Here is a 55,697-nt window from a genome sequence, read left to right as displayed (position 1 = left end):
TCCTTGCCCACGGCGTTCGTGATCGAGTTCGTGCGCAGCACGCCGCTGCTGGTGCAGATGTATTTCCTGTTCTACGTGCTGCCCCTGACCGGGGTGCAGATGTCGCCCCTGGCGACCGGCATCGTGGCGCTCGGGCTGCACTACGCCACCTATTGCGCCGAGGTCTACCGCGCCGGCATCGAGGCGGTGCCGCGCGGCCAACTGGAAGCGGCGCGGGCGCTGAACATGTCGCCGTGGCGCACGGCCGTGGGCGTGGTGCTGCCGCAGGCGATCCCGCCGGTGGTGCCGGCGCTGGGCAACTACCTGGTGGCCATGTTCAAGGACACGCCGCTGCTGTCGGCGATCACGGTGGTCGAGCTGCTGCAGCAGAGCAAGATGATCGGCTCCACCACCTTCCGCTACACCGAGCCCCTGACGCTGGTCGGCGTGCTGTTCCTGGCGTTGAGCCTGATCGCGGCCTGGGGCGTGCGCGGCCTGGAGGCCCGCCTGCAACGATATGGAGGAAAGCGATGAGTTCCAGCATCACCATCAAGAACCTGCACAAGCGCTATGGCGAGCTGGAGGTGCTCAAAGGCATCAACCTGGAGATTCCGGCGGGCCAGACGGTGGCCGTGATAGGGCCGTCCGGCTCCGGCAAATCGACCCTGCTGCGCGTACTGATGACCCTGGACCAGCCCAGCAGCGGCGAGATCGAGATCGACGGCGAGCCGATGTGGACCGACGCCGAGGGCCGCCCGGCCGGCCCCAATTCCGAGCACCTGCGCAAGGTGCGCGGCAAGATCGGCATGGTGTTCCAGCACTTCAACCTGTTCCCGCACATGACCGCGCTGGGCAACGCCATGGAGGCGCCGGTGCACGTGCTGGGGCTGTCGCGCGACCAGGCCCGCGAGCGCGCGGTGGAATACCTGGAGATGGTGGGGCTGGGCGACAAGCTCGACGTCTACCCGGCGCAGTTGTCGGGCGGCCAGAAGCAACGCGTCGGCATCGCCCGCGCGCTGGCGATGTGCCCGGAGATCATGCTGTTCGACGAGGTCACCTCGGCGCTCGACCCGGAGCTGGTGGGCGGCATCCTGCAGATCCTGCGCGACCTGTCGGCGCGCAAGAGCATGACCATGATCATCGTCACCCACCAGATGAAGTTCGCCGAGCGCAGCTCGGACCGCACGCTGTTCTTCGACCAGGGCAACATCGTCGAGGACGCCGAATCGCAGACGCTGTTCAGCGATCCGAAGGAGGCGCGCACCCGGCAATTTCTGGACAGCGTGATCGAGGGGCAATAAGTCGCGGTAATAAGCGGCGGGCCTAAAGGACGGGCCTAAAGGGCGGGCCTCGTCCCACCCTAAATCCCCACGCGGGCGTCGGGATTGGCCGCGCGGGCGGATGCCGGCGCTATGCTGTGCATCCGCGTCCATCGCCCGGAGCCTTACGCATGAGTCATCTTTTCAGTCCCACGTCAGTCGGCAATGTCGAACTGGCCAACCGCATCGTCATCGCGCCCATGTGCGAGTACTCGGCCGACGAGGGCCGCGCCACCGATTGGCACATGATCCACCTGGGCCACCTGGCCCTGTCGGGTGCGGCGCTGCTGTTCACCGAAGCCACCGCGGTCGAGGCCGACGGCCGCATCTCCCCGGGCGATCTGGGCCTCTGGTCCGACGAGACCGAGGCCGCGCTGGGCCGCGTGGTGCAGGCGGTGCGCCGCTATTCGCCCATCAAGCTCGGCATCCAGCTTGGTCACGCCGGCCGCAAGGCGTCGAGCCATGCGCCCTGGGAGGGCGGCCAACTGGTGCCGCCGGAGCAGGGCGGCTGGCAGGGCTGGGCGCCGTCGGCGCTGCCGCACAATGCCTCCGAGCCGGCGCCGCGCGCGCTTGACGCCGCCGGCCTGGCGCGCGTGCGCGATGCCTTCGTCGACAGCGCCCGCCGCGCCATCCGCCTGGGCTTCGATGCCATCGAGCTGCACGCGGCCCACGGCTATCTGCTGCATCAGTTCCTGTCGCCGCTGGCCAACCAGCGCGACGACGAATACGGCGGCTCGCTGGAGAACCGCATGCGCTTTCCGCTGGAAGTGTTCCGCGCGGTGCGCGCGGTGACGCCGTCGTCGGTGGCGCTGGGCGTGCGGGTGTCGGCCACCGACTGGGTCGAGGGCGGCTGGGACCCGGCGCAGACCGAGGCGTTCGCGCTGCGGCTCAAGGAATTGGGCTGTGAGTTCATCGACGTCTCCAGCGGCGGCGTGTCGCCGCTGCAAAAGATCCCGGTCGGGCCGAACTACCAGGTGCCGTTCGCCGACGCCCTCAAGCGCGCGGTCGGCCTGCCCACCATCACGGTGGGCCTGATCACCGAGGCGCAACAGGCCGAGGACATCCTGGCGCAAGGCCAGGCCGACATGGTGGCGCTGGCGCGTGGCATGCTGTACGACCCGCGCTGGCCCTGGCATGCCGCCGCGCAACTGGGCGGGCAGGTCGCCGCGCCGCGCCAGTACTGGCGGTCGCAGCCGCGCGAGCTGAAGGAACTGTTCGGCGAGACGCGCTTCGGCCAGCGCTAGCGCGCGACCGTCGTCCAAAGAAAAACGCCGCGTGACGCGGCGTTTTTCATGGGCGGACGGTGCGCGCTTACAGGCGCGAATACGCCGCTTCCAGTTCGCGATGCAGGATGTCCGCGAAGTCGGCGCGGGCGGCGTCGTGCTGCGACAGCAGGCGCGCCAGCACCACGTTGTCCTCTTCGCCGTTCCAGATCTTGATGTAGGTGCCTTCCTTGTAGCCATGCTGCTGGCGGAAGATGTTCAGCACGTTCTTGGAAACGTACTGGGTGTAGGCATCGTTCCAGCTCATCTCGCAGGCGCTCATGCTCTGCTCGAGCAGCTTGAAGCTGGCGCGGCCGCACACCGCCAGGCCGCCGATCAGTTCCAGCAGTTCGGGCACGTTCAGGCTGGCCAGCGCGTAGCTCTTGCCGTCCAGCGTGATCGAGGCGGGGCCGGCCAGGTCGGCCACCAGCGCGGCGGCGGCGGCGTTGACGTCGCCCTTGGCCTGCACGATGGTGTGCGACAGGTAGAAATGCAGGATGTCGACCAGTTCCATCTGCACCTGCGGCAGGTCGATGGTCTGCTTCTTCCACCACTTCCAGCCGTAATGCTCCAGGGCCTCGGCCGATTCGACGAAGGCGGCGCGCAGGAAGCGGGCGCCGCCGTTGATCCAGTCCGGATTGATCATGCTGTTCAGGTCGCCTTGCAGCTTCAGCATCGTGGCCGCCTGGGCCTGGTTCAATCCGACAACGTTATTCACTTTCACTCCGGTATTCGTGGGGTCTGTTCGACAGCGGCGGAAATGTTAGCACCATTGCCGCCGCGGCCGCGCCCTCTCACGCATCCTTGCGGTACGACGAGGTCTTGAGCGGCGGCAGCTTTTCCAGCGGCCGCTTGCGCGGGTCGCGGGCGCCGCTGGCGGCCTTGAACAGCATCAGCGCGAAGAAGCCCAGGAACACCGCCGGCATGAAATCGTCCAGGTCGAAGCGCGGCGCGTGCAGCGCCTTGAAGGCGACGTTGACCGCGGCCCAGCCGGCCACCGCGCCGGCGATGGTCAGGAAAATGCCCTGCTTGCGCTGGCGCGCGCGCTTGGCCAGCGACACCGCCTCGGCGTCCGTCTGGCCGGGCGCGACGGTGGGCGGCACGCTGTCGGCGCGACGCGATTGCAGCGGCGGCGGGGCTGTCTTGCCCCAGGTCAGGTCGTTCAGGGAACCCTGGTCCGGGGCGGGGGAGGGCGTCGGCGCCGGCATGGCGGCCTGGCGCTTGGTCTCGGCCTTGCTCGGCACCCGTCCAGGCGTGGCGCCACCGGCGCGCGAAAGATTTTCGATGTAGCGCGCGAAGTCGCCGTTCTTTGGCTCCATGTCGATAGCCATGCTGTTCTCCGCTAATTGCCGCGACGGATCCGCGCCGGCTGCCGGCGCTTGCGCATCATCGCGACCAGAAGTCCGCATCCTAGCAGCACCGAGAAACCCGCGCCGATCATCATGGCGATCTGCTGGGCGTTTTCCGCGGCGCCCAGGCTGCGCGCGGTGATGTAGCCCGGCGCCAGCATCAGCGGCATCCACAGGATGGCCGAAAGCACATTGGCCATCTGGAAACGGCCATGCGCCATGCCCATGACGCCGGCCACCGTCGGGATGGTCGAGCGGATCGGTCCCAGGAAGCGGCCGATCAGCACCGAGGCGAAGCCATAGCGGTAGAAGAACAGCCGGGCGCGGGCGACGGCGGTGCGCTGCTGCTTGAGCGGCCAGCGCCGCAGCACGCTGGGACCCGCCCAGCGGCCCAGCCCGTAGGACAGCGCGTCGCCGACGATGGCGCCAGCGACGCCCCAGGCCATGATGCTCCATGGATCCAGCGTGCCGGCCCCGATCAGGCCGCCCGTCAGCAGCATCAGCGCGGTCGCGGGAATGAACAGGCCCAGCAGCACCATCGATTCTCCCAGCGTGAGCAGGAAGGTGATGGGGCCGGCCCAGGCCTGGTTGGTCTCGATCAGCACGCCGATCTTGTCGATGTATTGGTCCATGAGGCAAAAGTTGAAAATTAGCTGAACGCAATCGGGTATCTTAACGCCTGCATTGTGGGCGCCGCGTGAAAGCGGCGTCCACCGAAGGCTATCGTCGGAGTTCTATGGATTCGGTTACACAAGCCGTGCTGGGCGCGGGCATACAGGGGGCGCTGCTGGGGCGCGTGCAGGGACGGCGAGCGCTGATCTACGGCGCGGCGCTGGCCACGGTGCCGGATCTGGACGTGTTGATGCGTTACCCGGACCCGGTGTCACTGATGACCTATCACCGGGGCTTCTCGCATTCGATCTTCGTGCTGACGGGTCTGGCGCTGCTCCTGGCCTGCCTGATACGCCGATACTGGCCACAGGCACCCTACAGCGGCAGGCGATTGTTCCTGACACTGTGGTTGGTATTGGTGACGCATCCACTGCTGGACGCCTTCACCGTCTACGGCACGCAGTTGTTCTGGCCGCTGGCGTCGATTCCGGAAAGCTGGTCGGCGATTTTCATCATCGATCCGGTCTACACCGTGCCGCTGTTGCTGGCGGCGGTCTACGCGATCATCGCGGGCATGACGCGCAACGCCCGGCGACTGCTGGCGGGGGCGCTGATCTTCAGCACGGCCTACCTGGCGTTCGGCCTGGCGGGCCGCATCGCCGCCGAGCAGCGGGTGCGCGATGCGATGCAGGCGCGAGGCATCGTCGTCACCGAGCTGCGGGCCGTTCCCATGCCGCTCAACACGCTGCTGTGGCGCGTTATCGCCAAGACGCCCGATGGCCATTACTACGAGGCCGTCAGCAGTTGGTTCGACCGCGAGCCGCCGGAATGGCTGCGCCAGCCGCTTCACCCGGATCTGGGCCAGGCGCTGGCGGGCGTGCCGCTGCATGAGCGACTGCGCTGGTTCACCGATGACTGGCTGCGCTATGACGCGCTGGGCGATGCGCTGGTGGTGACTGATTTGCGCATGGGCATGGCCGGTCACTACAACTTCCGCTTCAAGATGGCGGAGCGCGCGCCGGATGGCACCTGGCGGCCGGTGACGCCGTCCAGTTGGCCGGGCGAGCGGGGCGGCTGGGCCGAGCTCAAGCTGCTGCTGGCCCGCGTCCTGCATGCCCAGCCGCCGCTGCCGCTGGCGCAGTGGGCGGAGAGCGCCACGCGATGAGCCGGTCCGCATTGGCTCGCCACACCGCCTGATATGACCCGCCGCGATCCGGCGGGTTTTTCATGTTCCGGCGCTGCCCCGGCACGGGCCCCGTATTGACCGGCGGTCCGACCCTGCATTATTCTTGTTCGATATTAAGGAACAGTAGTTCCGTTTTATGGAACATCGATGAGTATTCTCGACGGCGTCCAACGCGTGCTTGCGCTTTATGCGGAGGGCGCTGCGGAGCTCAGCTTCACCGACGTGGCGCAGCGGTTATCCATGCCCAAGAGCACGGCATCGCGCCTGCTCAACCAGATGCAGCACTACGGCATGCTCGACCAGGACGCGGCCTCGCGCCGTTATCGTCCCGGCCTGCTGCTATCGCAGGCGGTGCGCGCCGGCCTGGCCGCTACCCCGCTGGATGACGCCTGCCGCAAGGTGCTGGCGCGCCTGTCGGCGGACAGCGGCCTGACCGCCTACCTGTCCACCTTGAACCAGCGCGAAACCGTGGTGCTGCAGCGCCTGAACGGCTCGCACCCGGTGCAGGTGCTGTCGCCGCCCGGCTCGCGTCGCGCCGCTTCGGGCACGGCCATGGGGCGGGCGCTGCTGTCGCGCCTGAGCCAGGCCGAGTTCGACGCGCTCTACGGCGCCGACCCCACGCAGTCGCTGCCGATGGAAGGCAAGGATTGTCCGGCCACCGTCGGCGAACTGGCGCAGCGCGTGGCGCAGACCCGCGCCGACCATTACGGGGTTGCCATCGACCAGGCGATGCCCGGCATCGGCGCCGTGGCGGCGGCGGTGCGCGATCCGTCCAGCGGTGAATTGCGCGGCCTGTGCCTGTCCTTCGTGTCGTTCCAGGTCGATGCCGCCCGCGTCGCCGCGTTGCGCGACGCCCTGACACAGCAGGTCGCCGCGTTGGGGCGCGAACTGAACGACCCCTACTGGCTGGACTGATCCCTGTTACCGATTCCCGCTATCTGGCCGCCCGCATGCGGCGCTCCGAGCCAACGACTCCACGGAACTTTGCACATGAACCTTCTGCTCCTCAGCAATTCCAGCAGCGACGCCGGCTACCTGGTGCACGCCTTGCCCGACATCCGCGAACTGATCGCCACGCTGCCAGCCGGCGCGCCGGCGGTGTTCGTGCCGTACGCAGGCGTCACCCGCAACTGGGACGACTACACCGCGATGGTGGTGACGGCGCTGGCCGACACCGGCCTGGACATCGAGCCGCTGCACCGCGCCGCCGATCCGGTGGCCGCACTGGAAAGGGCCGCGGTCATCATCGTCGGCGGCGGCAACACCTTCAATCTGCTTGGCGAGCTGCGCCGCCGGGGCCTGTTGAGCGTGGTGGCGCGCCGCGTGCGCGAAGGCGCCGCCTACCTGGGCTGGAGCGCCGGCTCCAACCTGGCCTGCCCCAGCATCTGCACCACCAACGACATGCCGATCACCGATCCCGCGGGCTTCGACGCGCTCGGCCTGCTGTCCTTCCAGATCAATCCGCACTACACCAACGCCCATCCTCCCGGCCACCGCGGCGAGACCCGCGCACAGCGCCTGGCTGAGTTCTGCACGCTGAACCCGACGATGCCGGTGCTGGGCCTGCCCGAAGGCGCCGCGCTGCGCGTGCGCGGCGCCGCCATCACGCTGGTCGGTCCGCACGATGCGCCGCTGTTCCTGGGCGGCAACGAGCCGCGCGTGTTCCAGCCCGGGGTGGTGGAGATCCCGGCATGAAACAGGTCATCGACACTATCGAGCTGCTGTCCTCGGCGCATGTCACGGGCGAAGCGGTGGCGCAGGTCCTGCGCGAGGCGGGCCATTGCGAAGTCGAAGTCACTCGGCTCGAGCGCGACGGCCTGGCCACCGACTTTCTCTCCATTGTCATCCCGGGTTCCGACGCCAACGCGCCGCAACTGGGCATCGTCGGCCGCCTGGGCGGCATCGGCGCGCGTCCGGCCGTCACCGGCCTGGTGTCCGACAGCGATGGCGCCGTGGTCGCCGTGGCCACCGCGCTCAAGCTGATGGCCATGGCGCGCCAGGGCGACGTGCTGCCCGGCACCGTGCGCATCCGCACCCACATCTGCCCGCGCGCCGGCACCCGTCCGCACCACCCGGTGCCGATGATGCGCTCGCCGTTCCCGATGCGCGAGATGATGTCGCACGAAGTCGATCCGCGCATGGACGCGATCCTGTCGGTCGACACCACCCGCGGCAACCGCCTGGTGAACCAGCGCGGCGTGGCCCTCACGCCGGTGGCCAAGCAGGGTTACCTGCTGCGCATTCCCGAAACCATGCTGGACGTGATCGGCTGGGTCAGCGGCCAGTTGCCCCTGACGCTGCCGTTGACCACACAGGACATCACGCCCTACGAGAACGGCCTGTGGCACGTCAATTCGCTGATGCAGCCGGCCATCGTCACCGACGCGCCGGTAGTGGGCGTGGCGCTGACCGCGCAGACCGCCGTGCCGGGCTGCGCCACCGGCGTCACCAACGCGGTCGACGCCGACGTCGCCATGCGCTTCTGCATCGAGATCGCCAAGCTGTTCGGGCAGGGCGCGCTGACTTTCTTTGACGACGCCGAATGGCGCGCGCTGCAGGCCCGCTACGGCTCGATGGCGCACCTGCAGACCACCGGCCGGGAACCCGGGGGCGCGCAATGAGCGCGCCCAAGCCGCGTCGCGTGGCGTTCTTCACCATCGGCCAGTCGCCGCGCAGCGACGTGGTGCCCGAGATGGCTCCCTTGCTGGGCGAGCACGTGCGCGTCGACGAATTCGGCGCGCTCGACGGCTTGGACGCCGCGGCGCTGGCCGCGCTGGCGCCGCGTCCGGGCGAATACCGCTTCGCCACGCGCATGCGCGACGGCAGCCAGATCGAACTGGACGCGGCCGCCGCCGAGGCCCGCCTGGCGCAGGTGATGCGTCAGGTCGACGCTGCCGGCTACGACCTGCTGGTGCCGTTGTGCACGGGCACCGCGATCGCGCCGATGCGCACGCTGGTGGTCGAGCCGCAGCAGGTGGTGGACCACCTGGTCGCGGGCCTGTCGCAGCACGGTCGCCATGTCGGGCTGGTGGTGCCGCTGGAAGCCCAGGTCGATGCGTTCCACATGGCCGTGCCGCTGGAATGCCCGGCGACGGTGGTGCATGCCTCGCCCTACGAAACGGACGCGGCGCGCGCGGCCGCCAATTTCACGCAGGCCGGCCGCGCATTGGCTGACTGCGATTTCATCGTCATGCATTGCATGGGCTACGCCGAACGCATGCGCCAGGCGGTGGCGCAGGCATCGGGTCGCCCGGTGCTGCTGTCGAATCGTGTTGTGGCGCAGATGCTTGCGCAAATTCTGGAATAAGGGATCCTCTTCATGTTCAGCCGTAGTTTGCAACGCGCCGTGGGCGCACTGTTCGTCGTCGGCGCCATGTCGGCCGCGCCGGTCCTGGCCGCGGACGCCTGGAAACCGACCAAGCCGGTGCGCCTCCTGGTCGGTTTCGCGCCCGGCGGTTCCGCCGACACGCTGGCGCGCCTGCTGGCCGAGCCGCTGTCGCAGCGCCTGGGCCAGACGGTGGTGGTAGAGAACCTGGCGGGCGCCGGCGGCAACATCATGGCGTACCGCCTGTCGCAATCGCAGCCCGACGGCTACACCATCGGCATCGCGGCGGCCGGCTCCATGGCCATCACCCATGTGCTCAACGCCAAGGGCACCAGCTACAAGCCGACCGACTTCACGCCCATTACGCTGGCGGCGGTGCAGCCCAACGTGGTCATCGTCAACAAGGACGTGCCGGCCAACAACCTGGCCGAACTGAAGGACTACTTCCAGAAGACGCCGACCGCCACCTACGGCACCGCCGGCGTGGGCATCTCCAACCACCTGATCGCCGAGACCATGCTGTACAAGCTGGGCGTGAAGGTGCCCCACGCGGCCTACCGTGGCGCCGCGCCGGTCATCACCGACCTGCTGGGCGGCCATATCGCGATGACGATGGACAACATCTCCACCGCCGCGCCGCTGGCGCTGCAGGGCAAGGTCAAGGCCATCGGCGTGGCCTCGCTCAAGCGCTCGCCGCAACTGCCCGACGTGCCCACGCTGGACGAGCAGGGCCTGAAGGGCTTCGACATGCCGACCTGGCAGGGCGTGTTCGCGCCGGCCGGGCTGCCGGCCGACGTGCTGGCAGCCTACTACGCGGCGCTGCAGGACGTGCTCAAGCAGCCCGCCGTGAAGGAGAAGATGGCCGGCCTGGGTTCGGAACCGGTCACCGGCATGACGCCCGAGCAGTTCGGCCGGTTCCTGGAGAACGACCGCAAGCAGTGGGCCGACATCGTGCGCGCCGCCAACATCAGCCTGGAGCAATAAGCAGGCTGTCGCGTCTGCCGTTGCCAGCAGGCGCGGCGCGCGCCGCAAACAAAAACGCCAGACTCGCGTCTGGCGTTTTTGTTGGGTCTCGCGGACGGGCGGGATCAGTCCGGCAGCCGCGCCGCGATCTCGGCGATCAGGCGGCGCGCGGCGTCCAGCTTGTCGGCGGCCGGCAGCGGGTGCGCGCCCTGCGCGTCGAACAGCACCAGTTCGGTGGTGTCGGCGTCCATCACCTTGTGCGCCAGGTTGCCCACCAGCAGCGGAATGCCCTTGCGCTGGCGCTTGGCCTCGGCGTGCTCGGCCAGCTTTTCGGTCTCTGCCGCAAAACCCACGCACCACGGCCCGTCCTTCAGTTTGGCCACTTCGGCCAGGATGTCGGGGTTGGGCTCGAACTCCATCTGCGGCGCGCCGCCGCCTTCGCTGGTCTTCTTCAGCTTCTGGTTGCTGACGTTCTTGACGCGCCAGTCGGCCACGGCGGCCACGGCGATGAAGATGTCGGCGTCGGCGGCGCTGGCCATCACGGCGTCGTGCATCTGGCGCGCCGTCATCACCGACAGGGCGGTGACGCCGCGCGGCACGGGCAGGGCGGTGGCGCCGGTGATCAGCGTGACGCGGGCGCCGGCTTCGCGCGCGGCCCGGGCCAGGGCGTAGCCGGTCTTGCCCGACGAGCGGTTGCTCAGCACGCGCACCGGATCGACCGGCTCGGAGGTGGGGCCGGCGGTCAGCAGCACGTGACGGCCGGCCAGCAGCTTGGGCTGGAAGAAGGCGATCAGGTCGGCGAGGATTTCATGGGCTTCGAGCATGCGCCCGTCGCCGGTCTCGCCACAGGCCTGTTCGCCGGCGGCCGGGCCCAGGATGCTGATGCCGTCGGCGCGCAGTTGCGCCACGTTGCGCTGGGTCGCCGGGTTGGCCCACATCTCGCGGTTCATGGCGGGCGCGACGAGCAGCGGGCAGGCGCGCGCCACGCACAGCGTCGACAGCAGGTCGTCGGCCATGCCGTGAGCCAGCTTGGCCATGAAGTCGGTGCTGGCCGGCGCGATCAGCACGGCGTCGGCGCCGCGCGTCAGGTCGATGTGCGCCATGTTGTTGGGCACCCGCGGGTCCCAGGCATCGACGAACACCGGACGGCCGGACAGGGCCTGCATGGTCACCGGCGTGATGAAGTGCGTGGCCGCCTCGGTCATCACTACGTCGACGACGGCGCCTTGTTCGGTCATGCGCCGCACCAGCTCGGCGATTTTGTAGCAGGCGATGCCACCGGTCAGGCCGAGGACGATGCGTTTGCGGGCGAGGTCGAGCATGGGCGTCGGACGGCGTTTGGATGCCGTCGAATCAGGGAACGGACAGTGATTTTATTCCGCATTGCCGCATCGCGCCGTTCGCCATGCGTGCAGGGGGGCTCAAACAGGAAAAAACCCGGCCAGGGGCCGGGTTTCGAAGGGGGGCGGGGGAGGGCGTCAGGCGCGCGGCTTGCGGGCCCGCAGCAGCTCGTCCAGCACCAGCAGTACCGCGCCGCAGGTGATCCCCACGTCCGCCACATTGAAGGCGGGGTAGTACCAGTCGCGCCAATAGAACAGCAGGAAGTCCACCACGTGGCCATACACCACGCGGTCGATCACGTTGCCGATGGCGCCGCCCAGGATCATCGCCAGCGCCAGGCAGAAGCGCGGCTGGCCGCGGGTGCGGCGCAGGATCACGGTGATGACCACGGCGGCGACGAGGCCCAGCGCCGTGAACAGCCAGCGCTGCCAGCCTTCCTCGGATGCCAGGAAGCTGAATGCCGCGCCGCGGTTATACAGCAGCGTGAAGTCGAAGAACGGCAGCAGGTTCAGGCGCTCGCCATACTGGTATGAGGTGTTGAAGTACACCTTGGTCAGCTGGTCCAGCACGACGATGGCCAGCGCGATGCCCAGCCAGCGGCCCACCCTTGCGGGGGGCGCGCCGGCGGATGCCCCGGTGGCCGTGCCTTGAGGGCCGGCCATGCTCAGGCCTTGTCGCGGGCTTCGCCCGAGCCGAACAGGTTGGACACGCAGCGGCCGCAGATCTCGGGGTGATCCGGATCCTGGCCCACGTCCAGGCGCCAGTGCCAGCAGCGCTCGCACTTCTTGTGCTTGGACGGCGTGACCTCGATGCGCGTCTCGCCTTCGCCTGCGTGCACGGCGGCGCGCGAGACGATCAGCACGAAGCGCAGGTCGTCGCCCAGGCTGGCCAGCAATTGCTGGTCTTCGCCGCTGGCGTACAGGTCGACCTCGGCCTGCAGCGACGAACCGATGTCGCCGGCCGTGCGCACCTCTTCCAGCTTGCGCTGGACCTCGGCGCGGATGGCGCGCAGGCGCGTCCACTTGGCCGACAGGGCCTCGGCGTCCGCGAACGGCGGCAGCGCGTGGTAGACCTCGGTGAAGATGGTGACGCGGGCGGCGTCGGCCTGGTGCTTCAGGGCCGAGCCGACCAGTTCCTTCCAGGCCTCTTCGGCCGTGAAAGACAGGATCGGCGCCATCAGCTTGAGCAGCGTCTGGGTGATGTCCAGCAGCGCGGTCTGGGCCGAGCGGCGGGCCACGCTGTCCACCTTCGAGGTGTACAGGCGGTCTTTCAGGATATCCAGGTAGAACGCGCCCAGGTCTTCCGAGCAGAACGTCTGCAGGCGCGAAACCGCCGGGTGGAAGTCGTAGCGTTCGTAGTGGCCCTGCACCTCGGCCTGCATCTGCGCCGTCATGGCCAGTGCATAGCGGTCGATCTCGAACAGCTCGCCGTAGGGCACGGACTGCGACACGGCGTCGAAGTCGGCCAGGTTGGCCAGCAGGAAGCGCAGCGTGTTGCGGATGCGGCGGTAGCCTTCGACCACGCGCTTGAGGATCTCGTCAGAGATCGACAGCTCGCCCGAGTAGTCGGTGGAGGCGACCCACAGGCGCAGGATCTCGGCGCCCAGCGAATCGGACACCTTTTGCGGCGCGATCACGTTGCCGACCGACTTGCTCATCTTGCGGCCCTGGCCGTCCACCACGAAGCCGTGCGTCAGCAGGGCCTTGTAGGGCGGCTGGCCATACAGCATGCAGCCAGTCAGCAGCGACGAATGGAACCAGCCGCGGTGCTGGTCGGAGCCTTCCAGGTAGAGGTCGGCGGGCCAACCCAGTTCGGCGCCATGCGAGCCGGCGAAATCGCCGTCCTTGCCGCCCAGCACGGTGGCGTGGGTGCTGCCCGAGTCGAACCACACGTCCAGCGTGTCGCGGTTCTTTTCGTATTGATCGGCTTCGTCGCCCAGCAGCTCGCGCGGGTCCAGCGTTTGCCAGGCCTCGATGCCGCCTTGCTCGACGCGTTGCGCGACCTGTTCCAGCAATTCGGAGGTGCGCGGATGCAGCGCGCCGGTTTCCTTGTGCACGAAGAAGGCCATCGGCGTGCCCCACTGGCGCTGGCGCGACAGGGTCCAGTCCGGACGGTTGGCGATCATGGCGTGCAGGCGGGCGCGGCCCCAGGCCGGGTAGAAGGCGGTGGCGTCGATGCCGGCCAGCGCCGATTCGCGCAGGGTCGGGCCGCCGTCCTTGGGCTTGATGTCCATGCCGGCGAACCATTGGCTGGTGGCGCGGTAGATGATGGGCGTCTTGTGGCGCCAGCAGTGCATGTAGCTGTGCTTGTGCTTTTCGACGTGCATCAGCGCGCCGGCTTCCTTCAGGGCCTCGACGATCTTGGGGTTGGCGTCCCAGATCGACAGGCCGCCGAACAGCGCCAGGCTGTCGACGTACTTGCCGTCGCCCATGACCGGGCTGATGAAGTCGGTGTCCTTCATGCCGTGCTCCTTGCACGAGATGAAGTCCTCGATACCGTAGGCGGGGGCCGAGTGCACCACGCCAGTGCCGGAGTCAGCCGTGACGTACTCGCCCAGGTAGACCGGGGCCTTGCGGTCGTAGGCGGCTTCGAACTGCGCCAGAGGATGGCGGAACTCGATGCCCGACAGCGCCGCGCCCGGGGCGGTGGCGATGACTTCGCCTTCCAGGTTCCAACCCTTCAGGCAGGCCTCGACCCGGTCGCGCGCGATCAGCAGCAGCGGGCCGAACTTGGGGGCGGGCGACACGCGCACCAGCGCGTATTCGATTTCGGGATGCAGGTTCAGCGCCTGGTTGGACGGGATGGTCCAGGGCGTGGTGGTCCAGATGACGATGGCGCCGTCGTCGACCTTGTCCAGGCCGAAGGCCTTGGCCAGCTTGTCGTGCTCGGCGAACGGGAAGGCCACGTCCACCGCCGGGTCGACGCGGTCGGCGTATTCGACCTCGGCCTCGGCCAGCGCCGAGCCACAGTCGAAACACCAGTTCACGGGCTTGAGGCCGCGGAACACGTAGCCCTTGTCCAGGATGCGGCCCAGGGCGCGGATCTCGTCGGCTTCATTGCTGAAGTTCATCGTCATGTAGGGACGATCCCACTCGCCCAGCACGCCCAGGCGCTTGAAGTCCTTGCGCTGGCGGTCGATCTGCTCGAGCGCGTAGGCGCGGGCCTTGGACTGCACCTCGGCCACCGGCAGGTGCTTGCCGTATTTCTTCTCGATCTGGATCTCGATCGGCATGCCGTGGCAATCCCAGCCCGGCACGTAGTGCGCGTCGTAGCCGGCCATGTTGCGGCTCTTGACGATGATGTCCTTCAGGATCTTGTTGACCGCGTGGCCGATGTGGATGTCGCCGTTGGCGTAGGGCGGGCCGTCGTGCAGCACGAAGCGCGGACGGCCGCGGCTGGCGGCGCGGATCGCCTGGTAGACGTGGTTTTCCTCCCACTGCGCAATCCAGGCGGGCTCGCGTTTGGCGAGGTCGCCCCGCATGGGGAAGGGGGTATCGGGCAGGTTGAGGGTCTTTTTATAGTCCATGAACGGCAAAATAGGCGCGCGCGTTTCGCGCGTCTTCGGCGATGGCGGCAGTCAGGGAAGGGAGATCAGGAAATTTTTCTTCGTCCCGCAGCTTTTGCAGGAATTCGACACGCACGAGTTTACCGTATGCGTTGACGGTCTCGTCGAGCAGGTGCGCTTCCAGCAGCACGCGGCCGCGGTCCTCGACGGTCGGGCGCACGCCAAGGCTGGCCACTGCCGGCAGGGCGCGCTCGGCCAGGCCATACACCTGTACCACGTAGATGCCGGAGCGGGCCGCGCAGCGCTCGGCCACCCGCAGGTTCATGGTCGGATAGCCCAGGGTGCGACCCAGCTTCTGGCCGTGGATCACGTGACCGCTGATATGGAAGGGGTGGCCCAGCAGGTGGCGGGCCCGGTCCAGGTCGCCCACGGCCAGGGCGGTGCGCACTTCCGAGCTGGAAATGCGGTGGCCGTGGCGGTCGGTGACGTCGGCCAGGGTCTGTACCTCGAAGCCATGGCGCAGGCCGGCTTCGCGCAGCAGGTCGATGTCGCCGCTGCGCTTGTGGCCGAAGCGGAAGTCCTCGCCCACCAGCAGCCACTTGGTATCCATCCCCCGCACCAGCAGGTTCTCGATGAAGGCGTTGGCCGACATTTCGGCCAGGCGGGCGTTGAAGCGCTCGACCACGACCTGGGATACGCCATAGCGGGCCAGCGCCGCCAGCTTGTCGCGCAGCCCGGAAATGCGGGTGGGCGCCAGCTCGGGACGCTGGTTCAGCGTGGCGAAGTACTCGCGCGGGTGCGGCTCGAAGGTCATCACGGCGGGCGTCAGGCCGCGGTCGCGCGCGACCTGGCAGACGCGCGCCAGCATGGCCTGGTGTCCTCGGTGGACGCCGTCGAAATTGCCGATGGTCAGCGCGCTGGGAGCGCGCTGGGCGGGCGGCGGAAGGGATCGGTGGATGCGCAGCGGTGGTTTCACGAGCGAGAGTTTACAATTTTGGATTACGGGATTGTTCGTCATCCCCAATTTGGATCGCTCATCTTGCCGGAAACTTCTACACCACCGCGCCGCATCGTCATCCTGATCTCGGGACGAGGCAGCAACATGCAGGCGCTGGTCCAGGCCTGTCGCCAACAGGGCTGGCCCGCCACGATCGCCGCCGTGATCGCCAGTCGGCCGGACGCCGCCGGCCTGGAATGGGCCGCGGCCCAGGGCATCGCCACGGCGGCGCTGTACCACAAGGACTATGCCAGCCGCGAAGCGTTCGACGCCGCGCTGGCCACGGAAATCGACCTGCACGCGCCGGACTACGTCATCCTGGCCGGCTTCATGCGGGTGCTGACCCCCGGCTTCGTCAATCGCTATAGCGGCCGCCTGGTCAACATCCATCCGTCGCTGCTGCCGGCGTTCCCGGGGCTGCACACGCACGCCCAGGCGCTGGCCACCGGGGTGCGGGTGCATGGCTGCACCGTGCATTTCGTGACGCCGGTGCTGGACCATGGCCCCATCATTGCCCAGGGCTGCGTGCCGGTCCTGGCTGGCGACACGCCCGAAATGCTGGCCGAACGCGTGCTGGAAGTCGAGCACCAGGCTTTTCCGACCGCCGTGCGCTGGCTCGCCGAAGGCCGGGTTACCCTGACGAATGACCACCGGGTGGACGTGCAGGGAGATCCCGACCGCCTGTTCACCTGGTCCGCGGCGGCCTGAGCCGACGCCAGCCGCGCAGCCGGGCCGCCGACGGCCCTGAATCGCATTTATCGGGCGGCATGTGTCCGCCCCACTGGAATACACCATGAGCAAACCCCAATCCCCGCGTTCCCGCCCGGCAGCCGCCGGAGAGCGTGACGGCCGGTCCTTCTTCTCGCGCCCCAAGGGCGAGGCCCGCGTCGCCCAGGAACGCGCGCCGCGCCCCGAGCGCGCCGCCGGCGGCCGCGAAGGCCGTTCGGACGAGCGCCGCGACAGCCGTCCGACCCCACGTCCGTCCTATGACGCGCCACGCGGCGAAGGCCGCGGCGAACGCGGTTCCTTCGGCGGCGACCGGCGCGAAGGCTCGGGCCGCCCGACGCCGCGCCCTTCCTATGACGCGCCGCGTGGCGAGCGTGGCTCGTACGGCTCGGAGCGCCGTGAGGGCCAAGGCCATGGCGGTGAACGGGGTTCCTTCGGTTCGGACCGCCGCGAAGGCTACGGCCGTCCGGATTCGCGCCCGTCCTACGGCGCTTCGCGCGGCGAAGGCCGTGGCGGCGAGCGCGGCTCCTTCGGTTCGGACCGCCGCGAAGGCCAGGGTCGACCGGATTCGCGTCCCTCCCATGGCGCTTCGCGCGGCGAAGGCCGCGGCGGCGAGCGCGGCTCCTTCGGTTCGGATCGCCGTGAAGCCTTCGGTCGTCCGGATTCGCGCCCGTCCTACGACGCTCCGCGCGGCGAAGGCCGTGGCGGCGAGCGTGGTTTCCCCGGTTCCGACCGCCGCGAAGGCCAGGGCCGGCGTGACGCCGCCCCGCAAAAGCCGCAATTCAACCGGCCGCGCCTGTCGTATGCCGCCAGCCGTATCGACCAGGTGCAGCGCGTGCTGGGCGAGATCCTGCAATGGACCTACCCGGCAGACGCCGCCTTGTCGCACTGGCTGCGTGGCCATCCCGGCCTGGGCGCGCGCGACCGTTCGGAAGTGGCCGAAGCCGTCTACGACGTGCTGCGCCACCTGCGCCGCTACCGCCAGTTCGGCGAAAGCGGCGTCGGGCCGGCTTCGCGCCGCCTGGCCATCCTGGGCCTGGCCGCCACCCTCGGCACGGAAGCGCTGCGTGAAGGCCTGGACGCGGCCGAGGCGGAATGGCTGCAACGCGTGCTGCAGATCGACCTGGCGACGCTGCCGCGCGCCGTGCGCGGCAGCATCCCTGACTGGCTCGACGAGCGCCTGGGCGCCATGGAAAGCCCCGAAACCCTGATCGAGGCCCTCAACCGCCAGGCCAGCCTGGACCTGCGGGTCAACCCGCTCAAGGTCGAGCGTGACGCCATGCTGGCGGAACTGCAGCAGAGCGCCGGCCGCTACGAACCCGTGGCAATGCCGTACTCGCCCTGGGGCATCCGCATGGAAGGCCGTCCGGCCATCAATCGCTGGCCGCAGTTCGAGAACGGCAGTATCGAGGTGCAGGACGAAGGCAGCCAGTTGCTGGCCCTGCTGGTGGCGCCGCGCCGCGGCGAAATGATCATCGATTTCTGCGCCGGCGCCGGCGGCAAGACCCTGCTGCTGGGCGCGCTGATGCGCTCGACCGGCCGCCTCTACGCCTTTGACGTCTCGGCCGCCCGCCTGGCGCGAGCCAAGCCGCGCTTTGCACGCAGCGGCCTGTCGAACGTGGTGCCGGTGGCGATCGACAGCGAGAACGACGCCCGCGTCAAGCGCCTGGCCGGCAAGGCCCAGCGCGTGCTGGTCGACGCGCCCTGCAGCGGCATCGGCACCTTGCGCCGCAACCCCGACCTGAAGTGGCGCCAGCACCCCGAGTCGCTGGCTGAACTGGGGCAACTGCAGGAACGCATCCTCAATAGCGCCGCGCGCTGCGTGGCGCCCGGCGGCCGCCTGGTGTACGCCACCTGCAGCCTGCTGGCCGAGGAAAACGAAGTGCAGGCCGACCGCTTCCTGGCCAGCCATCCGGATTTCGAGCGGGTGGACGCGGCCGAGATCCTGGCTGCCCGTTGCGACAACCTGAAGCTGGAGGGGCCCTACGTCCAACTGCGTCCGGACCTGCATGGCACCGACGGCTTCTTCGCCGCCGTGTTCGAGCGCCGCAAGAAGGCTGTCACCGCAGCGGAAGGCGAAGCCGAGGCGCAGTCGGACGCCGAAGCGCCGCACGAAGAGGGTGTCGGCACTGCCGAGGCGCCCGTCGCCCAGGAGGCCCTGGAACCGGTGGCCGCGGAAGCGTCCAGCGAGGCGGATCAGGCCAGGCCGGCTTCCTGAGCGGCGGCTGGCCCCGCGCTGGCTCAGGGAGCCGGCGCGATGCCCAGCGTCGCGCTGTACCGGCGCGTTCCGATGGTCTTATTCTGGTATTTCACTTCCCAAGCCAGCGAATCCGACCCGGGTTGGTTGGCCTGGTAGACCAGTTGCGCCACCGGCACTGTCTTGTACGCGCAACGTCCCGAGTCGCCGGACTGGCCGCGCGTCTGGACGATGCTGGCGACCCCCAGGCGCGGTTGCAGCGTGATGGTGACGCGGGGCGCGCGCAGCGCCAGGCAGTCCGAGCCACGGATCTCGTAATAGGACGCCAGCACGGTAACGTCCCCAATTTTCAGCGACTGGGCATGCGTGGGCGCCGCGGCGGCCAGACCGGCCGCGGTCAGGAGGGCAATAAAATAGGGACAGATTTTTTCGCGGAACATCGTGAGGCGGAAGAGACGGTGATAGCGGACCGAAGTGTGCGCCAGACCCGTGGCGCCCGCAAGACAGCGCGTGCCAGCCTGACAGGAACTTTAATCGCGACGCGTAGCCAAAACGAAGTGTCCGACGTGGGCGCGTCCCGGCCCGGGATGCGTCGTCATCGTCGCCAAGGGTCGCGCCGACTCGGTCGCGCGCCTGGCGTAGTGTGGTCAAAAGCAGGGCTTAGTCCTTGATTTCCCTCAAAAACTATTTTGAAACTCCATTGTCATAACGCGGCAAAGGTAAGCTAAACTTCAGGCACTCTTCAAGCGAGGCTCATTACAGCTTTATGGATTACATCCTCTCCTTCATTGCCGGCGGTCTGACCCAAGCCACTTGGTGGCAGATCGTCGTTTTCACCCTGGTCATGACGCACATCACCATTGTGTCCGTCACCGTCTTCCTGCACCGCAGCCAGGCGCACCGGGGCCTGGACCTGCATCCGGCCGTCATGCACTTCTTCCGCTTCTGGCTCTGGATGACGACCGGCATGGTCACCAAGGAATGGGTTGCCATCCACCGCAAGCACCACGCCAAGTGCGAAAAGGAAGGCGATCCCCATTCGCCCATCCTGTTCGGCATCTGGAAGGTGCTGTTCCGCGGCGCCGAGCTCTACCGCGAAGAATCCAACAACAAGGAAACCATGGCCAAGTTCGGCCACGGCACGCCTGACGACTGGCTCGAACGCAACGTCTACAGCAAGCACAGCCTGTGGGGCGTGCTGACCATGCTCGCCATCGACATCGCCCTGTTCGGCGCGATCGGCGTCACGGTGTGGGCGGTGCAGATGGCCTGGATCCCCTTCTGGGCGGCTGGCGTCGTCAACGGCATCGGCCACTACTGGGGCTACCGCAACTACAACAGCCCGGACACCAGCACCAACGTGTTCCCCTGGGGCATCGTGATCGGCGGCGAAGAGCTGCACAACAACCACCACGCCCACGGCACGTCGGCCAAGTTTTCGGCCAAGTGGTACGAGTTCGACATTGGCTGGTGCTACATCAACATCCTGAAGTTCCTGGGCCTGGCCAAGATCAAGAAGGTCGCGCCCAAGCTCAAGCTGGATGATTCCAAGACCGGCATCGACCTGCGCACGCTGCAGGGCGTGATCACGCACCGCTACGAAGTCATGGCCCGCTACGCGGACGTGATCAAGAGCGCCGCCCGCGAGGAACTCGCCAAGCTGAAGGCCTCGCGCCAGGACGGCAACGCCGATTGCGGCTGGACCAAGCTGCACAAGGTGCGCCGCGCCATCCACCGCAACGAGGACATCCTCCAGCCGGAACAGCTCGAAGCCGTGGACAAGGCCATCGCCCAGAACAAGTCGCTGTCGACGCTGGTGCAGATGCGCCGCGAACTCGGCCGTATCTGGGAAAGCTCCAGCGCCAGCAGCGAACAGCTCCTCCATGACCTGCAGGCCTGGTGCCAGCGCGCCCAGCAAAGCGGCATCGCCGGGCTCGAGCAATTCGCTCAACGTCTGCGCCGCTACGCGGCATGATGCTAGAGAAGCTCAATCCTGAACAACGCGCCGCAGTAACGTTAGAACCGCAGCACGCCCTGGTCCTGGCCGGGGCGGGCAGCGGCAAGACCCGGGTGCTCACCACCCGCATGGCCTGGCTGATTCAAACCGGCCAGGCCTCGCCTTTTGGGCTGCTGGCCGTCACGTTCACCAACAAGGCCGCCCGCGAGATGCTGGCGCGCATGTCGGCCATCCTGCCGATCGATACGCGCGGCCTCTGGATCGGCACCTTCCACGGCCTGTGCAACCGCATGCTGCGCGCGCATCATCGCGACGCCGGCCTGCCGCAGACCTTCCAGATCCTCGACGTCACCGACCAGCTCGCCGCCATCAAGCGGCTGATGAAGGCCAATGGCGTCGACGACGAGAAATATCCGCCGCGCGACGTGCAGCGCTTCATCAACGGCGCCAAGGAAGAGGGCCTGCGCCCCGCCGACGTCGAAGCCTATGACGCGCACCGCCGTCGCCTGATCGAGATCTACCAGCTCTACGAAGCCCAGTGCCAGCGCGAAGGCGTGGTCGACTTCGCCGAGCTGCTGCTGCGCGCCTACGAACTGCTGTCGCGCAACGCGCCGGTGCGCGAGCACTACCAGCGCCGTTTCCGCCACATCCTGGTCGACGAGTTCCAGGACACCAACACGCTGCAGTACAAGTGGCTGCGGCTGCTGGCCGGCGGCGGCGCGGCGATCTTCGCCGTGGGCGACGACGACCAGTCGATCTACGCGTTCCGCGGCGCCAATGTCGGCAACATGTCCGACTTCGAGCGCGACTACGCCCGCGGCACCGTCATCCGCCTGGAGCAGAATTACCGCTCGTACGGCCACATCCTGGATTCGGCCAACGCGCTCATCGGCCACAACAGCGGCCGCCTGGGCAAGAACCTCTGGACCGACCAGGGTGAAGGCGAACCGGTGCGCGTCATCGAACAGCCCTCGGACGGCATGGAAGCGCAATGGATCGTCGACGAGATCCGTTCGCTGATCCACGAAGGCAGCCTGCGCCGCGAGATCGCCGTGCTCTACCGCAGCAACGCGCAGTCGCGCGTGATCGAACACGCCATCTTCTCGGCCGGCATTCCCTACAAGGTCTACGGCGGCCTGCGCTTCTTCGAGCGCCAGGAAATCAAGCACGCGCTCGCCTACCTGCGCCTGATGGCCAACCCGCACGACGACACGTCGTGGATGCGGGTGGTGAATTTCCCCACGCGCGGAATCGGCGCGCGCACGCTGGAACAACTGGCCGACGCGGCGCGCGCGCATGATTCCAGCCTGTACTCGGCGGTGGCGCTGGTGGCCGGCAAGGGCGGCTCCAACCTGGCCCAGTTCGCCCAGTTGATCCATCGTCTCACAGAGGAAACGCGCGACCTGCCGCTGCCAGAAATGGTCGAGCACATGCTCGAGGCCAGCGGCCTGAACGCGCACTACAAGGCCGAGCGCGAAGGCGCCGAGCGCCTCGAAAACCTGAACGAACTGATCACCGCCGCGGCGGTGTTCGCGTCCGAGGAAAACTACGACGGCATGCCCGCCGGCGTGGTGCCCGACCAGGACACCTCCAGCACGCTGATGCCCGGCGTGGTCGATGCGGCGCCGGTGGTGTCCGACGGCCTGACGCCGCTGGCGGCCTTCCTGTCGCATGCCGCGCTCGAAGCCGGCGACAACCAGGCGCAACAGGGCCAGGACGCCGTGCAGCTCATGACCGTGCACGCGGCCAAGGGCCTGGAGTTCGACGCCGTCTTCATCACCGGCCTGGAGGAAGGCCTGTTCCCGCACGAGAACAGCATCCTGGAACAGTCCGGCCTGGAAGAAGAGCGCCGCCTCATGTACGTGGCGATCACCCGCGCGCGCCAGCGCTTGTACATCAGCCTGGCGCAAAGCCGCATGCTGCATGGCCAGACGCGCTACGCCATGCGGTCGCGCTTTCTCGACGAAATCCCCGAGCAGCACCTGAAGTGGCTGTCGCCCAAGGCCGGCCTGACGCCGTCGCTGAGCGCCGGCGGCTGGAACGGCAACCGCGGCGACGCCTTCGGCCGCAAGCCCACCAACACCATTGCGCCGCGTCAACCGCGCGGCACGGCCTCCGGCGTCACGGTGGGCGACAAGCAGTATCGTGTGGGACAGGGCGTGCACCACGCGCGCTTCGGCGACGGCACCATCGTCAGCCTGAGCGGCGCGGGGCAGGACGCGCAGGCGGAAATCCATTTCCGCGATGTCGGTTCCAAGACGCTGGCTCTCGGCATCGCCAAGCTGGATATCGTTCAAGGTTGATAGACATGGCCAATCAAGACTCCCCGAAAGCCGAACTGGCATCGCTGCGCGCCGAAGTCGACGAGATCGACCAGCAGATCATCCTGCTGCTGGGCGTGCGTTTTCGCTGCACGGACATGATCGGCGAGCTCAAGCAAGCCAACGACATGGACCTGGTGGACCCGGTGCGCGAAGACCAGCAGGTCCAGCGCATCCGGCGCCTGGCCGAAGAGGCCGGCGTGCCCCCGGCCCTGGCCGAAACCATCCTGCGCGAAGTGATCGACACGGTGGTCGATCACCACACCCGGTTGCGCGAGCGTCCCTACTCGTGATGCGTGGGGGTGGCCGGCGGCCTGCTTGGCCGCCGTCACCATGCGCAACGGCAGTTCCATGGCCGCGGCTCCAGCCGCGGCCATTCTTTTTTCCGCGGCGCGGGGTCGGCGGCGTCCGCTACAACGTTTTCAGGAACGCCAGCAGGGCGTCGATCTCGGCCGGGCTCAGGTCGAGCGGCTTGATGTGTTCCGACTTGCGCGGCGCATACGGGTCCGGGGGATCGGCCGGCGGCGTCTCTCGGCCGATGCCGGCGTTGTACATCCGCAGCAGCCCCCGCAGATCCGGGAACAGGCCGTTGTGCATCCACGGGCCGGCCTGCGCCACGTTGCGCAGGCTCGGCGTGCGGAACTTGCCCAGGTCGGCGGGGTCGCGCGTGGCTTCATAGCGCCCCAGGTCCTGGTTGCGGCGGCCGTAGAACGACAGGCCGATGTTGTGGAACTGATGGTCGGTGAGCAAGGGGCCATTGTGGCAGTTCATGCAGCGCGCCTGCGTGCGGAACAGGTGCAGGCCCAGTAGCTCGGTGTCGTCCAGCGCATCAACGCGGCCAGCGAGGAAGTCGTCGAAGCGGGTCTTCCCCGGGCGCAGCGAGGCCACGTAGGCGGCCAGTGCGCGCGCCAGGCGATCGGCGTCGATGGCGGATGCCGTGGTCGATGCCCCAGGCGCTTGAGCTGTCGGTATCATTGCCGCCGATGCCGATGCCGATGCCGATGCCGATGCCGATGCCGATGCCGTTGAGCCAGCCGCTGATGAAGCCGGCGCAACTGTTGATGAAGCCGATGCAGTCGCTGGAGAAGACGCCGCCGTCGCGCCGCCGAACGCGTCCAGGAAGCGCGCGGGATACATGTCGGTCTCCCGCAGCCGCGCCACTGCCCCGGCGGCGTCATGGTTCATTTCCCGCGGGTCGTGCAGCGGCCCCATCACCTGCTCCTTGAGGCTGGACGCGCGCCCGTCCCAGAACAGCCGGGGCGCGAACGGCGCGGCATACAGCGGCGTGGAGCGACGCCGGCCCATCAGCTTGTCCTCGCCCACCGCGAGCGGCAGACCGTCCGTGAAGGCGCGCTGCGGTTGGTGGCAGGAGGCACAGGAGATTTGGCCCTTGCGCGACAGGCGGGTATCGAAGAACAGCATCTGACCCAGCGCCACGATTGCCGGCCGCGCCACGTCGGCGGCCAGTTCGGCCTGGCCGGAATTCGCGGCGGTCCATTGCAGCGGCGGGTCGGCGACGGGCGGGACCGGCGCCCATTCATGCCATTGCACGCCGACGTCGATGGTGGGCGCGGGCCAACCGGCCGGGGGTCCGGAATAGCGCGCGCGCAGGCAGGCGATGTTCCAGCCCGCCGGGTCGTGGCAAGCGGCGGCGCTGGGCGCGATGCCGGATGGCGTGGCGGCGCGCTGCTGGCCAGAAGCGGTGGACGGGGTGGCGAGCACGAGGGCCAGCGGAATGGCATGCAGGAAGGCGGCCAGGGCGTTCTGCCGGAGCCGGGATTTGCCACGCAGGGGCATCGATACGTTCCGTGTCGCGTTGGTGTCAGGCGTAGGACGCTGCGACGATTGCAATACCTCAGCACGCAATCGATGAATAATTTATATGGATATCGATTTTTTGATTGGCGCATGAGGGCCGATGACCCGTGCCAGGCGCCTTTTGATTGGCGCCGCGTCGTGGCTGGCTTTGCCTTGCCGGTCCCTCATTCGCCAAGAAGGCGGAATGCCCCGGCGGGATCCCGCTCGACGATGCCGCGCCGTTCCGCTCGCGACAGCAGGGGTTCCAGGATGTAGTCGATATACGCCACGCCGTTCGGGCCGATCTTGATGCATCCCGCGCTGTCACCCGCCACCGGATAGCCGGTGTAAGCCTCGGCGTCGAGCACGAGCGCGCCGGGGCGGGGGGCGGGATGGGTGGCGGTCAGCAACCGGGTATCGTCGGTGACATGCTTGCGATAGAGATCGCGCGCGGTGTCCTTGAACAAGACCGGTCCGCCCCGCCCGCCGTGGTGCATGACGAAGACGAATTCCCCCAGCGGCATGTCGTCGGGGATATGGCGATTGGTGGCGGGACTGTGGTACCAGGCCGCGTAGGTCGCCAGGTCGGTGTAGAAAGCGGCGATCTGGCTGCCCGGGGCGTCCTTTTCGCCCACGGCTTGATGATGCGCGTACCAGGCCTCGTCCGTGTACTGGAACAGGCCCGATGCGCTTGAGCTGGCGTCGGGGCACCGCGGCGAGGCGCCGAACGCCGATTCGATGTAGGCAATGTCCGCCGCGATCTGGATGGTCGGGGGGCTGAAGCCGCGCTGCCGGCCGTGTTCCGCGATGGCGGCTTTGATTTCGGTCTGGGATCGGCTCAATGCCATGCAAATAGCTCCTGCGTGACGGCGCGACTGGCGTCCCGATGGAGAACCCGCGCCGTGGCCGGGATGGCCACGGCGCATGTTAGGGACGAAGGCCGCGGCGCTCCATGCCGCATCGTCTGATTTGTCGGTCAGAAGCGATAGCCGACCTGCAACCAGAGCTCGCGTCCGGATTGATAGGTGGTGTTGTCGGCCGCCAGGTTGGGATTGCTTGCGACAATCGCGGGCATGCGGTTGAGCAGGTTCAGGATTTCCACCGTCAGTTCCAGGCGCGGCAGGAAGGTGGGCTGCCAGGTGAGCTGCGTGTCCCAGGTCCAGTAGGAGGGCAGGTCGCCCGACTTGTAGCTATCCAGCCGGTATGGTGCGGGACCCTTGCCGATATACATGACGCCGTCGCGCTTGCTGCGCCAGTTCAGCATGTTGCTCCAGGCCAGCCCGGCTTTGGGGCAGGCGCCGGTGAGCGCGAGCGTGGCGACCTGGGGCTGGTGGAAACTCCTGGGCGGCAGGTCGATGACTCGGATCTCCGAGCCGTTGTAAATCACACGCTCTTCAGGGCCGCGCGCGTCGCCGCCATACCCCGTGACCAGATCTGCGTTGGTCTTGCGTTTCTGCCAACTCCAGGATGCCTGCATGGTCCAGCGCGTGGGGCCGGCATGCCAGGGTGCCAGCGTGCGCAACGTCAGGCTGACGGCGTCAGTGGTGGAGCCGCCGCCGTTGCGGTATTTGAAGCCCGTACTGATCTTGCCGGCTTTGATCCATTGCTGCCGGCCGATGCGGCGGACATAGCTCAGCAGGCCTTCCAGTCCTGCCATGCGCTGGCGCAGCGACAGGGCCCACTCGTCGTCATGCGGCATGCGCAGGCCGCTGTAGTCGACGGAGAAATCCTGCTCTTCGGCGGGTACCGGCTCGCCCTTGATGTTCGTCACGCGTTTCAACAGCCGCAGGCGTCCGGCCTCGAGCGCGGTTTCCAGGACCGGACCGCCGTAGTAGCGCGACCAGCCGCCGCTCAGCAAGGTGTCGCCCGAACCGAACACGTCCCAATCCAGGCGCGTGCGCGGCGCCACGTTGTTGCTGCGGAACAGGCTCTCGCGGTCATAACGCAGCCCTGCATTCAGCGCCAGGCGCCGCCACTCGATGCGGTCGGAAAAGTACAGCGCGGCCGTGCGCGAACGAGCGCGCACGGTGCCCGGCTGCCACAGCGACAAGTTGGTATCGGCATAGGCGTCGACGCTGCGGTAGGTGCGCGTGTAGGCGGTCGACAGTTGCGGGCGCTTGAAGGCGGCGTCGACCTGTTGCACGTCGATCCCCGCGTAGATGTTGTGCGTGAATGTACGGGTGCTCAGCGGATCGAGATCGATACGGCTCTTGAGCACCAAAGTGTCCTGCTGCTTCTGCTCGCGGCCGAAACCGCCCTTGAAGTACGACGGCAACCCATAGGGGCGCGTCGTAACCCATTCGCGGCTCATCGAGCGGCGGTTGCTCATGGCGTGGTCCCAGCCGGCTTGCAGCGTCAGGCGCCCCCCGCCGAGGCGGTGTTCCAGGTTGCCGCTGACGCCATATGCGCCATGATTATTGGCCCAATGCGTGTCGCGGAACAGGTTGCTGGCCAGCGTTTCTCCGCGGTCACTGTATTTGAGCGTCAGGTCGGCCACCGTGTCGGCGCTGGCACGCACGCTGAACTTACCCAGGAAATTATCGACGCGATCGCCATAGGTGTTGGGCGTGCGCAGGGGCTTGTCCTTGTCGTCCACGCGCATGATCCAGCGTTCGATCCTGGACTGCCGGCGCGACATCGCCAGCACCAGGCCTGCCCTGTCGTTGACGGCGATATCGGCCACGGCCGAATAGAAGCGCTTTTTCCATCGCGGCGTGAAGCCGGGTTCTCCCTCGGCCCACTTGCTCTCCTGGCCGGGCGAGACGCGCTGCTGGGTCATGTTGGATGTATTCCAGCGGTAATCTAACTTCAGGTGGCTCTCGCCGGAAAAGCGTCGCAGCCGCGCATCGACGACGCCGCCGTTGAAACGTCCGTACTCGACCGGGATGAAACTGTCGCGCACCTGCACGGTTTGCAGCAGGAGGGTGTCGATGAAGTACGACTGCGGATTGCTGGGCACGTTGCCCCCCGCCTGGGCCAGCCGCTTGTTGGCCGGGTCGACGCGATTGGTGGCGTCGATACCATCGATCTGGAACAGGTTCTGGTAGGGGCTGGCGCCGTAGAACGAAATGTCCTCGACATCAAGCGAGCCGCGATTTTGAGAGCCCGCCGCGCCTGGGTTGGTACGCACCGCGGGGTGATTCGCCACCAGCGTGCTGAGGTCGCGGTTGGACGATGGCGTGGCGGCGATCTCTTGCTGGTCGTAGAAACGCTCGCCGACTTGATCGCCATAGACGCGAACGGGCTCCAGCCGCGAAGTGCTGGCTGGGGCCGACTTGTCGACATAGATGATGTAGCGGTTCGCGCCGTCCGCGCGCAGCGCCAGGCCCGAGCCTTCCAGCATCCGGTCGAGCGCCAGCCGGGCTGGAAACCGGCCCCGCACGACCGGCGACATCTTGTTCGCCACCGCCTCGGGCGGGAACGAGATTTCGAGCCCGGATTGGCGTCCCAGTTCGACCAGCGCGTCGCCCAGCGGCAGGGAGGGGATGCAGAGGCGGATGGTGTCGGTAAGCGGTTGGGCCGTCACGGGAGCGGCGAGGGCCAGCAAGGCGCAGAAAAGAAGCGCGGATGTGCGTGTGGGGGGAAAATGGCGTGGCATGAGGCGTCCCGGGTTCCGTGGATGTCGGCAGTGGGACGCCGCAAGCCAGCCAGGACCTCAGCGGCGTAGCAACGATCGGTCGGTCATATTGTCCGATTTCGTCAGAAGCGATAGCCGACCTGCAACCAGAGCTCGCGTCCGGATTGATAGGTGCGATGGTCCGCCGTGAGTTTGGGTCTATTGCCCGTGACCGCAGGCATGCGATTGAGCAGGTTCAGAACTTCGATGGTCATTTCCAGGTTGCGTGCGAACGTGGGCTGCCATTTCAACCTGGTGTCCCAGGTCCAGTAGGATGGCAACTTCTCCGATGTGTAGCTGTTGAGAAATTCCGGAGCCGGACCTTTGCCTGTATAGAAAATCGCGTCGCGCGCACTGCGCCAGTTGAATTGGTTGCTCCAAGTGAGGCCCGCGCCCGGGTAGGCTCCGGTCAGGGTCAAGGTGGCGACTTGCGGTTGGAAGAACGAATTGGTTGGCAGGTCGAAGGCGCGAATCCGCGCGTCGTTATATAGCACCTGTTCATCAGGATCCCCCGCGTGGTCGTTATAGCCCTTGGCCAACTCGGTGTTGGCGCGGCGCCGCTGCCAGCCCCAGGTGGCGCGCATGGTCCAGCGGGTCCTTCCCAGGGCAATCGGATGAAGCGTACGCACGGTCATGTTGATGCCGTCGGTCGTGGAATGACCATCACTGTTGTATCGGGAGGTGTTGGCGTTGACGTTGACGTTTGTCCACTGGTCCCGCCCGTTGCGATGTACATAGTTCAGCGCGCCCTCCAGACCCGCCACTCGTTGGCGCAGCGATATCGCCCATTCGTCGTCATACGGCGTGCGTAACCCCTTGTATTCCACCGTATACGGCTTGCGGCCATCCGCGATCGGGTTTCCATTCTTGTCCGTCTCGTGCAGTTTCAGGCGCGCGCGCTCCGCCTCCATGGCGATGCCCAGTATCTGTGCGCCGTAGTAGCGCGACCATCCCATGCTCAGCACGGTGTCGTCCGTTCCGAACATGTCCCAATCCAGGCGCGTGCGGGGCGCCAGATTGTCGTTGCCAAGAAAGCTGTCGCGGTCGTAGCGCAGCCCGGCATCCAGGGCCAGTCGTTGCCATTCGATGCGGTCCGACAGATACAGGCTGGCAGTGTGATGCTTTACCGCGGCCGTCCCGGGAAGGTAGTGGGTTCTATTGCTGTCTTGGACAGTGCCATCGGCGAACTGGCTGCGGCGGTACGCATAGGCATCCTGAAATCGCTTGAATCGAGCGTGGGTCTGCCGCAGCTCTGAACCCGCGTAGACGGTGTGGGCAAACATGCCGGTGCGTAGCGGATCCAGGTCAACGCGGCCCTTGAGAACGCCGGTGTCCTGCAACGTCTGCTCCTTGCCAAAGCCCACCACCGCGTACTGGACCTTTTTGATCGGCGGAGTGAAATAGGAAACAAACTCTTCACGAACCGATTGCCGGTGGCTGGTGGCGCGATCCCAGCCCGCTTGCAGAGAAAAGCGTCCGCCCTGGAATCGATGTTCCAGATTGCCGTCGACGCCCCGTCCGCTGTGATAATTGTCCCAGGTGGTGTCGCGGAAATAGGCGTCGGCCAGGGCCTGGCGATACTCGCTGTATTTCAGCGTCAGGTCGGCGACGGTGTCCGGGGCGGGACGCACACTGAATTTGCCCAGAAGGTTATCGATCTGGCTGCGGTAGGTTCCCTCGCGCAACTCCGGTTGACCCTTGTCGTCAACGCCCATGGCTGCCCGCGTGATGTCGGATTGGCGACGAGACAATGCCAATACCATGCCGGCCTTTTCGCTGAATGCGACATCGCCCAGCGCCGAATAGAAGTTCTTCTTCCACTTGGGTGAGTAGTCGAAGTGGCCCTGTGACCACTTTTGTTCATCGCCATGCGCCGTGCGCTGTCGGGTCATGTTGGAGCTGTTCCAACGGTAGTCCAGCTTCAGATGGTTCTGCCCGGAGAACCGGCGCAATTTTGCATCCACCACGCCGCCAGTGAAGTGACCGTATTCCACAGGCACGAAGCTGTCATGCACTTGCACCGATTCCAGCAGACTGGTGTCGACGAAGTAGGACTGCGAATTGCTGGGCACGTTGTTGACGACCAGGTTCGGATTCTTGCTAGCCGGGTCTACGCGGTTGGTGGCGTCCATGCCATCGATCTGGAACAGATTCTGGTAGGGGCTGGCGCCATGGAATGAAATCTCCTCGACGTCCAGCGATCCCCGATTCTTCGAACCCGCCGCGCCGGGGTCGGTGCGGACTGCCGGATGCGTCGCCACCAACGTGCTCAGGTCCCGGTTGGACGACGGCGTTTCCGCGATCTCCTCGCGGCTATAGAGGCGCCCGCCAATCTGCTCGCCGTAGACGCGTACCGGCTCAAGCCGCGATGCCGAGAACGGATTGGCCTTGTCCTCGAAGACGATATAGCGTCCCGGCCCGTCGGCGCGCAGCGCCAGGCCGGAGCCTGCCAGCAACTGGTTCAGCGCCGCCAGCGCCGACGTTTCTCCCCGCAGGGCGGACGAGGCCTTATTGGCCACGGCGGCCGGCGGGAACGAGATCTGCAGGCCGGACAGGCGACCCAGTTCCAGCAAGGCGTCGCCCAGCGGTTGCGCTGGAATGTCATAGTCGAAGGTGCGGTTGGGCGACTGGGCCAGGGCGGGGGCGGCCATGGCCAGCGTGGCGCAGAAGATCGCGGCCGACGCGTTGGCGCGGAAACGGCCGTTGAATGAGAGAGGCATGCGAGCGTCCTATGGCTGATTGGAAACCAGCCATAGGACGCGGCGGTCGACGGGGAACCTCAGCGTCAAACCGGCCGGTAAGCCATGTGACGCGTCGAAGTCAGACCGGATGAATGCTTGCGCCCCGTGTCAGGCCCGCTTCAGAACCGATATCCCACCTGCAGCCACAGTTCGCGTCCCGACTGGAACGTGCTGCGGTTGGCCTTCAGGTTGGGATTGCTGGCCGTGACCGCCGGCATGCGGTTCAGCAGGTTCAGCACTTCGACCGTGAATTCCAGGTTGCGCGCGAAGGTCGGCTGCCACGCCAGCTTGGTGTCCCAGGTCCAGTACGATGGCAGCTCGCCGGATTCGTAGCGGTCGAGGTATTGCGGGCGCGGGCCGACGCCAACGTAGATGGTGGCGTCGCGCTTGCTGCGCCAGTTCAGCTTGTTGCTCCAGGTCAGGCCGGCGCGCGGGTAGGCGCCGATCAGCGTGAGCGTAGCGACCTGGGGCTGGTAGAAGGTGCTGGGCGGCAGGTCGATGGCGCGGATCTCCGAGCCGTTGTAGATCACCCGGTCATCCGGATCGCGGGCATCGGCGGTATAGCCCGTGACCAGGTCGCCGTTGGTCTTGCGCTTCTGCCAGCTCCACGATGCCTGCATGTTCCAGCGCGTCGGCCCCAGGCGCCAGGGCTCCAGCGTGCGCAGCGTCAGGCTGACGCCGTCGGTGGTGGAGAAGCCGTCGTTGTTGTAGGTGTAGCCGGTGGCCTGCGTGCCGCTCTTGGTCCATTGGTCGCGGCCGTTGCGATGCACGTAGCTCAGCAAGCCCTCGATGCCTGCCATGCGCTGGCGCAGCGACACCGCCCATTCATCGTCATACGGCATGCGCAGGCCGCGGTAATCCACAAAGTACTCCTTGCCGCCATCGGCCACGGGCCTGCCCTTGCTGTCGAGCACCTGGCGGCGCAGGCGGCTGCGCTCGGCCTCCAGCGCCGTCTCCAGCACCTCGCCGCCGTAGTAACGCGACCAGCCCGCGCTCAGCAGCGTGTCGCCCGATCCCAGCACGTCCCATTCCAGGCGGGTACGCGGCGACACGTTGGCGTTGCCCAGGAAGGTCTCGCGGTCGTAGCGCAACCCGGCGTCCAGCGCCAGCCGTTGCCACTCGATGCGGTCGGACAGGTACACGCTGGCCATGTTGTATTTCACGTTGACCGTGCCGGGCAGGTAGTGGACCTTGCTGAAGTCCTGGTAGGTGCCCTTGTTGTTGTAGGCGCGGCGGAACGAATACGAATCCTGGAAGCGCTTGAAGCCGGCGTCGACCTGTTGCAGATCGGCGCCCGCGTACAGGCTGTGGGTGAAGATGCCGGTGCGCACCGGATCCAGGTCGACGCGGCCCTTGAGGGTCCAGGTGTCCTGCCGCGTCTGCTCCTTGCCGAAGCCGCCCGCGGTGTATTGCGGCAGTCGGTAGGGTTGATAGGTCACCAGTTCATCGCCGACCGACTGGCGATCGCTGGTGGCGTGGTCCCAGCCGGCCTGCAGCGAGACGCGGCCGCCCTGGAACAGGTGGTCCAGGTTGCCGCTCAGGCCGTAGGCGCCGTGGTTGTTGTCCCAGTGCGTGTCGCGGAACAGGTAGCTCGACAAGGTCTCGCTGCGGTCGCTGTATTTGAGCGTCAGGTCAGCGGTGGTGTCGGCGCTGGCGCGCACGCTGAACTTGCCCAGGAAGTTGTCGACGCGGTCGCGGTAGGTGTCCTGGCCTTGCTGCGGCTGGCCCTTGTCGTCCACGCCCATGTTCCAGCGTGTGATGTCGGATTCCCGGCGCGACATGGCCAGCACCACGCCGGATTTGTCGTTGAAGGCGAAATCGCCCACGGCCGAGTAGAAGCGCTTCTTCCATTCAGGGGAATAGCCCGGCTGGCCCTGTGCCCAGCTGTTCTCCTCGCCCTCGGACACCTGCTGCCGCGTCATCTTCGAGGTGTTCCAGCGGTAGTCGAATGTAAAGTGGTTCTCGCCGGAAAAGCGGCGCAGCCGCGCATCCACCACGCCACCGGTGAAGCGGCCGTATTCGACCGGCACGAAGGTGTCGTACACCCGCACGGCTTCCAGCAGGCTGGTGTCGACGAAGTACGACTGCGGATTGCTGGGCACGTTGCCGACCTGCAGGTTGAGGTTCTTGCTGGCCGGGTCGACGCGGTTGGTGGCGTCGATGCCGTCGATCTGGAACAGGTTCTGGTAGGGGCTGGCGCCGTGAAAGGAGATGTCCTCGACGTTGAGCGAGCCGCGGTTCTGTGAGCCGGCCGCGCCCGGATTCGTGCGCACCGCCGGGTGGTTTGCCACCAGCGTGCTCAGGTCGCGGTTGGAGGAAGGCGTTTCGGCGATCTCCTGCTGGCCATAGGTGCGTTCGCCGGCCTGTTCGCCGTAGACACGCACCGGCTCCAGCCGCGAGGTGGAGAAGGGATGTGCCTTGTCGACGAAGACGATATAGCGGCCCGGACCTTCGGCGCGCAGCGCCAGTCCGGAACCGGCCAGCAGGCGGTCCAGCGCGAGCAGGGCGGAATACTCGCCTTGCAGCGCGGGCGACATCTTGCCGGCCACGGCGGCTGGCGGGAACGAGATCTCCAAGCCCGATTGGCGGCCGAGCGCGAGCAGGGCGTCGCCCAGCGGCTGCGACGGGAGGTCATACGCGATGGTGCGCGCGGGCGGCTGGGCGATGACGGGCGCGGCAATGGCCAGCATGACGCAAAGGAGGGCGGCCGAGGCGCCGGGCCGGCGTTTGCGGTCAAGAGGGAAAGGCATGAAAACGTCCTACGCTGCTGTTGATGTCAGCCGTAGGACGCGGCGTAGGACGCAACCCCTCATTGCAGAATTGATGAATAATTTATATTGATTCTTATTTAACGATTGGCATTGATCGAAACGGGCAGGGGGGCGTGATCAGCGCAGGATCAACAGGCCCGGCAGGTCGGTGATGCGCACCTTGGTCTGCGCCAGCAGCAGGTCGAGCGCCCGCTTGGGGTCGGCGACGCCGGCCGTGCCCGACACTCGGGTGTCGCGCGCCAGCTCGCCCAGCACCAGGATGTGCTTGCCCGTGTAGCGCGCCAACTGCGCGGCCGCCTCGGGCAATGCGGTGTTGTTGAAGGCCAGCATTCCCTGGCTCCAGGCGGGCGCGGTTTCATGCGGCGCCGCATCCTGGACCATGCCTTCAGCCGAAACCGCGATGCGTTGCCCGGCGTCCAGCGTTTGCGGTTGCCGGTCCGCACAGGCCAGGCATTGCACCGCCACCTGGTGCGTGTAGACGGTGACGCGCGTCGCGTCGCGGTCGCGCGCGACCGCGTAGCGGGTGCCCAGGGCCGTGGCGCTGGCGTCCGCCGTCACCACGCTGAAGGCCGGGCCTGCGGTGCCGCGCGGCGCGGCCTCGAACAGCGCCTGGCCGGCCAGCAGGCGCACCTCGCGCCTGTCGGGGCCGAAGTCCACGGCGATCGCCGAATGCGCGTCCAGGATGGCGCGCGAGCCATCGGGCAGGGCGACGCGCAGCGGCTGCGTGTCGCTTGCGTAGTCGGCGCCAGGCTGGAAGTCGCGCAGCGCGTACGCGGTCGTGCCGGTGGCGGCGACGAGTGCCAGCGCCAGCGCCGTATGGCGCTTGCGCGGCGGGCGGGCAGCCAATTTTCCGCGGTCGATCTCGCCCATGCGGCGCCACACCCGCGCCAGCCTGTCGTAGGCGGCGGCATGGCGGGGATCGGCGTGGTACCAGGCGTCGAACTCGGCCTGCGCCTGTGCATCGAGCGGCTGGCCGCTGTGGCGGATCACCCAGCGCGAGGCCTGCTCGTCCGCGGTGGCGGAATTGCCCGGGGTGCTGGCCTTGCTCATGCCGACAGCGCCTGGTCGCAGGCCAGCAGGATGCGCATCATGTGTTTCTCGACCGCGCTCACCGAAATCGCGAAACGCTCGGCGATGGCGCGGTAGGTCAGTCCTTCGTGGCGATGCAGGACAAAGACGTCGAGGCTGCGGCGCGGCTGGCGCAGCAGGGCGGTTTCGAGCCGCCGCAGAAGTTGGTTGGCCGAAGCCACTTCCAGCGTGTCGGCCTCGAAGGCGGGCGGCTGCGTGGCGGCATAGTCGGCCACCACGTTCAGTTCGCGGCCCCGGCGGCGGTGCCAGTCGGTGGCGATGTTGGCCGCCACGCGGAAGACATAGGCGCGGTGGTTGTCCGGCAGGGTCTTGTCCTGGAACTCGGCCAGCTTGATCCAGGTGTCCTGGGCGCAGTCCTGGGCCACGTCGCGCGAGCCAGTGCGCATGGCCAGAAAGCCCAGCACTTCGCGGTAGTGCCGCAGAAATACATCGGTAAGCGAAGACATGTCGCTGACGCCTCGCGCCAGATAGAGTCAGATTCGCGTCGAATTATAAATGATAATTATTATTGTTATTGGATGTTGCGCCCCGAGGGAAAGGGCGGACGGCCCATGCCGTCCGCCCGCGGCTCAGGCTTCGCCCTGTTCGATTTCTTCGAGCGAGCCCTGCAATTCCAGCCACTGTTCCTCCAGCGTCTCCATGCGCTTGCCGTGTTCGCCATGTTCGGCCATGACTTTCTGGCGCTCGGCGCGACGCGCATCGGAATACAGGTCCGGGTCGGCGATGACGCCGTCCAGCGCCTGCAGCTTGGCCCGCAGTTTCTCCATCTCGGCCTCGACCTTGGCGAGCTTGGCTTCCAGTGGCTTGCGCAGCGCCGACAGGCGTTGGCGCTGCTCGGCCTCGGCGCGGCGTTGCGCCTTGCGGTCGACCACGGCCTCGCCGTTCTCGGCGTTCTCGCGGGCGGCCTCGGCGCGTTCGCCGGCGTTGCGGGCCGCCAGCCAGTCGCGGTAGTCCTCCAGGTCGCCGTCGAATTCGCGCACGGCGCCGTCGGCCACGATCCAGAAGCTGTCCACGGTGGTGCGCAGCAGATGGCGATCATGCGAGACCAGCAGCATGCTGCCGCCGAACTCGGCCAGCGCGGCGGCCAGGGCCTCGCGCGTCTCGACGTCCAGGTGGTTGCTGGGCTCGTCCAGCAGCAGCAGGTTGGGCTTCTGCCAGACGATCAGCGACAGGGCCAGGCGGGCCTTTTCGCCGCCCGACATAGGCCCGACCTTGCTGTTGACCGTGTCGCCCGAGAAGCCGAAGCCGCCCAGGTAGTTGCGCAATTCCTGCTCGCGCGTTTCCGGCGACAGCCGCGCCAGGTGGGCCAGCGGCGTGCTGTCCACGTCCAGCATGTCGAGCTGGTGCTGGTGGAAATAGCCGATGGCCAGCCCGCGCGAGGCGCGGCGTTCGCCGGCCTGCACCGGCAGTTCCTCGGCCAGGGTCTTGATCAGCGTGCTCTTGCCGGCGCCGTTGGCGCCCAGCACGCCGACGCGGCTGCCGGCGCGCACCATCAGCGTCACGTCGCGCAGGATCGGCACTTCGTTGCCGGCCGCGTCGGTGTAGCCGGCCGACAGGTGTTCCAGCGTCAGCAGCGGATCGGGCACCTGGTCGGGCGAGGGGATGCGGATGTCGATGCCGGCCTCGGCGTGCAGCGGCGCCAACACCTGCATGCGCGCCAGGGCTTTGACCCGGCTCTGGGCCTGCTTGGCCTTGGAGGCCTTGGCCTTGAAGCGGTCGATGAAGCCCTGCAGGCGCGCGGCTTCGCGCGTCTGGCGTTCGTAGGCGATGTTGGTCTGGCGCAGGCGCTCGGCGCGCTGCGTCAGGAAGTCGCCGTAGCCGCCGCGGTAGCGCACCAGCTTGGCGTGATCGAAATGCAGGATGGACTTGGCCACCGCGTCCAGGAACTCGGTGTCGTGGGAGATCAGCATGACGGTGCCGGGATAGGCGGCCAGCCATTTCTCCAGCCACAGCATGGCGTCCAGGTCCAGGTGGTTGGTGGGCTCGTCCAGCAGCAACAGTTCGGACGGCGCCATCAGCGCGCGCGCCAGCGCCAGGCGCATGCGCCAGCCGCCGGAGAAGCTTGCCACCGGCTGGGTCCATTCGGCCGGCTTGAAGCCCAGGCCGGCCAGCAACTGCTCGGCGCGCGAGGCCGCGCTCCAGGCGCCGGCCTCGACCAGCGCCGCTTCGACCTCGGCGATCTGCGTGCCCTGGTCGTCGGTCAGCTCGGCGCGGCGTGCCTGCAGGGCGCGCAGCGGCGTGTCGCCGTCGATGACGAATTCACGCGCGGGGCGGTCGTCGGCATGCAGTTCCTGTTCGACGCTGGCGATGCGCCAGCCGGCCGGCAGCGCCAGGTTGCCGGCGTCCAGGTCCAGCGCGCCGGTCAGCAGCGCGAACAGCGACGACTTGCCGGCGCCGTTCTTGCCGACGATGCCGACGCGTTCGCCCGGGTGCACCACGAATTCGGCGTCGTCCAGCAGCACCTTGGTGCCGCGACGCAGGGTCAATCCAGAGGCGCGGATCACGTCGTCAACTGCTCGCGGGTCAGCAGCAGCAACTGGTCGGACGCTGCTTCCGTATCCAGCCACACCGGCGACAGCTCAGGGAAGGCGGCTTCGAAGAAATCGCGCTCGTGGCCGATCTCCAGCACCAGCACGCCGTTCTCCGACAGGTAGCGCGGGGCCGCCTGCAGGATGCGGCGCACCAGGTCCATGCCGTCGGCGCCGCCGGCCAGGGCCAGGTGCGGCTCGTGGCGGTATTCCTGCGGCAGCACGTCCATCGAGCCGCTGTTGACGTAGGGCGGGTTGCAGACGATGACGTCGTACTGGCGTTCGGGCAGGCTGTCGAACAGATCGCTCTGGTGCAGCGCGAGGCGATCGCCCAGGCCGTAGTCATCGACGTTGCGGCGGGCGACTTCCAGCGCGTCTGGCGACACGTCGACGGCGTCCACCTGAGCGTAGGGGAAGGCCAGGGCCGACAGGATCGCCAGGCAGCCCGAGCCGGTGCACATGTCCAGCACGCTGTCGACGGCCTGTGCGTCCTGCACCCAGGGCGACAGGCCTTCGTCCAGCAGCTCCGCGATGGGCGAGCGCGGCACGATGACGCGCGCGTCCACGTAGAAGCGATGCCCGCGCAGCCAGGCCTCGTTGGTGAGATACGCGGCCGGCACGCGCTCGGTGACGCGGCGGTCGATCAGCTCCAGCACGCGGTTGCGCTCCTCGCTGAGCACGCGGGCGTCCAGGAAGGGCTCCAGCGTGTCCAGCGGCAGGTGCAGCGCGTGCAGGACCAGATAGACCGTCTCGTCCCAGGCGTTGTCGCTGCCGTGTCCCAGCGCCACCTGGGCGGCGTTCAGGCGCGATACGCCGTAGCGGATCAGGTCGCGCAGGGTCAGCAGTTCTTGGCGGGCGGATTGATACATGAGAGGCTTTTTAAGCGGCGGGCAGGAGGTTTTCCAGCGTGCGCCGATAGATGTTTTTCAGCGGGTCCAGCGAGGCCAGCTCGATACGCTCGTTGACCTTGTGGATCGTGGCGTTGCAGGGGCCGAACTCGATGACTTGCGGGCAGATCTTGGCGATGAAGCGGCCATCGGACGTGCCGCCGGTGGTCGACAGCTCGGCCGTCACGCCGGTCTCGGCCTGGATGGCCTGCACCAGCGCATCGGTCAGCGAACCGCGCGGGGTCAGGAAAGGCTCGCCGCCCAGCTCCCAGTCCAGCGTGTATTCCAGGCCATGGCGGTCCAGCACTTCGTGCACCCGCGCCTTCAGGCCTTCCGGCGTGCTGGCGGTGGAGAAGCGGAAGTTGAACAGCGCCACCGCCTCGCCCGGCACCACGTTGGTGGCGCCCGTGCCCGAGTTCAGGTTCGAGACCTGGAACGTGGTCGGCGGGAAGTACTCGTTGCCCTGATCCCACTCGATCGCGACGATCTCGGCCAGCGCCGGCGCCAACTGGTGCACAGGGTTGCGCGCCAGGTGCGGATAGGCCACGTGGCCCTGGACGCCCTTGACCGTCAACGTGCCCGACAGTGAGCCGCGGCGGCCGTTCTTGCAGGTGTCGCCGAGCACGTCGCCCGAGGTGGGTTCGCCGACGATGCAGTAGTCCATCTGCTCGCCGCGCGCCTTGAGCGCGTCACAGACGATGGCGGTGCCGTCGATCGACGGGCCTTCCTCGTCCGAAGTGATCAACAGGGCGATCGAGCCGCCGTGCCGCGGGTTGGCCGCCACGAATTCCTCGGCTGCCACCACGAAGGCCGCGATCGAGCTTTTCATGTCGGCGGCGCCGCGGCCGTACAGGTAGCCGTCGCGCTCGGTGGGCACGAACGGATCGCTTTCCCACTTCTCGCGCGGGCCCGGGGGCACCACGTCGGTGTGGCCGGCGAAGACCACCAGCGGCGCGGTGTTGCCACGGCGCGCCCACAGGTTGGTGACGCCGCCCTGGGCGATGGTTTCGCAGGTGAAGCCGAGCGGCGCCAGGCGCGCGGCCAGCGTCGCCTGGCAATCGGCGTCCGCCGGGGTGACCGACGGACGGGCGATCAGGTCCTTGACCAGATCCAGAACAACCGAGGGAGGTTGGCCCTCCTGCCGCTGCGCGGCTGCCTCCCCAAGGGAGGGTGCACGCCCTTCGGGCGGCCGTGCGGTCGTGCGCATTACGCCCTCAGCAGATCGTTGATGCTGGTCTTGGCGCGGGTCTGCGCGTCGACACGCTTGACGATGACGGCGCAGGCCAGGCTGTGCGAGCCGTCGGCCGAGGGCAGCGAACCCGGCACCACCACCGAACCCGACGGCACGCGGCCGTAGGTGACCTTGCCCGTGGCGCGGTCATAGATCTTGGTGCTTTGCGACAGGTACACGCCCATGGCCAGCACCGAGTTCTCTTCGACGATCACGCCTTCCACGACTTCCGAGCGGGCGCCGATGAAGCAGTTGTCTTCGATGATGGTGGGGTTGGCCTGCAGCGGCTCGAGCACGCCGCCGATACCGACGCCGCCGGACAGGTGGACGTTCTTGCCAATCTGGGCGCACGAGCCGACGGTGGCCCAGGTGTCGACCATGGTGCCTTCATCGACGTAGGCGCCGATGTTGACGTACGAGGGCATCAGCACCACGTTGCGGCCGATGAAGGCGCCGCGGCGGGCGACGGCGGGCGGCACCACGCGGTAGCCGCCTTGCTTGAAGGCGTTGTCGCCGTATTCGGAGAACTTGAGCGGCACCTTGTCGTAGAACTGCAGCGGGGCCTGGCCCATGATGGCGTTGTCGTACAGTCGGAACGACAGCAGCACGGCCTTCTTGATCCACTGGTGCACGACCCAGTCGTCGTTGATTTTCTCGGCCACGCGCAGGCGGCCCAGGTCCAGCCCGTCGATCGTGTGTTCGACGGCTTCGCGCACTTCGGCGCTGGCGTCGGAGGGCGACAGGTTGGCCCGGTCGTCCCAGGCTTTTTCGATGGTGGTCTGGAGGTCGAGAGTCATAGCGGCTCAGCTTTTCAAAAAAGGTTGATCAAACGGAAGTATGTACGAAATGGGCGATGCGTTCGGCCGCCTGCACGCAATCGGCCAACGGCGCCACCAGGGCCAGGCGGATGCGCCCCTGCCCGGGATTCACGCCGTGCGCTTCGCGCGCCAGGAAACTGCCCGGCAGCACGGTAACACCGGTACGGCCGTAAAGGTCACGCGCGAACGCGGTATCCGAACCCGGGGTGGCTGCCCACAGGTAGAACGAGGCCTGCGGACGCTGCACGTCCAGCACGTTCTGCAGGATCGGCAGCACCGCCTCGAATTTCTCGCGGTACAGGCGGCGGTTGTCCTTGACGTGGGCCTCGTCGGTCCAGGCGGCGATGCTGGCCGCCGACACCAGCGGGCTCATGGCGCTGCCATGATACGTGCGGTAGCGCAGGAAGCGGCCGATCAACGCGGCGTCGCCCGCCACGAAACCCGAACGCAGGCCCGGCACGTTGGAGCGCTTGGACAGGCTGGAGAAGGCCACCAGGTTGCGGTAGTCGTTGCGGCCCAGGCGGCGCGCCGCCTGCAGGCCGCCCAGCGGCGGATTGCCTTCGTCCAGATAGATTTCGGAGTAGCACTCGTCGGAGGCGATCACGAAGCCGTGGCGGTCGGACAGCGCGAACAGGTCTTCCCATTCGTCCAGCGTCATGACGTTGCCGGCCGGGTTGCCGGGCGAGCAGACGAACACCATGCGGGTCTTTTTCCAGACCTCGTCCGGCACCTGGTTCCAGTCGCAGGCGAAATTGCGCAGCGCGTCGGCGTTGACGTAATAGGGCGTGGCGCCGGCCAGCAGCGTGGCGCCCTCGTAGATCTGGTAGAACGGGTTGGGGCAGATCACCACCGACCCAGCCGCCGGATCGATCACGGTCTGGGTGAAGGCGAACAGCGCCTCGCGCGAGCCGAGCGCCGGCAGTACCTGGGTCTCGGCGTCCGGCGCCGGGATGCTGTAGCGCTGTGCCAGCCAGTTGGCGATGGCCTGGCGCAGCGCGGGATCGCCCTTGGTCGACGGGTACACCGACAGTCCGCCAAGGTTGTCGCGAATGGCCTGCGCAACGCGTTCCGGCGCGGCGTGTTTGGGCTCGCCGATCGACAGGTTGATGGGCGTCAGGCCGTCCGGTTGCGCAGTGGCCGAGGCCAGCAGGGCGCGCAGTTTTTCGAACGGGTAGGGGTGCAGGGCATCGAGGCGCGGATTCATGACGCAAGATTTTAACAAGCAAGCTACAATAGCGGGCTTGGCCTATTGCGAAGGTGGCGAAATTGGTAGACGCACCAGGTTTAGGTCCTGACGCCGTAACAGGTGTAGGGGTTCGAGTCCCCTCCTTCGCACCAACCCTATTCGGATCGTGACCGGCGCCCCGCCGTCACTGTCCCACGACTCCGAGCCATGACCCCGAGACATGTTTGTGTCTCGGGGTTTTTTCATTTTTCTCCCTTTGGAATGTCCTTATTAATCAAATGGTTTATAACCCAATGATTGATAATCAAATGGTGGATCAATCCTGATCGAAGCCTCGGCCCGGGCGCCGGGCTCACTAGCCTGTAGCGCGCGCCTGTACCGCATTTGTCTCGCTTGTTATAAAGAGGCCTGAAGCTTTTCTTGTCGAGCGAGGGTAAATTGTTGTCGATTCAATCACTTGGCCGCGGCGCATTAATGGTGTTGCTCGCCGGCCTCGCATCGGGCTGTTCTTCCTCCTCTCCCCTGAATGTCTGGTCGGCGCCGGCGTCGTCATCCGGCCCCGACTCGTCGCGCGTCAGTCTCGAATGCCGGGTGAGCCGCAGCAGTTGCCTGTATGACGGCAAGTACGAAGCGGGCGAGCGCGATTACGCCGAGGACGAGGCCAAGCGCCTGAACCGCGCCGAATTGGACCGGCTGCGCCGCGCCGCCGGCAATTGATCGAACAGTAACGGCCGCCTGACCGCGGGCCGTTTTGTTGGCGGAATCGCTCGCGATGGAATACGGCAAGGCCTTTTTTGACCTGCAACTGCGCTTTGCGCAGGCGGCGCTCGCCCTGGCGGGAATTTCCCTTGAGCGCGCCGTGATGGACTACACCAATGTCTATATCCGGTTTGGACTGGGTCGCGACTTCGATGCCCGTCATGCGGCCTGGCGGGAATACGCCGACGGGCTCGTGGCTGCGCCGGACATTGGCGACTGGACGTATCGACATTACCTGCGGCTGGGCGCGGACCGGCCGGGCGTGGACACGTCCGGCGCCGTTTCTGGCTGTTTTTCCTACGTCATGCAGGATGCCGCCACCGTGCGGCTGCATTTCCGCAATGCCGAGCCGGCGCCGGCATCGCCGCTGAGCGGCAGCCGCCTGCCGCTGAGAATCGACGAATTGCGGTCACTGTTTCATGCCATCCGGCGGGATCGGCCAGCAGCCAGGAGGGTGGCGGGAACGTCATGGCTGTACAACCTGCCGGCCTACCGGCGCTGTTTCCCGGCGGATTATGTCGGCAGCCTGCGCCTTGCGGGTGATCGCTTTCGCAACGTGTCGCTCTGGGGACAGTTCCTGCGTCGCGATGGCGCGTTGAGAGCGCAAGCCGTGCGGGAGTTCGAGGCGGGCTGGGCGCGAGCGGGCGATGTCCGCGATCTGGCGGCATGCTTTCCGCTGCGGGCGCTGGCGGCCGAGGCGCCGATCGCGGCGTTCTATCGGCACTACGGCATAGCGCAGGGCTGAACCGGCGGCCCCTCGCTGTCCGCCCGCGGCCCCGCGGCCGCCTAGCGCGTCGCGGCCTGCAGCCGGATGCGGAACGTCGCCCGCGGATCGTTGAACGCGCTGGCGCTGTCGGCGCCGATATCGATGCGTGCAGTGCCGGCGTTGGCGTACGACCTGTTCGAAAAGTGCTTCACCACGTCGCGCCCGGAGACGATGTCGGCCAGGTAGATGGCAGGGCTGAAGTCGACCTGCCCGTGGCGCAGATCGGCGGTCACGGCCACCAGCGCCCAACGACATACCCCTTTGCCGTAATAGTCCTCGTCGCGGAATCGGTCGAGGAGGATTTCGGCGCGATAGCCGCCATCGGCGGCGGGCTCGAATGAGACGGGCGCGCGTTGCTCCGGCACCACCGTGGCGCCGGTGACGGCGGTCAGCGGCACGCAGTCCGGGTTCTCGACCCGGTAGTCGGCATGACCGTCAATGCGTTCGAAGGGGCCCGGCGCGTCCTCGACGCGCACGCTCAGGTCCACGCGCTGGCGCGCTTGCGGATCGGGGTGCGCAACGACGTTCGCGGCCAGCGCGCAGGCCGAAGCGGACACGGCCGCAAACACCGGCAGGGCAATCGAAACGAGGCGGCGCGTCATGACGTTCAGCGGGCCGGTTTGGCGGGGGCCAGCGTGTCGTACTGGTCGATCTGGCCGACGTCCACCCAGCCGGCCGCGCAGTCGCCCTGGTAGTCGTCATCCTTGGTGCGTTCGCAGGCCTGGCCGCGCTTGGCCCGCTTCCATTGCACCGGCAGGTCGGCGTCCTTGCACAGCGCGTTGCCACGGCATTCGGGCACGCTGGCGGTGGGCACGGCGATCACGTAGTGGCGCTGTTCCTCGCCCTTGCGCACCATGGCCGGAATGCAGACGAACTGGCGGTCCATGACGTGAGCCACCGGTTTGCCCTGGCCGTCGACGCGGTCATTCAGGTCAACGCCGCCGTCGCCGGCGATCGAGCCGAAGGCGGCGCCTTCGCCGCAGTCGCCCAGGTACATCACGGTGTAGCCGTCGGCGCTGCATTGCGCGCTGTTGCCGCCGTCGGCGTGACACTCGATCCGCGAGGCGGGCGTCATGGCGGCCAGCTTGGCCTGCGCGTCGGCGACCGAGGTGACAGGGGCGGCCTGGGCAGCTCCAGCGCAGAGGCTGGCGGCCAGGGTGGCGAACAGGCGGGACAGGGAGATCGTCATGGATGCTTCCATAGGGTGATGGGGAAAACAGCGGGCGGCGGCGCTCACGCGGTGGCGGCAAGGGTGGTTTGCTGCCTGCCGTAGAACACCCGCGCGCAGACCGCGCCGCTTATCAGGCCGGGCACGCCTCCCAGGAACACTGGAAAGCTCATTTCGGGCAGGGTGTATTCGCGCACCGCGAAGCCGAGCAGGAAGGTGAAGGCGTAGAGGCCGCCCAGCAGCCCCGGCCAGCAATACGAGCGCCATGACGGGGTGGCGGGGCGGCAGGCGCCCGCCACCAGGCCGCACAGCAGCGCGGGCACGCCGCCGTACAGGTACGACCAGGGCACCAGGAAGATCGACGTGAACAGCGCCTCGACGCTTATCGAGGAGATGGCCACGAACAGCGCGAAGACCAGGGTGCCAACCGGGGGCCCCAGTGCGGCGAACAGGGCGGCGCCGGCGGCGGCCGAGCGGGCAATGTCGCCGCGCGTTTTGCCGGCGGGCCGGCGCGCGAGGCGCCACGTCAGCGCGCCCAGCGACATGGCGGCCAGTACACACACGGATAACAGCAGCACAGCGTGGCTTCTCAGACGTCGGTGGGTTTGTTGGGAAACAGGTTCAGGGAAAGGATCGCGTCGGGATACGTCGCGAGCAGCATGCCGGACAAATGGCCATGCAGCGCGCCGAACAGCGGCCAGGTCAGCGGCTCGCTGCCGGGCAGCAGGTCCAGCAGCATCAGTTGGCCGGTGCGCACGGTGCCGACGAAGTAGGCGCGTTCGTCATGCTGGCCGGTGGGCGTGGCCCGGTAGATCTTCGTGGCGCGGCCGCTGTCGTCCTTGCGCCAACTGTTACCGCTGGTCGTGGTTCGGACGCTGAGGGGGGCGATGTCTGCCTGGATGGTCTCCCAAAGGGTGCGGGCGTTGGCGGCGTATACGACGATGGTCATGGTGGGCGTTGTCCTATTCGAAAAATGGGTAACGCGAGGCCAAGCACGGCAAAGTTACCAACGCCGCCGCGCCGCGGCAAGCGCCGCCGCGTTCCGCCGCATCGTCAGTCGCCCGCCAGTTCCCGCAGTTCGGCGGCGCGGCTGATATTGAGCAGCATCGGGCAGTATTCATACATGGGCGAACCGACGTGCGCCCCGGCCAGGGCGCAATGGCCGTTGCGGTAGGCCAGCCAGGCTTTCTGCGTCTGTTCCAACTTGGCGGCGTCTTCCGGGAAATCGCTGGCCAGGCGCGCCTGGATCCGGGCGTAGAGCGTGTTGATCTCCCGCTTGGCCGCCGCCGAGACGCCTTCGGCGCAGGCGCCCACGGTGCCGTTGTTGGTGACGCCTGCGTCGCGCAGGCAGCGGTCGTACTGGCCCATGTAGTCCGGCGTGGAGGCGCCCAGGACCAGGGCGGGAGACAGCATCAGGGAGAGGGCGAAGGCGTGTCGGATCATGACGGCGTGGATGGGAAACAGGGAAGGGGCGCGCGGCATGGCCGCGCAGGCGAAGCATACCGCCCGCCGCCGCCGTTCGTCCTAGCCGTGTTGCAGCATGGCGGGGGGCGTCATCGTCAAGTACTGTCAAGAACCAGCAGGAATTTTCATTGCTTTGAAGTCGCAATTCCCGGTGCGGGCTACCGTCGGGTTTTCTGTTGCGGAGGCAAGTCATGTATCCCTTATCGAAACGCTGCGGCGCGGAATTCTTCGGCACTTTCTGGCTGGTGCTCGGCGGCTGCGGCGCGGCGGTGCTGGCCGCCGGGTTTCCGCAGTTGGGCATCGGTTTCGCCGGCGTGGCGCTGGCGTTCGGCCTGACGGTGCTGACCATGGCGTTCGCGGTCGGCCATATCTCCGGCGGGCACTTCAATCCCGCCGTCACGGTCGGGCTGGTGGCCGGCGGCCGCTTCCCGGCGCGCGAGATCCTGCCGTACGTGCTGGCGCAGGTGCTGGGCGCCATCGCCGCGGCGGCGGTGCTGGCGGTGATCGCCGATGGCAAGCTGGGCTTCGACCTCAAGGGCAGTCACTTCGCCGCCAACGGCTACGGCGCCTATTCGCCCGGCAAGTATTCGATGGCGGCCGCGCTGGTCACCGAAGTCGTGATGACGGCGGGGTTCCTGTTCGTGATTCTGGGCGCCACCGCCAAGCGGGCGCCTGCCGGTTTCGCCGCCATCCCCATTGGCCTGGCGTTGACGCTGATCCACCTGGTCAGCATTCCCGTCACCAATACGTCGGTGAATCCGGCGCGTTCCACCGGCCCGGCATTGTTCGTGGGCGGCTGGGCGCTGGAGCAACTGTGGCTGTTCTGGGCAGCGCCGATCGCCGGCGCGATCATCGGGGCGCTGGCCTACCGGCTGGTGAGCGAGCCAGCCTCGCAGGCGTAAGGAGCGGGGCGCGCCGACCCGGGTCAGTCCATCGCCTGCAACCCGGCCAACTGCGCATCGCTGGGAAACCCGCGGGTGCGGTAGCGCACCGGATAGAGGTTCTCGCGCTCGAGCAGCGGGGCCAGCATGGCCACCGCCTGCGTCCAGGCGACCACCCGGACTTCGCCGATCTCGTCGGTCGCGTCCGGGCGCACCAGTGCCAGACGGTCGACCTCGGGCAGCGAGGTGTCCACGCCGCGGGTCCAGGTGGCCAGCGAGAACGAGGCGTCGGCGTCGCCGTCCTGCACGAACAGGTTGTAGGTGGCGACAAACACGTCGACGCCCTGTTCCTCGTAAAGATGGTCCAGCGCCTCTTTCTGGGCGTCGTAGTCGCCCTTGGCCAGCGTGCGCGCCAAGTGGGCCTGGCGCTGCAGCAATTCGTCGTGCGGCGGCCGGTAGCGTTCGACGCCGGCCTCGCCATAGCGGTACATACAGGGCGAGACGGGCCGGCCGTGCGGGATGACCTGCTGGCACAGCTCGGCCATCCTCATCAGGCCTTCGGTGTCGTTGTCGCCGCTGACCAGCAGCAGGTCGCGGGTCGGCATCATGAAGACCGGCCGGCCGCGCACCGGGACGCGCTCCAGCATGTCGGGCAGCAGCACGCGGCTGATGTCATAGCCGTCTTCCCAGCCGCCGCCGTAGACGCCCGGCGCCACCTCCACGAAGTTGTCGGCCGAGTCGCGCAGATTGTCGATGGCGATGGCCAGCGCTTCGTCGAACGTGATGCCCCAGGAGGCTTCGGGCCCGTTGGTGAGGGTGGCGATGGATTCCGGCCGGTCCAGCGCCAGCAGCACCACGCAGTCGTCGCCGAAGGGGCGCACGGCGGGCTGGAACGCCGCGTCGTTGCCGTCGTTGCGCAGGTGGTGCATGCGCACGGCCTCGACGGCGCTGCGGCCACGGATGACGGGACGCAGCAGCGCGCGCGCTTCGGCCAGCGAGTGCGGCATGGCCTGGCCGCTGCTGAGCAGGGTGGAGACATAGCCCTGCAAGGCGCCCTGGCGTTGTCCGCCGCGGGCATCGCAATAGGCGTGGTAGGCGTTGTGCAGGTTGAAGTAGGCGCTGTCACCGTGCAGCAGGCGGAACTCGTCGGCCTTGTAGGTGAGCTCGCCGGTGTAGCCCCGTTGCCGGACGGCGGCGATGAACAGCGTGGCGAACTGATCTTGCGTGGGCTTGCGCCGGAACAGCGAGTCTAGGAATCCCATGCTTGTCTCACCTGGTGGGGGCGTCGCTATGCCGGTCTGGGGTGTAATCGCGGTTGGCCGAGCTTGAACCAGGCCCGGGTGATGTGCTGGCCGCGCACTTCGTAGATCGCGACCACGTCGATCTCGCCGGGGCCGTCGGCGAAGTTGCGGGTGACGATCTCCTGGTCCACCACGATGTCGCCATTGACGATCCGGTTGACCAGCCTGCCGTGCAGGTCGGGTTCCTGGAAGCGCTCGAGGTGGCGCGCGCGGATTTCGGCGCGGCCGCTGGCCAGCAGCGTGTCGGGAAAGGCGTAATACTGGCAGTCCTCTGCCCAGGCCGGCATGAACGCCTCGATATCGCGGGCGTTGTAGGCGTCCAGTTGCCGCTGCACCACGTCGGCGGGGCGGGCGGGGGACGCGTCGCGTGCCGCGGCCTGCTGGCGGATGCGCGCTTCGGTGTCGGCGTCGAGCAGCCGGCGGATCTCCCGGAACAGGGGCAGGGCGTCGGTGTGCTTGCGGCCGTAGTCCAGGTTGAACGCATAGTCGAAGTCCGGGGCATTGGCGCCCTGGTTATGTTGCAGCAGCGTCTCCAGCTTGTCCATCGCCTTCACCGCGCGGGCCTCGGGCGAGCCGGCCTTGTCGTAGTCGTCCCACAGGGCCAGCAGCCGTGCGCGCGCCGGGGCGTCCAGCGCAGCGGCCAGTTGCAGCAGGTCGAGCCGTTCCTGGGCGCCCTTGTCGGCGCCCGTCGCCTGCTGCGTCGCCGGGATGTCGCCATGGATGGCCTCGCCCAGGTCGTGCACTACGCACAGCCGCAGGATGCGGGCGAAATCCAGGTCCGCCAGGCCGTCTTCGAGCATCATCGCCATCAGGCACAGGCGCCAGGTGTGCTCGGCCGTGCTTTCCTGGCGTCCGCCCGAACTGCGGGCGCTGCGCAGGACGTCTTTCAGCTTTTCGGCTTGCCGCAGGAACTCGAGCCGGCCCTGTAGTGTGTCGGTGTCCATGAATCAGGTTGTCGTAAGTCTGTTCTCAATACGCTCGCGCGTATCGCTTCCCGCCAACGAGTGTATCTTGTGACCGCCGCGATGACGCCATCCGCGCCCGCCGGCCCGGAGCAACCGGCCTCGGCCGGCCGCGGCGGGCGGGTCCGGGTCGGGCTGGTTGTACATTACGCACTATCACCCGCTACATCTTTACAGGATCGCTCTCCCATGACCGCCCCGGAAGTCGTCATCTCGCCCGCCATCACCTGCGCCAATGACCAGCCCTTCGTGCTGTTCGGCGGAATCAACGTGCTGGAATCCAAGGATCTCGCGTTGCGCGCCTGCGAGGAATACCAGCGTGTGACCACCAGACTCGGCATTCCCTACGTGTTCAAGGCGTCGTTCGACAAGGCCAACCGCTCGTCGATCCATTCCTACCGCGGCCCAGGCCTGGAAGAGGGCATGAAGATCTTCGAGGCGGTCAAGCAGAACTTCGGCGTGCCTGTGATCACCGACGTGCACGAACCCTGGCAGGCGGCTCCCGTGGCCGAAGTGGCCGACATCCTGCAATTGCCGGCGTTCCTGGCGCGCCAGACCGACCTGGTGGTGGCGCTGGCCAAGACCGGCCGCGTCGTCAACATTAAGAAGCCGCAGTTCCTGAGCCCCACCCAGGTGCTCAACATCGTCGAGAAATTCACCGAGGCGGGCAACCAGCAGATCATCCTGTGCGACCGCGGCACCAGCTTCGGCTACGACAACCTGGTGGTGGACATGCTGGGCTTCGGCGTCATGAAGAAGGTGTCCGGCAACCGGCCGGTGATCTTCGACGTCACCCACGCGCTGCAGCAGCGCTCGGCACTGGATACGGCCTCGGGCGGTCGCCGCGAGCAGGTCGCGGAACTGGCGCGGGCGGGCATGGGCGTGGGGCTGGCGGGTCTGTTCCTGGAGGCCCATCCGGACCCCAGGAATGCCAAGTGCGATGGCCCCAGCGCCTTGCCGCTGGACAAGCTGGAGCCGTTCCTGACCCAGCTCAAGCAGTTGGACGATCTGGTGAAATCCTTTGCGCCCATCGATATCGAACCCTGATGCCGCCTGTCACCGCGGATCAGTGAAGTTGTTATACGATCCGGGCCACCAACTTTCGGGAGGCCTGGATGTCGTTTTACGCAATCGTCGCCGTTCGTAAAGAAGCCGTCAGCGGTCACGTCGCCTACGTGCGCTGGGGCCTGGCCGAGCGCGGCGTGCCCGGTTGGGTCAGCGACCCCGTGACGGCGGCGGTCTCCGAGGTCATCGAGGCCATCAAGGCCGGCATCGAGGTCGAGACGGTGATCAGCGTCGACGGCCTCTCCGTGGCCTCGCGCCCGGTGCGGATGCTGACCGACGACGACGGGCGCGAGCACCTGGCGTCAGTGCCGATGCCAAGTTCCACCCTGCATACCATCTTCGATTTGCCGGAATTCTAGGGACGGCATGCCCGTACCGGTCCGACCGGTAGTTTTTTCACCCCCGAAGCGCCGATCCCGCGCCCCGCGCCGCGGGCATGGCGCTTGCTGCCGCCCCTGTCGTCATACCGCCGCGAGCCGCGCGGCCGCGGCGGGGCTTCAGGGGAACCAGCATGATGGACCACAGCGAAATGATGGCCCGCATGATCAGCAAGCCTGTCGCGTCCGGCAGGCCCGAAGGTTGGGATGGCATCCTGTCCGCCTATGCCGACTGCCTGATGCGGGTGCAGGGCCAATTGACGGACGACGACATGCAACGCTTTCTGGAAGTGGGCGCGCGGGTGTTCCGCAGTTGTTGCCAGGAGGACGCCCGGCAGCGCTGGACCGCCGAGCAATTGGCGGCCTACCACCGCAAACCGCGGGTTGGCGACTGACGAAGGCGGGCGCGCTCTGGCGCGCTAGAGGCACTGGCGCAGCGCGAACTTGCGGCCGAAGGCGCGTATCACGTCGCCGTCGATCGAGGCGGCAACGTCCCAGTGGTCGCCGCGCGTGATCAGCATCGATTGCGACGACAGCGCATGACGCAGCGCGAACATCCAGAACGCCGCTTCCGAGCCGACTGGCGCGAGGTCATGCGGCCCGATGCGCAGTCGCGCCGGCCGGGGCGTGGCGCCCAACGACCAGCGCAACGCGACGCCCAGGAAGGCGAAGCGAGCCATCACCGATGACGGTTGCACGCAAAGCACTCGGATCTTGGGTTGCATGGTCACTGGACCTCCACGAGGGTGACCCAGCGTAGCAAAGAAGATTTCATCCTTCCATACTGCATTTGGATTACCAGCGGATTGCGTCCGGGGCGGCGGGCATCAGTCCGCGGGCAGGCGGGTAAAGAGATTGGTGACGATCATCTGATCGGGACGCTTGGTGCCCGGCGTCGCCGGCGGCATCAGCTTGTCCATTTCCTTGCGGTCCTGCACGCGGGTGAGCGTCAGGTGGTCGCCCTGGATCTTCACGTAGCGGATGGAAGCCTCGCCGATCTCGTATTCGCTGGTGGATTGCTCCAGCGTCTGCTCGATGCGCTTGGCGTCGAGCCAGCGATAGGTGCCGCTGGAAAGCGCGCCTGGCCCCTGCATCGACCAGGTGCCGTCGCTGCGGAATTCGGCCACGCCGGCGCCGCCGGAAGGCTGGGGCGGCAGCGCCTGACCGTCGACGGTGCGCAACATGGTCTGGTGCCGCCATTTGCCGACAAGGGCCTGCGCGGCGGCTTGCTGCGTCGGCGGTTGGGCGGGCGCCGCGGCGGGCAATAGCACGGTGCCGCCGAGCAGGGCGGCCAGGGCGTATAGGCGCAGGAGCTTCATTTTGGTGGGGCGAGGGATCCGGGTTGCGGGGGCGGGGGCCGGTCTCCAGGGGCGGCCCATCAAACGCGTTGTTGCATTATGCGCGACGACGGCGTTTGCGGCGAGTGCCGATCCCGCTCGTCGGGGGGACGCGCTCAGGTCCGGCGCAGGCCCGCGAGCAGCAGATCCAGCGCCTGAAGCGCCTGCGCCAGCCGCCCCTGACTGTCGTCTCCGGCGATCCAGAGGGCGCTGTCGGCCAGCCCGCCATGCAGCATCCGCGCCAGCGCGTCGGGCTCGGCCGGGCCGATGACGCCTTGCGTCATCAGGGCCTGCAGCAGCGCGCCCAGCGACGCGGTGCACTGTTCCTGCGCGGCGGCGCCGCCATGGCCCAGCACCGCGCGCGCGTCCTGCAGCACGATCCGGCGGATTTCGGGCTCGGCCGCCATCGCCAGATAGGCCCGGCAGCGTTCGCGCAGGGCGGTCCAGGCATCGGGAGCGCCGCGTGCAATGGCCTGCAGGCGCGCCTCCATCTCGCGGTCGATCTGCGCCGCGACCGCCGCCAGCAAGCCCTGCTTGTCACCGAAATGGTGATACAACGCTCCTCGGGTCAACCCCGCGGCGGCGGTCAGGTCGTCCATCGACGTGCCCGCATAGCCGGCGCGGCGGAACGACTCGCGTGCCGTCGCCAGCAGTTTTCCGCGGGTTTCTTCGATCATCTCGGCGCGCGATCGCGACATGGCTGTCTCCAGTGGCATACGAGCCGTATGTTAATTGACATACGTAATGTATGTGAATACCATCTTGCATACGCTACGTATGTCAATCTGTCCGGCGTCGCTGCCGCCGGCTGCAACATCCCCAGAGGTACCGGGTGTCGAATCCCTATCGCGAATTGTTCCAGGCGCCCGGCGCCGCCGGTTTTGTCGCCGCCTGCGCCGTGGCGCGGTTGGCCCTGCCCATGATCGGCATCGGCATCATCACCATGCTGTCGCAGGTGCGCGGCGCCTACACCCTGGCCGGCGCGGTGGCCGCCACCTTCGCTTTGGCGACCGCGTTGCTGGCGCCGCGAATTTCGCGCTTGGTGGACCGGCACGGCCAGGGTCGCATCCTGCCGCTGGCCGCCGGCGCCAGCGTGGCCGGCCTGGCGGGCCTGGCCGCCTGCGTGCGCTGGCAGGCGCCCGACTGGACGCTGTTCGTGTTCGCCGCGCTGGCGGGCAGCCTGCCAAGCATGCCCGCCATGGCGCGGGCCCGCTGGACCGAGATCTACCGCGACCGGCCGCAGTTGCGCACCGCCTATGCCCTCGAGTCGGTATTCGACGAACTGAGCTTCATCATCGGCCCGCCGCTGGCCGTCGGGCTGTGCGTGATCCTGTTTCCCGAGGCCGGCCCGCTCGGCGCGGCCCTGCTGCTGGGGCTGGGCGTGACCGCCTTCGTGCTGCAACGGGCCACGGCGCCGGTGGTGCAGCCGCGCGAGGCGGGCCGCGAGTCGTCGGTGCTGGGCGTGCCGCTGATGCGCCAGCTAACCGCCATGATGGCCGCCATGGGCGTCATCGTCGGCACTATCGATGTCATGAGCGTGGCCTTCGCCCGCCAGCAGGGAATGCCCGCCGGCGCGAGCCTGGTGCTGTCGGCCTACGCACTGGGGTCCTGCGTCGCCGGGCTGGCGTTCGGCGTGCTGAAATTCCGGGTGCCCCTGGCGCGCATGTTGGCGATTGCCGCCAGCGTGACCGCCCTCACCACCTTGCCGCTGCTGTGGGTGGGTGATCTGCTGACGCTGTCGCTGGGCGTGCTGCTGGCGGGCCTGTCGTTCGCGCCGACCATGATCATCGCCATGGCGATGGTGGAGGCCAGCGTGCCGGGTCGCCGCCTCACCGAAGGCCTGACCTGGCTGGTGACGGGCCTGGGGGCGGGCGTGGCGGCGGGCGCCGCGCTGGCGGGGTGGATCGTCGACCGTCATGGCGTGGGCGCGGGATTCTGGACCGCGGCGGGCGCGGGGGCGGTGGTGCTGCTGGTCGCGGTTTACGCGGCGCGCGGCGCCCGGCCTGCCGCCGCCGTGGCCTGAGCGCGGCCGGGGCGGCCACCCCGGATGTATAGAATGCCGGCAACGCCGCGCCGCGGGGCGAGGCGTCTACAAGGAGAACCAATATGTCCCGAACCGTCGTCAATCCCGACACCGTCTTCAATACCGTGCAATACGGCTTCAGCCAGGCTGTCATCGTCACGGGCCAGCGCCGCATGCTGTTGTCCGGCCAGGTCGGCGTCGATGCCCGGGAGCGCACTGTCGGCCCTGGCCTGCGCGAGCAGACCGACGCGGCGCTGGACAACATCGGCCGTGTGCTGGCCGCGGCGGGCGGCACGCTGGCGCAGGTCATCATGCTGCGTATCTACATCTGCGAAACGGCGCGCGAGGATCAGGAGGTGATCGCGCAGGCGCTGCGCGACCGCTTCCCGGTCGATCCGCCGCCGTCGTCCTGGATCATCGTCAGCGGCCTGTCGCTGCCCGAGTGGCTGGTCGAGATCGAGGCCGAGGCCATGCTGGACTGATCCGTCCGGCGCGCGCCTCAGGCAGGCGTCTTGTCTCGCCACGGCGTGGCCGCGAAGGCCTGGCGCAGGTGGGCGAGAAAGCCCGCGGTGCGGGCCGGCAGCTCCTGGCGCGATTTCACCAGCGCCACCACGTTGGCCTCGGGCAGAGTCCAGCCCGGCAGCAGCGGCACCAGCGCGCGCGTTTTCACATGCTCGGCCACGTCCCACTCCGAGCGGGCCACGATGCCGTGGCCGGCCAGGGCCCAGGCCACGGCGGCGGCGCCGGCGTTGCTGGATAGCACCGGCGCGATGCGCACGCCCACCGCTGGCCCGCGCCCGCGCTTGAAGCGCCACAGGGTCACGTCCTCTTCGTTCTCGCGCAAGGCGATGCAGTCGTGTTCGCGCAGGTCTTCGGGCTTGGCGGGCGCGCCGTGGCGCGCCAGGTAGGCGGGCGAGGCGCACAGGATGCGCCGGTTGGGCGCCAGCGGATAGGCCACCAGGGTCGAATCGCGCAGCTCGCCGATATGGATCATCACGTCCCAGTCGTCGCTGGCCAGGCGGGGAGGCCCGTCCGACAGGATAAGGCTGGCGGTCACGTTCTCGCTTTCCTTGCGAAACCCGGCCACCAGTCCGGCGACGTAGCGCTGGCCGAAGCCCAGCGGCGCCACCACGCGCAGGTGGCCGGCCACTACGCCCCGCCGGCCCGCCAGTTCATCGGCCAGGTCGTTCAATTCGCCGCAGATCTGGCCGGCTCGCAGCGCCAGCAGCCGGCCCTCGTCGGTCAGCGCGGTGCCGCGTCCCGAGCGATTGACCAATCGCACGCCCAGGCGCTTTTCCAGCGCGTGCAGGCGTTGTGTCACGGCGGGCGGCGTCACGTCCAGGGCGCGCGCCGCCTGCGCCAGCGAGCTGGTGGCCGCCAGGCTCAGGAAGAAACGCAGGTCATCGGTCGTGATCATTCAGAATCACCTTAATGATTGATTAAGAGATGATTAAACACGCAAGCCGCGCGGCGCGCCATACTGCGGGCATGCGGTCGCGCCCCGGGGCGGCGCCCGTGTCGGTTTCCCTTTTTCCGCCCCTTCCTGTTTCGTCGCTACCGCCATGACCACTGCCTCTGCCACCCTCGATACGCTGGAAACGCCCTGCCTGCTGCTGGACGAAACCCGCATGACGCGCAATATCGATCGCCTGAACGCCCTGATGGCCGGCCACGGCGTGCAATTGCGTCCCCATCTGAAAACACCCAAGTCGATCGAGGTGGCACGCCGCGTCATGGCGCGGCCCGAGGGGCCGGCGGCGGTCTCGACGCTGCAGGAGGCCGAACAGTTCGCCGCCGCTGGCGTGACCGACCTGCTGTACGCGGTGGGCGTGGCGCCGGCCAAGCTCGGCCGCGTGCTGGCCCTGCGCCGCCAGGGTGTCGACCTGACTGT

General features: G+C 67.6%; 54 protein-coding genes, 1 tRNA gene and 1 pseudogene (2 of these 56 cut by a window edge). 24 read left to right on the top strand and 32 right to left on the bottom strand.

The annotated features are described in order from the left end of the window. The 3 genes from ehuD to HV783_RS03540 all read left to right on the top strand — a co-directional run. On the top strand, positions 1-513 hold the 3' portion of the coding sequence (gene ehuD / locus HV783_RS03550; protein ID WP_006383962.1) for an ectoine/hydroxyectoine ABC transporter permease subunit EhuD. It extends 159 nt beyond the left edge of the window; 513 of the gene's 672 nt are visible here — the last part of the coding sequence; its start codon lies beyond the left edge, outside the window; the stop codon is at positions 511-513. Beyond that, on the top strand, positions 510-1,280 hold the full coding sequence (gene ehuA, locus HV783_RS03545) for an ectoine/hydroxyectoine ABC transporter ATP-binding protein EhuA (RefSeq protein WP_175188709.1): 771 nt from the start codon (positions 510-512) through the stop codon (positions 1,278-1,280). Before ehuD ends, ehuA begins: the two co-directional genes overlap by 4 nt. A 149-nt stretch (positions 1,281-1,429) precedes the next feature. Then, the gene (locus HV783_RS03540) at positions 1,430-2,542 is read left to right on the top strand and encodes an NADH:flavin oxidoreductase/NADH oxidase (RefSeq protein WP_054502095.1); all 1,113 of its coding nucleotides are present in this window, start codon (positions 1,430-1,432) and stop codon (positions 2,540-2,542) included. Between the two features lie 67 nt (positions 2,543-2,609). Here HV783_RS03540 and HV783_RS03535 read toward each other — a convergent pair whose 3' ends face one another. The 3 genes from HV783_RS03535 to HV783_RS03525 form a co-directional block, all read right to left on the bottom strand. Beyond that, on the bottom strand, positions 2,610-3,236 hold the full coding sequence (locus HV783_RS03535; protein WP_175142913.1) for a dUTPase: 627 nt from the start codon (positions 3,234-3,236) through the stop codon (positions 2,610-2,612). Positions 3,237-3,354: 118 nt separating this feature from the next. Further along, positions 3,355-3,891, bottom strand: a complete 537-nt coding sequence (locus HV783_RS03530) for a hypothetical protein (protein WP_064526389.1) — start codon at positions 3,889-3,891, stop codon at positions 3,355-3,357. Between the two features lie 11 nt (positions 3,892-3,902). After that, a complete protein-coding gene (locus tag HV783_RS03525) occupies positions 3,903-4,541 on the bottom strand; it encodes a DedA family protein (protein WP_054502098.1) in 639 nt (212 codons plus the stop codon). 104 nt (positions 4,542-4,645) lie between these two features. Here HV783_RS03525 and HV783_RS03520 point away from each other — a divergent pair, with 104 nt between their 5' ends. From HV783_RS03520 to HV783_RS03495, 6 genes are all read left to right on the top strand, one after another. Further along, the gene (locus HV783_RS03520) at positions 4,646-5,686 is read left to right on the top strand and encodes a metal-dependent hydrolase (protein ID WP_175188708.1); all 1,041 of its coding nucleotides are present in this window, start codon (positions 4,646-4,648) and stop codon (positions 5,684-5,686) included. A 168-nt stretch (positions 5,687-5,854) separates the two neighbouring features. Further along, a complete protein-coding gene (locus HV783_RS03515) occupies positions 5,855-6,622 on the top strand; it encodes an IclR family transcriptional regulator (protein WP_054502100.1) in 768 nt (255 codons plus the stop codon). A 75-nt stretch (positions 6,623-6,697) separates the two neighbouring features. Further along, positions 6,698-7,402, top strand: coding sequence for a dipeptidase PepE (pepE, locus tag HV783_RS03510; RefSeq protein WP_054502101.1), 705 nt, complete (start codon positions 6,698-6,700; stop codon positions 7,400-7,402). Beyond that, positions 7,399-8,328 (top strand): DUF1177 domain-containing protein, encoded by a 930-nt coding sequence (locus HV783_RS03505; RefSeq protein WP_064526392.1) that lies wholly within the window; start codon positions 7,399-7,401, stop codon positions 8,326-8,328. Before pepE ends, HV783_RS03505 begins: the two co-directional genes overlap by 4 nt. Continuing rightward, on the top strand, positions 8,325-9,014 hold the full coding sequence (locus HV783_RS03500) for an AroM family protein (protein WP_175188707.1): 690 nt from the start codon (positions 8,325-8,327) through the stop codon (positions 9,012-9,014). The genes HV783_RS03505 and HV783_RS03500 overlap by 4 nt, the downstream gene beginning before the upstream one ends. Positions 9,015-9,026: 12 nt before the next feature. Beyond that, on the top strand, positions 9,027-10,016 hold the full coding sequence (locus tag HV783_RS03495; RefSeq protein ID WP_054502104.1) for a Bug family tripartite tricarboxylate transporter substrate binding protein: 990 nt from the start codon (positions 9,027-9,029) through the stop codon (positions 10,014-10,016). A gap of 104 nt (positions 10,017-10,120) precedes the next feature. On the opposite strand, the gene coaBC is transcribed toward HV783_RS03495, so the two are convergent. From coaBC to HV783_RS03475, 4 genes are all read right to left on the bottom strand, one after another. Then, on the bottom strand, positions 10,121-11,317 hold the full coding sequence (gene coaBC, locus HV783_RS03490) for a bifunctional phosphopantothenoylcysteine decarboxylase/phosphopantothenate--cysteine ligase CoaBC (RefSeq protein ID WP_054502105.1): 1,197 nt from the start codon (positions 11,315-11,317) through the stop codon (positions 10,121-10,123). Positions 11,318-11,473: 156 nt separating this feature from the next. Continuing rightward, positions 11,474-11,998 carry a signal peptidase II gene (lspA, locus tag HV783_RS03485; RefSeq protein WP_054502106.1) on the bottom strand — a complete coding sequence of 175 codons (525 nt, stop codon included), beginning with the start codon at positions 11,996-11,998 and terminating at the stop codon, positions 11,474-11,476. A gap of 2 nt (positions 11,999-12,000) precedes the next feature. Next, entirely contained in the window at positions 12,001-14,862 is a 2,862-nt protein-coding gene (gene ileS / locus HV783_RS03480) for an isoleucine--tRNA ligase (protein ID WP_175188706.1), read from the bottom strand. Continuing rightward, a complete protein-coding gene (locus tag HV783_RS03475) occupies positions 14,852-15,817 on the bottom strand; it encodes a bifunctional riboflavin kinase/FAD synthetase (RefSeq protein ID WP_059271438.1) in 966 nt (321 codons plus the stop codon). Before HV783_RS03475 ends, ileS begins: the two co-directional genes overlap by 11 nt. Before the next feature lie 63 nt (positions 15,818-15,880). Between HV783_RS03475 and purN the strand changes: the two genes are divergently transcribed. Together purN and HV783_RS03465 are read left to right on the top strand one after the other, a co-directional pair. After that, positions 15,881-16,546, top strand: coding sequence for a phosphoribosylglycinamide formyltransferase (purN, locus tag HV783_RS03470; RefSeq protein WP_054502109.1), 666 nt, complete (start codon positions 15,881-15,883; stop codon positions 16,544-16,546). Between the two features lie 853 nt (positions 16,547-17,399). After that, complete coding sequence (locus HV783_RS03465; protein WP_054502421.1) at positions 17,400-18,782, top strand: RsmB/NOP family class I SAM-dependent RNA methyltransferase; 1,383 nt, start codon at positions 17,400-17,402, stop codon at positions 18,780-18,782. 23 nt (positions 18,783-18,805) lie between these two features. On the opposite strand, the gene HV783_RS03460 is transcribed toward HV783_RS03465, so the two are convergent. Beyond that, a complete protein-coding gene (locus HV783_RS03460) occupies positions 18,806-19,093 on the bottom strand; it encodes a hypothetical protein (RefSeq protein WP_231132998.1) in 288 nt (95 codons plus the stop codon). A gap of 434 nt (positions 19,094-19,527) precedes the next feature. Here HV783_RS03460 and HV783_RS03455 point away from each other — a divergent pair, with 434 nt between their 5' ends. Genes HV783_RS03455 through HV783_RS03445 form a run of 3 tightly spaced genes read left to right on the top strand, consistent with a single transcriptional unit; the run spans position 19,528 to position 23,332 of the window. Beyond that, on the top strand, positions 19,528-20,736 hold the full coding sequence (locus HV783_RS03455) for a DesA family fatty acid desaturase (protein ID WP_049073143.1): 1,209 nt from the start codon (positions 19,528-19,530) through the stop codon (positions 20,734-20,736). Further along, positions 20,733-23,021 carry a UvrD-helicase domain-containing protein gene (locus HV783_RS03450; RefSeq protein WP_175188705.1) on the top strand — a complete coding sequence of 763 codons (2,289 nt, stop codon included), beginning with the start codon at positions 20,733-20,735 and terminating at the stop codon, positions 23,019-23,021. The genes HV783_RS03455 and HV783_RS03450 overlap by 4 nt, the downstream gene beginning before the upstream one ends. Positions 23,022-23,026: 5 nt before the next feature. After that, positions 23,027-23,332 (top strand): chorismate mutase, encoded by a 306-nt coding sequence (locus HV783_RS03445; RefSeq protein WP_006384334.1) that lies wholly within the window; start codon positions 23,027-23,029, stop codon positions 23,330-23,332. A gap of 118 nt (positions 23,333-23,450) precedes the next feature. On the opposite strand, the gene HV783_RS03440 is transcribed toward HV783_RS03445, so the two are convergent. From HV783_RS03440 to dapC, 12 genes are all read right to left on the bottom strand, one after another. Further along, positions 23,451-24,836, bottom strand: a complete 1,386-nt coding sequence (locus tag HV783_RS03440; protein ID WP_175188704.1) for a cytochrome-c peroxidase — start codon at positions 24,834-24,836, stop codon at positions 23,451-23,453. A gap of 185 nt (positions 24,837-25,021) precedes the next feature. Continuing rightward, positions 25,022-25,684 carry a hypothetical protein gene (locus tag HV783_RS03435; RefSeq protein WP_054502113.1) on the bottom strand — a complete coding sequence of 221 codons (663 nt, stop codon included), beginning with the start codon at positions 25,682-25,684 and terminating at the stop codon, positions 25,022-25,024. Between the two features lie 128 nt (positions 25,685-25,812). Beyond that, on the bottom strand, positions 25,813-28,362 hold the full coding sequence (locus HV783_RS03430) for a TonB-dependent receptor (RefSeq protein WP_367646375.1): 2,550 nt from the start codon (positions 28,360-28,362) through the stop codon (positions 25,813-25,815). A gap of 173 nt (positions 28,363-28,535) precedes the next feature. Continuing rightward, positions 28,536-31,172, bottom strand: a complete 2,637-nt coding sequence (locus HV783_RS03425) for a TonB-dependent receptor plug domain-containing protein (protein ID WP_175188702.1) — start codon at positions 31,170-31,172, stop codon at positions 28,536-28,538. A 140-nt stretch (positions 31,173-31,312) separates the two neighbouring features. Further along, the gene (locus HV783_RS03420; RefSeq protein ID WP_175188701.1) at positions 31,313-33,943 is read right to left on the bottom strand and encodes a TonB-dependent receptor plug domain-containing protein; all 2,631 of its coding nucleotides are present in this window, start codon (positions 33,941-33,943) and stop codon (positions 31,313-31,315) included. A gap of 138 nt (positions 33,944-34,081) precedes the next feature. Further along, complete coding sequence (locus HV783_RS03415; protein WP_116791366.1) at positions 34,082-35,014, bottom strand: FecR family protein; 933 nt, start codon at positions 35,012-35,014, stop codon at positions 34,082-34,084. Continuing rightward, the gene (locus HV783_RS03410; protein ID WP_064526411.1) at positions 35,011-35,499 is read right to left on the bottom strand and encodes an RNA polymerase sigma factor; all 489 of its coding nucleotides are present in this window, start codon (positions 35,497-35,499) and stop codon (positions 35,011-35,013) included. Before HV783_RS03410 ends, HV783_RS03415 begins: the two co-directional genes overlap by 4 nt. 123 nt (positions 35,500-35,622) lie before the next feature. Beyond that, the gene (locus HV783_RS03405) at positions 35,623-37,557 is read right to left on the bottom strand and encodes an ABC-F family ATP-binding cassette domain-containing protein (RefSeq protein ID WP_175188700.1); all 1,935 of its coding nucleotides are present in this window, start codon (positions 37,555-37,557) and stop codon (positions 35,623-35,625) included. Continuing rightward, entirely contained in the window at positions 37,554-38,450 is an 897-nt protein-coding gene (gene prmB / locus HV783_RS03400) for a 50S ribosomal protein L3 N(5)-glutamine methyltransferase (RefSeq protein WP_064526414.1), read from the bottom strand. Before prmB ends, HV783_RS03405 begins: the two co-directional genes overlap by 4 nt. A gap of 10 nt (positions 38,451-38,460) precedes the next feature. Continuing rightward, entirely contained in the window at positions 38,461-39,675 is a 1,215-nt protein-coding gene (gene dapE, locus HV783_RS03395) for a succinyl-diaminopimelate desuccinylase (protein ID WP_254603828.1), read from the bottom strand. Beyond that, positions 39,675-40,496 (bottom strand): 2,3,4,5-tetrahydropyridine-2,6-dicarboxylate N-succinyltransferase, encoded by an 822-nt coding sequence (gene dapD / locus HV783_RS03390; protein WP_006395964.1) that lies wholly within the window; start codon positions 40,494-40,496, stop codon positions 39,675-39,677. Before dapD ends, dapE begins: the two co-directional genes overlap by 1 nt. Positions 40,497-40,524: 28 nt before the next feature. After that, the gene (dapC, locus tag HV783_RS03385) at positions 40,525-41,721 is read right to left on the bottom strand and encodes a succinyldiaminopimelate transaminase (RefSeq protein ID WP_054502121.1); all 1,197 of its coding nucleotides are present in this window, start codon (positions 41,719-41,721) and stop codon (positions 40,525-40,527) included. Between the two features lie 47 nt (positions 41,722-41,768). Between dapC and HV783_RS03380 the strand changes: the two genes are divergently transcribed. From HV783_RS03380 to HV783_RS03370, 3 genes are all read left to right on the top strand, one after another. Further along, positions 41,769-41,855 (top strand) — tRNA-Leu (locus HV783_RS03380). Between the two features lie 439 nt (positions 41,856-42,294). Further along, positions 42,295-42,420, top strand: a complete 126-nt coding sequence (locus tag HV783_RS29690; RefSeq protein ID WP_372412862.1) for a hypothetical protein — start codon at positions 42,295-42,297, stop codon at positions 42,418-42,420. A gap of 55 nt (positions 42,421-42,475) precedes the next feature. Next, positions 42,476-43,207, top strand: a complete 732-nt coding sequence (locus HV783_RS03370) for a hypothetical protein (protein ID WP_175188699.1) — start codon at positions 42,476-42,478, stop codon at positions 43,205-43,207. 41 nt (positions 43,208-43,248) lie between these two features. On the opposite strand, the gene HV783_RS03365 is transcribed toward HV783_RS03370, so the two are convergent. From HV783_RS03365 to HV783_RS03345, 5 genes are all read right to left on the bottom strand, one after another. Further along, complete coding sequence (locus tag HV783_RS03365) at positions 43,249-43,830, bottom strand: hypothetical protein (protein WP_175188698.1); 582 nt, start codon at positions 43,828-43,830, stop codon at positions 43,249-43,251. Between the two features lie 5 nt (positions 43,831-43,835). Continuing rightward, a complete protein-coding gene (locus HV783_RS03360; protein ID WP_175166742.1) occupies positions 43,836-44,417 on the bottom strand; it encodes a hypothetical protein in 582 nt (193 codons plus the stop codon). A 44-nt stretch (positions 44,418-44,461) separates the two neighbouring features. Then, positions 44,462-44,974: a hypothetical protein gene (locus HV783_RS03355; RefSeq protein WP_175188697.1), complete on the bottom strand. Its 513-nt coding sequence runs from the start codon at positions 44,972-44,974 to the stop codon at positions 44,462-44,464. 11 nt (positions 44,975-44,985) lie between these two features. Next, entirely contained in the window at positions 44,986-45,345 is a 360-nt protein-coding gene (locus HV783_RS03350) for a hypothetical protein (RefSeq protein ID WP_054502126.1), read from the bottom strand. Positions 45,346-45,449: 104 nt separating this feature from the next. Beyond that, positions 45,450-45,878, bottom strand: coding sequence for a lysozyme inhibitor LprI family protein (locus tag HV783_RS03345; RefSeq protein WP_240317249.1), 429 nt, complete (start codon positions 45,876-45,878; stop codon positions 45,450-45,452). Between the two features lie 173 nt (positions 45,879-46,051). On the opposite strand from HV783_RS03345, the gene aqpZ reads away from it, so the two are divergent. Further along, entirely contained in the window at positions 46,052-46,762 is a 711-nt protein-coding gene (gene aqpZ / locus HV783_RS03340; protein WP_064526437.1) for an aquaporin Z, read from the top strand. Positions 46,763-46,785: 23 nt separating this feature from the next. Here aqpZ and HV783_RS03335 read toward each other — a convergent pair whose 3' ends face one another. The 3 genes and pseudogenes from HV783_RS03335 to HV783_RS29415 form a co-directional block, all read right to left on the bottom strand. After that, on the bottom strand, positions 46,786-48,003 hold the full coding sequence (locus tag HV783_RS03335; protein WP_175188696.1) for a DUF1444 domain-containing protein: 1,218 nt from the start codon (positions 48,001-48,003) through the stop codon (positions 46,786-46,788). A gap of 26 nt (positions 48,004-48,029) precedes the next feature. Then, entirely contained in the window at positions 48,030-48,377 is a 348-nt protein-coding gene (locus HV783_RS29420; protein WP_276608463.1) for a nuclear transport factor 2 family protein, read from the bottom strand. 39 nt (positions 48,378-48,416) lie between these two features. Beyond that, positions 48,417-48,986, bottom strand: a pseudogene (locus HV783_RS29415) (HD domain-containing protein); the annotation flags it as partial. 207 nt (positions 48,987-49,193) lie between these two features. On the opposite strand from HV783_RS29415, the gene kdsA reads away from it, so the two are divergent. The 3 genes from kdsA to HV783_RS03315 all read left to right on the top strand — a co-directional run bounded on the left by kdsA (position 49,194) and on the right by HV783_RS03315 (position 50,841). After that, positions 49,194-50,051, top strand: a complete 858-nt coding sequence (gene kdsA / locus HV783_RS03325; protein WP_144657975.1) for a 3-deoxy-8-phosphooctulonate synthase — start codon at positions 49,194-49,196, stop codon at positions 50,049-50,051. Between the two features lie 68 nt (positions 50,052-50,119). After that, positions 50,120-50,428: a hypothetical protein gene (locus HV783_RS03320; protein WP_054502131.1), complete on the top strand. Its 309-nt coding sequence runs from the start codon at positions 50,120-50,122 to the stop codon at positions 50,426-50,428. 152 nt (positions 50,429-50,580) lie between these two features. After that, positions 50,581-50,841 (top strand): hypothetical protein, encoded by a 261-nt coding sequence (locus HV783_RS03315; protein WP_231133000.1) that lies wholly within the window; start codon positions 50,581-50,583, stop codon positions 50,839-50,841. A 24-nt stretch (positions 50,842-50,865) separates the two neighbouring features. Here HV783_RS03315 and HV783_RS03310 read toward each other — a convergent pair whose 3' ends face one another. From HV783_RS03310 to HV783_RS03300, 3 genes are all read right to left on the bottom strand, one after another. After that, complete coding sequence (locus HV783_RS03310; protein WP_054502132.1) at positions 50,866-51,171, bottom strand: hypothetical protein; 306 nt, start codon at positions 51,169-51,171, stop codon at positions 50,866-50,868. Positions 51,172-51,273: 102 nt separating this feature from the next. Continuing rightward, positions 51,274-51,765, bottom strand: coding sequence for a hypothetical protein (locus HV783_RS03305; protein WP_054502133.1), 492 nt, complete (start codon positions 51,763-51,765; stop codon positions 51,274-51,276). A 134-nt stretch (positions 51,766-51,899) separates the two neighbouring features. Further along, a complete protein-coding gene (locus tag HV783_RS03300) occupies positions 51,900-52,481 on the bottom strand; it encodes a TetR/AcrR family transcriptional regulator (protein WP_054502134.1) in 582 nt (193 codons plus the stop codon). A 134-nt stretch (positions 52,482-52,615) separates the two neighbouring features. On the opposite strand from HV783_RS03300, the gene HV783_RS03295 reads away from it, so the two are divergent. After that, entirely contained in the window at positions 52,616-53,806 is a 1,191-nt protein-coding gene (locus tag HV783_RS03295; protein WP_144657974.1) for an MFS transporter, read from the top strand. Positions 53,807-53,889: 83 nt separating this feature from the next. Continuing rightward, positions 53,890-54,288, top strand: a complete 399-nt coding sequence (locus HV783_RS03290; protein WP_054502136.1) for a RidA family protein — start codon at positions 53,890-53,892, stop codon at positions 54,286-54,288. A gap of 17 nt (positions 54,289-54,305) precedes the next feature. Here HV783_RS03290 and HV783_RS03285 read toward each other — a convergent pair whose 3' ends face one another. Beyond that, positions 54,306-55,223, bottom strand: a complete 918-nt coding sequence (locus HV783_RS03285) for a LysR family transcriptional regulator (protein ID WP_054502137.1) — start codon at positions 55,221-55,223, stop codon at positions 54,306-54,308. A gap of 145 nt (positions 55,224-55,368) precedes the next feature. On the opposite strand from HV783_RS03285, the gene HV783_RS03280 reads away from it, so the two are divergent. Further along, on the top strand, positions 55,369-55,697 hold the start of the coding sequence (locus HV783_RS03280; RefSeq protein ID WP_054502138.1) for a DSD1 family PLP-dependent enzyme. The gene runs 820 nt beyond the window's last position; 329 of the gene's 1,149 nt are visible here — the first part of the coding sequence; the start codon lies at positions 55,369-55,371; its stop codon lies beyond the right edge, outside the window.

The organism is Achromobacter dolens, assembly GCF_902859745.1.
GTDB lineage: Bacteria > Pseudomonadota > Gammaproteobacteria > Burkholderiales > Burkholderiaceae_B > Achromobacter > Achromobacter dolens.
The sequence above is the reverse complement of the archived record's forward strand: the minus strand, read 5'-3'. Positions and strand labels throughout refer to the sequence as shown.

Excerpts from the sequence above, each read along its gene's own strand:
- HV783_RS03455 (WP_049073143.1), top strand. The coding sequence starts at position 19,528 with ATGGATTACATCCTCTCCTTCATTGCCGGCGGTCTGACCCAAGCCACT.
- dapE (WP_254603828.1), bottom strand. The coding sequence starts at position 39,675 with ATGCGCACGACCGCACGGCCGCCCGAAGGGCGTGCACCCTCCCTTGGG.
- pepE (WP_054502101.1), top strand. The coding sequence starts at position 6,698 with ATGAACCTTCTGCTCCTCAGCAATTCCAGCAGCGACGCCGGCTACCTG.
- coaBC (WP_054502105.1), bottom strand. The coding sequence starts at position 11,317 with ATGCTCGACCTCGCCCGCAAACGCATCGTCCTCGGCCTGACCGGTGGC.
- HV783_RS03345 (WP_240317249.1), bottom strand. The coding sequence starts at position 45,878 with ATGCCGCGCGCCCCTTCCCTGTTTCCCATCCACGCCGTCATGATCCGA.
- kdsA (WP_144657975.1), top strand. The coding sequence starts at position 49,194 with ATGACCGCCCCGGAAGTCGTCATCTCGCCCGCCATCACCTGCGCCAAT.
- HV783_RS03420 (WP_175188701.1), bottom strand. The coding sequence starts at position 33,943 with ATGCCTTTCCCTCTTGACCGCAAACGCCGGCCCGGCGCCTCGGCCGCC.
- lspA (WP_054502106.1), bottom strand. The coding sequence starts at position 11,998 with ATGGCCGGCCCTCAAGGCACGGCCACCGGGGCATCCGCCGGCGCGCCC.
- HV783_RS03300 (WP_054502134.1), bottom strand. The coding sequence starts at position 52,481 with ATGTCGCGATCGCGCGCCGAGATGATCGAAGAAACCCGCGGAAAACTG.
- HV783_RS03515 (WP_054502100.1), top strand. The coding sequence starts at position 5,855 with ATGAGTATTCTCGACGGCGTCCAACGCGTGCTTGCGCTTTATGCGGAG.
- dapC (WP_054502121.1), bottom strand. The coding sequence starts at position 41,721 with ATGAATCCGCGCCTCGATGCCCTGCACCCCTACCCGTTCGAAAAACTG.
- HV783_RS03435 (WP_054502113.1), bottom strand. The coding sequence starts at position 25,684 with ATGGCATTGAGCCGATCCCAGACCGAAATCAAAGCCGCCATCGCGGAA.
- HV783_RS03540 (WP_054502095.1), top strand. The coding sequence starts at position 1,430 with ATGAGTCATCTTTTCAGTCCCACGTCAGTCGGCAATGTCGAACTGGCC.
- HV783_RS03315 (WP_231133000.1), top strand. The coding sequence starts at position 50,581 with ATGATGGACCACAGCGAAATGATGGCCCGCATGATCAGCAAGCCTGTC.
- HV783_RS03320 (WP_054502131.1), top strand. The coding sequence starts at position 50,120 with ATGTCGTTTTACGCAATCGTCGCCGTTCGTAAAGAAGCCGTCAGCGGT.
- HV783_RS03450 (WP_175188705.1), top strand. The coding sequence starts at position 20,733 with ATGATGCTAGAGAAGCTCAATCCTGAACAACGCGCCGCAGTAACGTTA.
- ileS (WP_175188706.1), bottom strand. The coding sequence starts at position 14,862 with ATGGACTATAAAAAGACCCTCAACCTGCCCGATACCCCCTTCCCCATG.
- HV783_RS03495 (WP_054502104.1), top strand. The coding sequence starts at position 9,027 with ATGTTCAGCCGTAGTTTGCAACGCGCCGTGGGCGCACTGTTCGTCGTC.
- HV783_RS03360 (WP_175166742.1), bottom strand. The coding sequence starts at position 44,417 with ATGACGATCTCCCTGTCCCGCCTGTTCGCCACCCTGGCCGCCAGCCTC.
- HV783_RS03500 (WP_175188707.1), top strand. The coding sequence starts at position 8,325 with ATGAGCGCGCCCAAGCCGCGTCGCGTGGCGTTCTTCACCATCGGCCAG.
- HV783_RS03370 (WP_175188699.1), top strand. The coding sequence starts at position 42,476 with ATGGAATACGGCAAGGCCTTTTTTGACCTGCAACTGCGCTTTGCGCAG.
- HV783_RS03305 (WP_054502133.1), bottom strand. The coding sequence starts at position 51,765 with ATGAAGCTCCTGCGCCTATACGCCCTGGCCGCCCTGCTCGGCGGCACC.
- HV783_RS03350 (WP_054502126.1), bottom strand. The coding sequence starts at position 45,345 with ATGACCATCGTCGTATACGCCGCCAACGCCCGCACCCTTTGGGAGACC.
- aqpZ (WP_064526437.1), top strand. The coding sequence starts at position 46,052 with ATGTATCCCTTATCGAAACGCTGCGGCGCGGAATTCTTCGGCACTTTC.
- HV783_RS03290 (WP_054502136.1), top strand. The coding sequence starts at position 53,890 with ATGTCCCGAACCGTCGTCAATCCCGACACCGTCTTCAATACCGTGCAA.
- HV783_RS03365 (WP_175188698.1), bottom strand. The coding sequence starts at position 43,830 with ATGACGCGCCGCCTCGTTTCGATTGCCCTGCCGGTGTTTGCGGCCGTG.
- HV783_RS03410 (WP_064526411.1), bottom strand. The coding sequence starts at position 35,499 with ATGTCTTCGCTTACCGATGTATTTCTGCGGCACTACCGCGAAGTGCTG.
- HV783_RS03425 (WP_175188702.1), bottom strand. The coding sequence starts at position 31,172 with ATGCCTCTCTCATTCAACGGCCGTTTCCGCGCCAACGCGTCGGCCGCG.
- ehuA (WP_175188709.1), top strand. The coding sequence starts at position 510 with ATGAGTTCCAGCATCACCATCAAGAACCTGCACAAGCGCTATGGCGAG.
- HV783_RS03520 (WP_175188708.1), top strand. The coding sequence starts at position 4,646 with ATGGATTCGGTTACACAAGCCGTGCTGGGCGCGGGCATACAGGGGGCG.
- HV783_RS03310 (WP_054502132.1), bottom strand. The coding sequence starts at position 51,171 with ATGCAACCCAAGATCCGAGTGCTTTGCGTGCAACCGTCATCGGTGATG.
- HV783_RS03335 (WP_175188696.1), bottom strand. The coding sequence starts at position 48,003 with ATGGGATTCCTAGACTCGCTGTTCCGGCGCAAGCCCACGCAAGATCAG.
- HV783_RS03415 (WP_116791366.1), bottom strand. The coding sequence starts at position 35,014 with ATGAGCAAGGCCAGCACCCCGGGCAATTCCGCCACCGCGGACGAGCAG.
- HV783_RS03535 (WP_175142913.1), bottom strand. The coding sequence starts at position 3,236 with ATGCTGAAGCTGCAAGGCGACCTGAACAGCATGATCAATCCGGACTGG.
- HV783_RS03445 (WP_006384334.1), top strand. The coding sequence starts at position 23,027 with ATGGCCAATCAAGACTCCCCGAAAGCCGAACTGGCATCGCTGCGCGCC.
- dapD (WP_006395964.1), bottom strand. The coding sequence starts at position 40,496 with ATGACTCTCGACCTCCAGACCACCATCGAAAAAGCCTGGGACGACCGG.
- prmB (WP_064526414.1), bottom strand. The coding sequence starts at position 38,450 with ATGTATCAATCCGCCCGCCAAGAACTGCTGACCCTGCGCGACCTGATC.
- HV783_RS03525 (WP_054502098.1), bottom strand. The coding sequence starts at position 4,541 with ATGGACCAATACATCGACAAGATCGGCGTGCTGATCGAGACCAACCAG.
- HV783_RS03440 (WP_175188704.1), bottom strand. The coding sequence starts at position 24,836 with ATGCCCCTGCGTGGCAAATCCCGGCTCCGGCAGAACGCCCTGGCCGCC.
- HV783_RS03530 (WP_064526389.1), bottom strand. The coding sequence starts at position 3,891 with ATGGCTATCGACATGGAGCCAAAGAACGGCGACTTCGCGCGCTACATC.
- HV783_RS03505 (WP_064526392.1), top strand. The coding sequence starts at position 7,399 with ATGAAACAGGTCATCGACACTATCGAGCTGCTGTCCTCGGCGCATGTC.
- HV783_RS03285 (WP_054502137.1), bottom strand. The coding sequence starts at position 55,223 with ATGATCACGACCGATGACCTGCGTTTCTTCCTGAGCCTGGCGGCCACC.